At 72.0% G+C, this 57,320-nt stretch carries 48 protein-coding genes (1 of these 48 running past the window's edge); 31 read left to right on the top strand and 17 right to left on the bottom strand.

What is annotated here, in order from left to right; all coding sequences use genetic code 11:
- The 9 genes from panC to ACWGKT_RS38900 form a co-directional block, all read left to right on the top strand.
- A protein-coding gene (gene panC, locus ACWGKT_RS38940) for a pantoate--beta-alanine ligase (RefSeq protein WP_453277385.1) crosses the window boundary here: on the top strand, window positions 1–144 show its final stretch. Its footprint begins 858 nt before the window's first position; 144 of the gene's 1,002 nt are visible here — the last part of the coding sequence; its start codon lies beyond the left edge, outside the window; its stop codon occupies window positions 142–144.
- A complete protein-coding gene (locus tag ACWGKT_RS38935) occupies window positions 141–1,862 on the top strand; it encodes an L-aspartate oxidase (protein WP_453277384.1) in 1,722 nt (573 codons plus the stop codon). The genes panC and ACWGKT_RS38935 overlap by 4 nt, the downstream gene beginning before the upstream one ends.
- A 5-nt stretch (window positions 1,863–1,867) precedes the next feature.
- Window positions 1,868–2,845 (top strand): carboxylating nicotinate-nucleotide diphosphorylase, encoded by a 978-nt coding sequence (gene nadC / locus ACWGKT_RS38930; protein ID WP_453277383.1) that lies wholly within the window; start codon window positions 1,868–1,870, stop codon window positions 2,843–2,845.
- Between the two features lie 5 nt (window positions 2,846–2,850).
- The gene (locus ACWGKT_RS38925) at window positions 2,851–3,648 is read left to right on the top strand and encodes a type III pantothenate kinase (RefSeq protein WP_453277382.1); all 798 of its coding nucleotides are present in this window, start codon (window positions 2,851–2,853) and stop codon (window positions 3,646–3,648) included.
- Window positions 3,649–3,784: 136 nt separating this feature from the next.
- On the top strand, window positions 3,785–4,519 hold the full coding sequence (locus tag ACWGKT_RS38920; protein WP_453277391.1) for a hypothetical protein: 735 nt from the start codon (window positions 3,785–3,787) through the stop codon (window positions 4,517–4,519).
- A 64-nt stretch (window positions 4,520–4,583) separates the two neighbouring features.
- Window positions 4,584–4,763: a hypothetical protein gene (locus tag ACWGKT_RS38915; protein ID WP_453277381.1), complete on the top strand. Its 180-nt coding sequence runs from the start codon at window positions 4,584–4,586 to the stop codon at window positions 4,761–4,763.
- A 183-nt stretch (window positions 4,764–4,946) separates the two neighbouring features.
- Window positions 4,947–5,354 carry a BlaI/MecI/CopY family transcriptional regulator gene (locus ACWGKT_RS38910; RefSeq protein ID WP_453277380.1) on the top strand — a complete coding sequence of 136 codons (408 nt, stop codon included), beginning with the start codon at window positions 4,947–4,949 and terminating at the stop codon, window positions 5,352–5,354.
- 9 nt (window positions 5,355–5,363) lie between these two features.
- Complete coding sequence (locus ACWGKT_RS38905) at window positions 5,364–5,903, top strand: amino-acid N-acetyltransferase (protein ID WP_453277379.1); 540 nt, start codon at window positions 5,364–5,366, stop codon at window positions 5,901–5,903.
- 233 nt (window positions 5,904–6,136) lie between these two features.
- Entirely contained in the window at window positions 6,137–6,472 is a 336-nt protein-coding gene (locus ACWGKT_RS38900) for a histone-like nucleoid-structuring protein Lsr2 (protein WP_453277378.1), read from the top strand.
- On the opposite strand, the gene ACWGKT_RS38895 is transcribed toward ACWGKT_RS38900, so the two are convergent.
- The gene (locus ACWGKT_RS38895; protein ID WP_453277377.1) at window positions 6,451–7,119 is read right to left on the bottom strand and encodes an SCO3374 family protein; all 669 of its coding nucleotides are present in this window, start codon (window positions 7,117–7,119) and stop codon (window positions 6,451–6,453) included. The two genes, ACWGKT_RS38900 and ACWGKT_RS38895, sit on opposite strands and share 22 nt — an antisense overlap.
- A 430-nt stretch (window positions 7,120–7,549) precedes the next feature.
- Here ACWGKT_RS38895 and ACWGKT_RS38890 point away from each other — a divergent pair, with 430 nt between their 5' ends.
- Window positions 7,550–10,075: an ATP-dependent Clp protease ATP-binding subunit gene (locus ACWGKT_RS38890; protein ID WP_356147746.1), complete on the top strand. Its 2,526-nt coding sequence runs from the start codon at window positions 7,550–7,552 to the stop codon at window positions 10,073–10,075.
- Window positions 10,076–10,155: 80 nt separating this feature from the next.
- Here ACWGKT_RS38890 and ACWGKT_RS38885 read toward each other — a convergent pair whose 3' ends face one another.
- The 3 genes from ACWGKT_RS38885 to ACWGKT_RS38875 form a co-directional block, all read right to left on the bottom strand.
- Complete coding sequence (locus ACWGKT_RS38885) at window positions 10,156–10,779, bottom strand: HAD family acid phosphatase (RefSeq protein WP_453277376.1); 624 nt, start codon at window positions 10,777–10,779, stop codon at window positions 10,156–10,158.
- Between the two features lie 133 nt (window positions 10,780–10,912).
- Window positions 10,913–14,062 (bottom strand): NACHT domain-containing protein, encoded by a 3,150-nt coding sequence (locus ACWGKT_RS38880; RefSeq protein WP_453277375.1) that lies wholly within the window; start codon window positions 14,060–14,062, stop codon window positions 10,913–10,915.
- Window positions 14,063–14,066: 4 nt separating this feature from the next.
- Window positions 14,067–17,318, bottom strand: coding sequence for an NACHT domain-containing protein (locus ACWGKT_RS38875; RefSeq protein WP_453277374.1), 3,252 nt, complete (start codon window positions 17,316–17,318; stop codon window positions 14,067–14,069).
- Between the two features lie 342 nt (window positions 17,319–17,660).
- Here ACWGKT_RS38875 and ACWGKT_RS38870 point away from each other — a divergent pair, with 342 nt between their 5' ends.
- A complete protein-coding gene (locus ACWGKT_RS38870) occupies window positions 17,661–18,212 on the top strand; it encodes a M23 family metallopeptidase (RefSeq protein WP_356147755.1) in 552 nt (183 codons plus the stop codon).
- Window positions 18,213–18,241: 29 nt separating this feature from the next.
- On the opposite strand, the gene ACWGKT_RS38865 is transcribed toward ACWGKT_RS38870, so the two are convergent.
- A complete protein-coding gene (locus ACWGKT_RS38865) occupies window positions 18,242–18,838 on the bottom strand; it encodes a TetR/AcrR family transcriptional regulator (RefSeq protein ID WP_356147758.1) in 597 nt (198 codons plus the stop codon).
- Between the two features lie 152 nt (window positions 18,839–18,990).
- On the opposite strand from ACWGKT_RS38865, the gene ACWGKT_RS38860 reads away from it, so the two are divergent.
- Complete coding sequence (locus ACWGKT_RS38860) at window positions 18,991–20,547, top strand: MDR family MFS transporter (protein ID WP_453277373.1); 1,557 nt, start codon at window positions 18,991–18,993, stop codon at window positions 20,545–20,547.
- Window positions 20,548–20,691: 144 nt separating this feature from the next.
- Here ACWGKT_RS38860 and cseC read toward each other — a convergent pair whose 3' ends face one another.
- The 5 genes from cseC to ACWGKT_RS38835 form a co-directional block, all read right to left on the bottom strand.
- Complete coding sequence (gene cseC / locus ACWGKT_RS38855) at window positions 20,692–22,035, bottom strand: two-component system sensor histidine kinase CseC (protein WP_453277372.1); 1,344 nt, start codon at window positions 22,033–22,035, stop codon at window positions 20,692–20,694.
- An 11-nt stretch (window positions 22,036–22,046) separates the two neighbouring features.
- A complete protein-coding gene (gene cseB / locus ACWGKT_RS38850; RefSeq protein WP_453277371.1) occupies window positions 22,047–22,748 on the bottom strand; it encodes a two-component system response regulator CseB in 702 nt (233 codons plus the stop codon).
- An 88-nt stretch (window positions 22,749–22,836) separates the two neighbouring features.
- On the bottom strand, window positions 22,837–23,523 hold the full coding sequence (locus ACWGKT_RS38845) for a hypothetical protein (RefSeq protein ID WP_453277370.1): 687 nt from the start codon (window positions 23,521–23,523) through the stop codon (window positions 22,837–22,839).
- Entirely contained in the window at window positions 23,511–24,050 is a 540-nt protein-coding gene (locus tag ACWGKT_RS38840) for a SigE family RNA polymerase sigma factor (protein ID WP_235459376.1), read from the bottom strand. Before ACWGKT_RS38840 ends, ACWGKT_RS38845 begins: the two co-directional genes overlap by 13 nt.
- Window positions 24,051–24,316: 266 nt before the next feature.
- Entirely contained in the window at window positions 24,317–25,192 is an 876-nt protein-coding gene (locus ACWGKT_RS38835; RefSeq protein WP_356147773.1) for an HhH-GPD family protein, read from the bottom strand.
- Between the two features lie 217 nt (window positions 25,193–25,409).
- Here ACWGKT_RS38835 and ACWGKT_RS38830 point away from each other — a divergent pair, with 217 nt between their 5' ends.
- On the top strand, window positions 25,410–26,204 hold the full coding sequence (locus ACWGKT_RS38830) for a hypothetical protein (RefSeq protein ID WP_453277369.1): 795 nt from the start codon (window positions 25,410–25,412) through the stop codon (window positions 26,202–26,204).
- Between the two features lie 37 nt (window positions 26,205–26,241).
- Here ACWGKT_RS38830 and disA read toward each other — a convergent pair whose 3' ends face one another.
- Complete coding sequence (gene disA / locus ACWGKT_RS38825) at window positions 26,242–27,366, bottom strand: DNA integrity scanning diadenylate cyclase DisA (RefSeq protein WP_356147778.1); 1,125 nt, start codon at window positions 27,364–27,366, stop codon at window positions 26,242–26,244.
- An 80-nt stretch (window positions 27,367–27,446) separates the two neighbouring features.
- Window positions 27,447–28,856 carry a DNA repair protein RadA gene (radA, locus tag ACWGKT_RS38820; protein WP_356147780.1) on the bottom strand — a complete coding sequence of 470 codons (1,410 nt, stop codon included), beginning with the start codon at window positions 28,854–28,856 and terminating at the stop codon, window positions 27,447–27,449.
- A gap of 173 nt (window positions 28,857–29,029) precedes the next feature.
- Between radA and ACWGKT_RS38815 the strand changes: the two genes are divergently transcribed.
- The 7 genes from ACWGKT_RS38815 (at window position 29,030) to ACWGKT_RS38785 (ending at window position 40,329) form a co-directional block, all read left to right on the top strand.
- Complete coding sequence (locus ACWGKT_RS38815) at window positions 29,030–29,491, top strand: hypothetical protein (protein WP_356147783.1); 462 nt, start codon at window positions 29,030–29,032, stop codon at window positions 29,489–29,491.
- Window positions 29,488–30,513, top strand: coding sequence for a hypothetical protein (locus ACWGKT_RS38810; protein ID WP_453277368.1), 1,026 nt, complete (start codon window positions 29,488–29,490; stop codon window positions 30,511–30,513). Before ACWGKT_RS38815 ends, ACWGKT_RS38810 begins: the two co-directional genes overlap by 4 nt.
- The gene (locus ACWGKT_RS38805; RefSeq protein WP_356147788.1) at window positions 30,510–31,547 is read left to right on the top strand and encodes an AAA family ATPase; all 1,038 of its coding nucleotides are present in this window, start codon (window positions 30,510–30,512) and stop codon (window positions 31,545–31,547) included. The genes ACWGKT_RS38810 and ACWGKT_RS38805 overlap by 4 nt, the downstream gene beginning before the upstream one ends.
- A 2-nt stretch (window positions 31,548–31,549) precedes the next feature.
- Window positions 31,550–33,484 (top strand): hypothetical protein, encoded by a 1,935-nt coding sequence (locus ACWGKT_RS38800; protein WP_453277367.1) that lies wholly within the window; start codon window positions 31,550–31,552, stop codon window positions 33,482–33,484.
- A complete protein-coding gene (locus tag ACWGKT_RS38795) occupies window positions 33,481–34,857 on the top strand; it encodes a hypothetical protein (RefSeq protein ID WP_453277366.1) in 1,377 nt (458 codons plus the stop codon). Before ACWGKT_RS38800 ends, ACWGKT_RS38795 begins: the two co-directional genes overlap by 4 nt.
- Window positions 34,854–38,495 carry an AAA family ATPase gene (locus ACWGKT_RS38790; RefSeq protein WP_453277365.1) on the top strand — a complete coding sequence of 1,214 codons (3,642 nt, stop codon included), beginning with the start codon at window positions 34,854–34,856 and terminating at the stop codon, window positions 38,493–38,495. The genes ACWGKT_RS38795 and ACWGKT_RS38790 overlap by 4 nt, the downstream gene beginning before the upstream one ends.
- Before the next feature lie 136 nt (window positions 38,496–38,631).
- Window positions 38,632–40,329 carry a BACON domain-containing protein gene (locus ACWGKT_RS38785; RefSeq protein WP_453277364.1) on the top strand — a complete coding sequence of 566 codons (1,698 nt, stop codon included), beginning with the start codon at window positions 38,632–38,634 and terminating at the stop codon, window positions 40,327–40,329.
- A 76-nt stretch (window positions 40,330–40,405) separates the two neighbouring features.
- Here the strand turns inward: ACWGKT_RS38785 and ACWGKT_RS38780 are convergent, their stop codons facing one another.
- Entirely contained in the window at window positions 40,406–41,254 is an 849-nt protein-coding gene (locus tag ACWGKT_RS38780) for a hypothetical protein (protein ID WP_453277363.1), read from the bottom strand.
- Window positions 41,255–41,337: 83 nt separating this feature from the next.
- On the opposite strand from ACWGKT_RS38780, the gene ACWGKT_RS38775 reads away from it, so the two are divergent.
- The 4 genes from ACWGKT_RS38775 to ilvD all read left to right on the top strand — a co-directional run bounded on the left by ACWGKT_RS38775 (window position 41,338) and on the right by ilvD (window position 45,797).
- Complete coding sequence (locus tag ACWGKT_RS38775; RefSeq protein WP_453277362.1) at window positions 41,338–42,270, top strand: Ppx/GppA phosphatase family protein; 933 nt, start codon at window positions 41,338–41,340, stop codon at window positions 42,268–42,270.
- Window positions 42,271–42,398: 128 nt separating this feature from the next.
- On the top strand, window positions 42,399–43,229 hold the full coding sequence (locus ACWGKT_RS38770; protein ID WP_356147806.1) for a sugar phosphate isomerase/epimerase family protein: 831 nt from the start codon (window positions 42,399–42,401) through the stop codon (window positions 43,227–43,229).
- A complete protein-coding gene (locus ACWGKT_RS38765) occupies window positions 43,226–43,831 on the top strand; it encodes a TetR/AcrR family transcriptional regulator (RefSeq protein ID WP_235460773.1) in 606 nt (201 codons plus the stop codon). The genes ACWGKT_RS38770 and ACWGKT_RS38765 overlap by 4 nt, the downstream gene beginning before the upstream one ends.
- Before the next feature lie 112 nt (window positions 43,832–43,943).
- A complete protein-coding gene (gene ilvD, locus ACWGKT_RS38760) occupies window positions 43,944–45,797 on the top strand; it encodes a dihydroxy-acid dehydratase (protein WP_453277361.1) in 1,854 nt (617 codons plus the stop codon).
- A gap of 68 nt (window positions 45,798–45,865) precedes the next feature.
- Here ilvD and ACWGKT_RS38755 read toward each other — a convergent pair whose 3' ends face one another.
- On the bottom strand, window positions 45,866–48,052 hold the full coding sequence (locus tag ACWGKT_RS38755) for a serine/threonine-protein kinase (protein WP_453277360.1): 2,187 nt from the start codon (window positions 48,050–48,052) through the stop codon (window positions 45,866–45,868).
- 178 nt (window positions 48,053–48,230) lie between these two features.
- Between ACWGKT_RS38755 and ACWGKT_RS38750 the strand changes: the two genes are divergently transcribed.
- The 3 genes from ACWGKT_RS38750 to ACWGKT_RS38740 all read left to right on the top strand — a co-directional run bounded on the left by ACWGKT_RS38750 (window position 48,231) and on the right by ACWGKT_RS38740 (window position 49,927).
- On the top strand, window positions 48,231–48,545 hold the full coding sequence (locus ACWGKT_RS38750; protein WP_356158541.1) for an SH3 domain-containing protein: 315 nt from the start codon (window positions 48,231–48,233) through the stop codon (window positions 48,543–48,545).
- Window positions 48,546–48,587: 42 nt separating this feature from the next.
- Entirely contained in the window at window positions 48,588–49,085 is a 498-nt protein-coding gene (locus tag ACWGKT_RS38745) for an EamA/RhaT family transporter (RefSeq protein WP_453277359.1), read from the top strand.
- Between the two features lie 65 nt (window positions 49,086–49,150).
- Window positions 49,151–49,927, top strand: a complete 777-nt coding sequence (locus tag ACWGKT_RS38740) for a class I SAM-dependent methyltransferase (RefSeq protein WP_453277358.1) — start codon at window positions 49,151–49,153, stop codon at window positions 49,925–49,927.
- Here the strand turns inward: ACWGKT_RS38740 and ACWGKT_RS38735 are convergent.
- On the bottom strand, window positions 49,904–51,346 hold the full coding sequence (locus tag ACWGKT_RS38735) for a SulP family inorganic anion transporter (protein WP_453277357.1): 1,443 nt from the start codon (window positions 51,344–51,346) through the stop codon (window positions 49,904–49,906). The two genes, ACWGKT_RS38740 and ACWGKT_RS38735, sit on opposite strands and share 24 nt — an antisense overlap.
- 215 nt (window positions 51,347–51,561) lie before the next feature.
- Between ACWGKT_RS38735 and ACWGKT_RS38730 the strand changes: the two genes are divergently transcribed.
- From ACWGKT_RS38730 to proC, 3 genes are all read left to right on the top strand, one after another.
- Entirely contained in the window at window positions 51,562–52,386 is an 825-nt protein-coding gene (locus ACWGKT_RS38730; protein WP_453277356.1) for an ABC transporter ATP-binding protein, read from the top strand.
- Window positions 52,383–53,156, top strand: coding sequence for an ABC transporter permease (locus ACWGKT_RS38725; protein ID WP_356158553.1), 774 nt, complete (start codon window positions 52,383–52,385; stop codon window positions 53,154–53,156). The genes ACWGKT_RS38730 and ACWGKT_RS38725 overlap by 4 nt, the downstream gene beginning before the upstream one ends.
- A gap of 106 nt (window positions 53,157–53,262) precedes the next feature.
- Window positions 53,263–54,075, top strand: a complete 813-nt coding sequence (gene proC, locus ACWGKT_RS38720) for a pyrroline-5-carboxylate reductase (RefSeq protein ID WP_453277355.1) — start codon at window positions 53,263–53,265, stop codon at window positions 54,073–54,075.
- A gap of 59 nt (window positions 54,076–54,134) precedes the next feature.
- Here the strand turns inward: proC and ACWGKT_RS38715 are convergent, their stop codons facing one another.
- Window positions 54,135–54,719 (bottom strand): cysteine hydrolase family protein, encoded by a 585-nt coding sequence (locus ACWGKT_RS38715; RefSeq protein ID WP_453277354.1) that lies wholly within the window; start codon window positions 54,717–54,719, stop codon window positions 54,135–54,137.
- A gap of 75 nt (window positions 54,720–54,794) precedes the next feature.
- On the opposite strand from ACWGKT_RS38715, the gene ACWGKT_RS38710 reads away from it, so the two are divergent.
- Window positions 54,795–55,802 carry a GlxA family transcriptional regulator gene (locus tag ACWGKT_RS38710; RefSeq protein ID WP_453277353.1) on the top strand — a complete coding sequence of 336 codons (1,008 nt, stop codon included), beginning with the start codon at window positions 54,795–54,797 and terminating at the stop codon, window positions 55,800–55,802.
- Here the strand turns inward: ACWGKT_RS38710 and trpS are convergent.
- Window positions 55,733–56,767 carry a tryptophan--tRNA ligase gene (gene trpS, locus ACWGKT_RS38705; protein ID WP_453277352.1) on the bottom strand — a complete coding sequence of 345 codons (1,035 nt, stop codon included), beginning with the start codon at window positions 56,765–56,767 and terminating at the stop codon, window positions 55,733–55,735. The genes ACWGKT_RS38710 and trpS overlap by 70 nt on opposite strands.
- Window positions 56,768–57,320 lie beyond the last annotated feature (553 nt).

Here is a 57,320-nt window from a genome sequence, read left to right as displayed (position 1 = left end):
GCCCTGGTGGACCCGTCCGACTTCGCCGAGATCGGCGGCGACTTCACCGGTGAGGCCGTGCTCGCCGTCGCGGCCCGGGTCGGGACGACCCGGCTGATCGACAACATCCCCCTGACCTTCGGAACCTTCGGAGCCGCCTCGTGACCAGCACAGGCATACGACTGCACGCACCCGCCCCCGGGTGGTCCATCGCCGCGGACGTGGTGGTCGTCGGTTCCGGTGTCGCCGGACTCACGACGGCCCTGCGCTGCGAGGCGACCGGTCTGCGGACGGTCGTGGTCACCAAGGCCCGCCTCGACGACGGCTCCACCCGCTGGGCCCAGGGCGGCATCGCCGCGGCCCTGGGCGAGGGCGACACCCCCGAACAGCACCTGGACGACACCCTGGTCGCGGGCGCGGGCCTGTGCGACGAGGACGCCGTACGGATCCTCGTCACCGAGGGCCCCGGCGCGGTGCACCGGCTGATCTCCACCGGCGCCCACTTCGACACCGACGACGAGGGCGACATCGAGCTGACCCGCGAGGGCGGCCACCACCGCCGTCGCATCGCGCACGCCGGCGGCGACGCCACCGGGGCGGAGATCTCCCGGGCGCTCGTCGAGGCCGTACGCGCGCGTGGGCTCCGTACGATCGAGAACGCGCTGGTCCTGGACCTGCTGACGGACGCCGACGGGCGCACCGCGGGCGTGTCCCTGCACGTCATGGGCGAGGGCCAGCACGACGGCGTGGGTGCCGTGCACGCCCCGGCGGTCGTCCTCGCGACCGGCGGTATGGGGCAGGTGTTCTCCGCGACCACCAACCCCTCCGTCTCCACCGGCGACGGCGTCGCCCTCGCCCTGCGCGCGGGCGCGGAGGTCTCCGACCTGGAGTTCGTGCAGTTCCACCCGACCGTGCTGTTCCTCGGCGCCGACGCGGAGGGCCAGCAGCCGCTGGTCTCCGAGGCGGTGCGCGGCGAGGGCGCCCACCTGGTCGACGCCGACGGCGTCCGCTTCATGGTCGGGCAGCACGAACTGGCCGAGCTCGCGCCCCGGGACATCGTCGCCAAGGGCATCATGCGCCGCATGCAGGAGCAGGACGCCGAGCACATGTTCCTCGACGCCCGGCACTTCGGCGCCGACATGTGGGAGCACCGCTTCCCGACGATCCTGGCCGCCTGCCGCGCCAACGGCATCGATCCGGTCACCGAGCCCATCCCGATCGCCCCGGCCGCCCACTACGCCTCCGGCGGCGTGCGCACCGACGCCCGGGGCCGGACGACGGTCCCCGGCCTGTACGCGTGCGGCGAGGTCGCCTGCACCGGCGTGCACGGCGCGAACCGGCTCGCCTCCAACTCCCTGCTGGAGGGCCTGGTCTACGCCGAGCGCATCGCCGCCGACATCACGGCCCGCCAGGCGGACAACCGCCTCCACGCGCGCGTGCCCGAACCGGTCGAGCACCCGGACACGCCCGCCCACCCGCTGCTCGCCCCCGAGGCCCGCTTCACCATCCAGCGGATCATGACCGAGGGCGCCGGCGTGCTGCGCTCGGACGAGTCGCTGGCCAAGGCCGCCGACCAGCTCCAGCGGCTGCACACCGAGGCCCGCGACGCCCTCGACGAGAACGGCAAGACCGCCGAGCCCGGCGTCGACACCTGGGAGGCCACCAACCTCCTGTGCGTGGCCCGCGTTCTGGTCGCCGCCGCGCGGCAGCGCGAGGAGACTCGTGGGTGCCACTGGCGCGAGGACCGGGCCGACCGCGACGACGCCCGGTGGCGGCGCCACATCGTCGTACGGCTGAATCCGGACCGGTCCTTGGCCGTCGGCACCACGGACACCGCAGACTTCCCCCCTACCCGGCACCACCCGCGTCCCCAGGAGCAGTGACACAAGTGAGCACGGACGATCTTCCCCTCGCCTCGAACGGAGGCTGCGGCGACGGCTGTGGCTGCGGCGCGGAAGCCGACGAGGAGTACCTGGAGTGCGGGCTCGACCCCGCGCTCGCGCAGCTGCTGGCGGACGCCGGACTCGACCCCCTGGAGGTCGAGGACATCGCCAACGTCGCCATCCAGGAGGACCTAGACCACGGCGTCGACGTCACGACCGTCGCGACCATTCCCGAGGAGGCCGTCGCCACCGCCGATTTCACCGCGCGCGAGGCCGGTGTGGTGGCGGGCCTGCGGGTGGCCGAGGCCGTGCTGTCCGTGGTCTGCACGGACGAGTTCGAGGTCGAGCGGCACGTCGAGGACGGCGACCGGGTGGAGGCCGGGGACAAGCTCCTGTCGGTCACCACGCGCACCCGCGACCTGCTGACCGCCGAGCGCAGCGCGCTCAACCTGATGTGCCGCCTGTCCGGCATCGCGACGGCCACGCGCGCGTGGGCGGACGTGCTGGAGGGCACCAAGGCCCGCGTGCGTGACACCCGCAAGACGACGCCTGGCCTCAGGGCGCTGGAGAAGTTCGCGGTGCGCTGCGGCGGCGGCGTCAACCACCGCATGTCGCTGTCGGACGCGGCGCTGGTGAAGGACAACCACGTGGTCGCCGCCGGTGGCGTCGCGCAGGCCTTCGAAGCCGTACGGGAGGCCTTCCCGGACGTGCCGATCGAGGTCGAGGTGGACACCCTGCACCAGCTGCGCGAGGTGGTGGACGCGGGCGCCGACCTGATCCTGCTGGACAACTTCACGCCCATGGAGTGCGAGGAGGCGGTGGCGATCGTCGACGGCCGGGCGATGCTGGAGGCCTCCGGCCGGCTCACCCTGGAGAACGCCAAGGCCTACGCGGACACCGGCGTGGACTACCTGGCCGTCGGCGCGCTCACCCACTCCTCGCCGATCCTGGACATCGGCCTGGACCTGCGCGAGGCGGAGTAACAGCCATGCTCCTCACGATCGACGTGGGCAACACGCAGACCGTTCTCGGCCTGTTCGACGGCGAGGACATCGTCGAGCACTGGCGGATCTCCACGGACCCGCGCCGCACGGCGGACGAGCTGGCGGTGCTGCTGCAGGGCCTGATGGGCATGCACCCGCTCCTCGGGGAGGAGCTCGGGGACGGCATCGACGGCATCGCGATCTGCGCGACCGTGCCGTCGGTGCTGCACGAGCTGCGCGAGGTGACGCGGCGCTACTACGGCGACGTGCCCGCGGTGCTGGTGGAGCCCGGCGTGAAGACCGGCGTGCCGATCCTCACCGACAACCCCAAGGAGGTCGGCGCGGACCGCATCATCAACGCGGTGGCCGCCGTCGAGCTGTACGGGGGGCCCGCGATCGTCGTGGACTTCGGTACGGCGACCACCTTCGACGCGGTGTCCGCGCGCGGGGAGTACATCGGCGGGGTCATCGCGCCCGGCATCGAGATCTCCGTCGAGGCGCTCGGCGTCAAGGGCGCGCAGCTGCGGAAGATCGAGGTGGCCCGGCCGCGGAACGTGATCGGCAAGAACACGGTCGAGGCCATGCAGGCCGGCATCGTGTACGGGTTCGCCGGGCAGGTCGACGGCGTGGTGAGCCGCATGGCCCGCGAGCTGGCCGACGATCCCGAGGACGTGACCGTGATTGCCACGGGCGGGCTGGCGCCGATGGTGCTGGGCGAGTCGTCGGTGATCGACGAGCACGAGCCCTGGCTGACGCTGATCGGGCTGCGGCTGGTCTACGAGCGGAACGTCTCGCGCATGTGAGGCGCGGGCGCGGGAGTGCGCGCCGGCAGCCGCCAGGCGGGTGGCTTGACGGCGCCACACCCGGATTCGATGTCGGGTTTGTCTGATTAGCGCGTATCTTCGGTGCATGCCCACGCCACACGGATCCCGCGGCGGCATGGCGTTCGGCGTGGAGGAGCTGCGTGTGCTCCGTCGCGCTCTCGCCCTCGCCCTTCACCCCGGCCCCGCCTCGGCAGAGGACGTCCAGGACTGTCTCCGGCTCGCCGAGTCGCTAGACGAGGCGATGCGCGAGGGCGCCCGGCTGCGCGCCTTCCTGGTGGCCGACCTCGCCCGGTACCGCGCCGCCCTGCCCGGCACCGCCGCCGGCTATCTCACGCTCCTGGAGGAGGCGCTGCGGGCCGGGTACTGCCCGACGGGCGACGACCTCGCCGCGCTCGGCGCGCTGCGCGCGAACCCGGTCGCGGCCGCCCTGCTGGTGCGCTGCGAGGCGCTGGGCGGCGGGGTCGTACGGGCGCGCACCGAAGGACCGGCCCGGCGCAGGGCCGGCACCATGCCCGGCATCCCCGCCCCGGCCCCCGCGCCCGGCACCGCCGCTCCCGGCGGCTCCGCCCCCGAGGCAACCGCCCCCGCCGCCTCCGCCCACGTCCCCGCCTGCCGTCAGCGGCTGCTGGCCATCCCCGGCGGCCGCCCGCAGGGCAGCGAGCGTCCCGCGGAGAAGCCCGCGCCCAAGCCCACCCGGAAGCCCGCCGAGCGCCCGGCGGAGCCGCCGGCTACGGAACCCCCCGCCCCGAAACCGCACCGCCCGATCCCCACTCCGGGTGAGGTCTTCCCCCGCCGCAAGCCGAACCCGCCCTCCGAAGATCCCCCGCAGCAGCGGCTCGCGGCGGGGTGAGGACGACGGCGCGGCGGGGGCACCCCGGCCGGGACGGGCCGGATGCCGTGGCTACCCTGGAGGCATGGACTACGTCTCCGCGCTCGTGCCTCCGGTCGTCATGGCCGTGTTCTTCATCGGTGTGGTCAGGGTGATCGTGAAGACCCAGGGCGGGGCCGCCAAGGCCAAGGAGGACGCGGCCGTCGACGCCGCCCTCGCGGGCTCGGAGGGCGTCCGCAAGGTCTCCGCCGGCGGCGACGCCTGAAGAAGCCCCGGCCCCGCCCCGGCACCGGCCGGACCTCTTGGCGTACGGCTCGCACTTTCGAGCCGTACGCCCTTTTTGCCCCCGTTTGCAACTGAAAGTGCACGTCCGGCACGCCATTGCCGGGATCTCCCACTATTGTTCTGAGCTGTGCCTCGCCCATTGGGAGAACTCGAAGACGCGGTCATGACGCGGGTGTGGAAGTGGAACCGCCCGGTGACCGTTCGAGAAGTCCTGGAAGACCTTCAGCAGGAACGGTCCATCGCCTACACCACCGTGATGACCGTTTTGGACAATCTCCATCAGAAGGGCTGGGTGCGCCGTGAGGCGGAAGGCCGGGCCTATCGATATGAGGCCGTCTCCACGCGGGCCGCGTACGCCGCCGCCCTGATGAACGACGCCTGGTCGCAGAGCGACAACCCCGCCGCCGCTCTCGTCGCCTTCTTCGGGATGATGAGCGCCGAACAGCGCCAGGCCCTCAGCGACGCCGTACGCATCGTCCAGGGACCGGAAACCCCGGATACCGTCACCGATACCGGGGGCGATACCGGGGACCAGAACCCCGGCTCGGCACAGGACGGCGGCGACCGATAGCGTCCGCTCATGTCCGCAGAGCGCCCCGAAGTCACCCCGAAAGCCATCACCGTCCGGCGGGCCCGGACCAGCGATGTGCCGACCGTGCGCCAGCTCCTCGACGCCTACGTCCGCGACCGCATCCTGCTCGACAAAGCGACGGTGACGCTTTACGAGGACATCCAGGAGTTCTGGGTCGCGGAACGGGGCGCCGGCCCAAGTACCGAGGTGGTCGGCTGCGGCGCACTGCACGTGATGTGGGAAGACCTCGCGGAAGTCCGCACTCTCGCGGTGAAGCCCGGACTGAAGGGCGCCGGCGTCGGGCACCAGTTGCTGGAGAAGTTGCTGGAGACCGCGCGTTGGCTCGGCGTTCGCCGCGTATTCTGTCTGACCTTCGAAGTGGACTTCTTCGGGAAGCACGGCTTCGTGGAGATCGGCGAGACGCCGGTGGACACGGATGTCTACGCGGAGCTCTTGCGTTCCTATGACGAGGGCGTCGCGGAGTTCCTCGGTCTCGAACGAGTGAAACCGAACACCTTGGGCAACAGCCGGATGCTTCTGCATCTGTGATCGCCGGGCTTCGCCGGATATTCCGGCCCTCCGGGCTTGCCCAGGTTCCCTATGTCCGAAACGCGCATGTTTCCGGGGTCGGGGTACCCCCTGAGTCTCTCCCAGGGGTTTGTGTTTTTCCCGCAAAAGCGGTTTGCTTTCCGACGTACTGCAGTACTGCATATAACAGGGGGCGGCGAAACGGCGGACGCCGCACACCCCCGGCCCTCAAGTTATCGATGAAAGGAAATCCGGTGGCACAGAAGGTTCAGGTCCTTCTTGTCGACGACCTCGACGGCGGCGAGGCGGACGAGACCGTGACGTTCGCGCTGGACGGCAAGACGTACGAGATCGATCTCACGACCAGCAATGCGGACAAGCTGCGCAGCCTTCTCGACCCCTATGTGAAGGGTGGTCGTCGTACCGGAGGCCGTGCCTCGGGCGGGCGCGGAAAGGCCCGTGCCGCTTCCGGTGGCAGCCAGGACACCGCGCAGATCCGTGCCTGGGCGAAGGAGAACGGTTACGAGGTCAACGACCGCGGCCGCGTTCCCGCGTCCATCCGTGAGGCCTACGAGAAGGCCAACGGCTGAGAAGCCGACGGCCCGGCGCATGCGCGCCGCAGCCGGATCCGGTGGCACTGTGTCGCCACCGTGTCCACCAGTCGCACGAGATCGGGGGCGCCCCCCACGACGCCCCCCATGGCCGACAAGCTCGGCAGCGATGCCTCGACCCCGCATCCCGGCTCGGGGGGCCGCAGCCACACGGCGGCCCCCTGCATGCGGCCGGACCCGGACCCGGACGACCCGACAAGCGGTCGCGGTCCGGTGGAGACCGGCTCGGGGGGCAGTGGCGCGTCCATGCGCCCGTCCGCGCCCAGCGCGACCAGGTCCAGGGCCAGCGAGCCCCACTCCAGCCAGTCCAGCAGCCCCGGCAGCTCCTCCGCGCCGCCCGCGGCCACCAGTAGCCGCATCCGGTCGCCCTGCAGGGCCACGGGAGAGCCCGGCCCCAGGCGCCGCAGCGCCGCGGCGCCCGCCTCGGCCGGTACGTCCAGGACGTCGAAGCGCAGGCCGGTGCGGAGCCCGACCGGCTCACCGGGCACTGTCGCCCACCCCAGTTCGTTCTCGTACCAGTGCCGGATCCAGGTGCCGGAAGCGCCCGGATCGCGTCGGCACCGCCGCTGACCGTGCGGATCGAGTGGACGACGGGGGAGTGGTACCCGTGGGACTGCGCAAGCCATGCCAACTGCAACCGTCGCGAACGCCCGAGAGTTACGCTGGGTGTATCGACGGTTGCGCACAGTGCCGGAAATGGGGGCGCGTGGGGGGCTGGGGAGGCGCAAGGTTGTTCGCCCATAGCGGAGGGAACCGGTGCGCTCGGCATGGACTGTCCGTCGCTGCGGGTAAGACATCCCTAGTGGGAGGGGGCGACACGCAGGACGGGACGTCTCACGTTCGCCATCGGCGTACTGGCGAGTGGGGTAACTGCCTGGCCTGCGGGAACATCGTCTCGCACCATCGGGTTGGAGCAGATGTCGGCGTTCGGGGTCAGGAGGCCATCGACGGTGTCGGCAGTTGGAATGAGCGGTCCCCGCTTGCGGGACTAAGCTGCGGAAGGACAGGGAGGGGAAGTTCCCCCCACTGCCTGACCGCTCTGAGGAGCGATTAACGATGTTCGAGAGGTTCACCGACCGCGCGCGGCGGGTTGTCGTCCTGGCTCAGGAAGAAGCCCGGATGCTCAACCACAACTACATCGGCACCGAGCACATCCTCCTGGGCCTGATCCACGAGGGTGAGGGTGTCGCCGCAAAGGCCCTGGAGAGCCTCGGCATTTCGCTTGAGGCGGTCCGCCAGCAGGTGGAGGAGATCATCGGCCAGGGCCAGCAGGCCCCGTCCGGGCACATCCCCTTCACTCCCCGTGCCAAGAAGGTCCTGGAGCTGTCGCTCCGCGAGGCCCTCCAGCTGGGCCACAACTACATCGGCACGGAGCACATCCTGCTCGGCCTGATCCGTGAGGGCGAGGGTGTCGCCGCCCAGGTCCTGGTCAAGCTGGGCGCCGATCTCAACCGGGTGCGGCAGCAGGTCATCCAGCTGCTCTCCGGCTACCAGGGCAAGGAGACCGCCACCGCCGGCGGGCCTGCCGAGGGCACCCCCTCGACGTCCCTGGTCCTCGACCAGTTCGGCCGGAACCTCACCCAGGCCGCTCGTGAGTCCAAGCTCGACCCGGTCATCGGGCGCGAGAAGGAGATCGAGCGGGTCATGCAGGTGCTGTCCCGCCGTACGAAGAACAACCCGGTCCTGATCGGTGAGCCCGGCGTCGGCAAGACCGCCGTCGTCGAGGGCCTCGCCCAGGCCATCGTCAAGGGCGAGGTGCCCGAGACCCTCAAGGACAAGCACCTCTACACCCTGGACCTCGGCGCGCTGGTCGCCGGCTCCCGCTACCGCGGTGACTTCGAGGAGCGCCTGAAGAAGGTGCTCAAGGAGATCCGCACCCGCGGCGACATCATCCTGTTCATCGACGAGCTCCACACGCTGGTCGGTGCGGGTGCCGCCGAGGGCGCCATCGACGCGGCTTCCATCCTGAAGCCGATGCTGGCCCGCGGCGAGCTGCAGACCATCGGTGCGACCACCCTGGACGAGTACCGCAAGCACCTGGAGAAGGACGCGGCCCTGGAGCGCCGCTTCCAGCCCATCCAGGTCGCCGAGCCGTCCCTGCCGCACACGATCGAGATCCTCAAGGGTCTGCGTGACCGGTACGAGGCCCACCACCGCGTCTCCATCACCGACGAGGCGCTGGTCCAGGCCGCCACCCTGGCCGACCGGTACATCTCCGACCGCTTCCTGCCGGACAAGGCGATCGACCTGATCGACGAGGCCGGCTCCCGGATGCGCATCCGCCGGATGACCGCTCCGCCGGACCTGCGCGAGTTCGACGAGAAGATCGCCGCCGTCCGCCGGGACAAGGAGTCCGCGATCGACTCGCAGGACTTCGAGAAGGCCGCCTCCCTGCGCGACAAGGAGAAGCAGCTCCTGGCCGCCAAGGCCAAGCGGGAGAAGGAGTGGAAGGCCGGCGACATGGACGTCGTCGCCGAGGTCGACGGCGAGCTGATCGCCGAGGTCCTCGCCACGGCCACCGGCATCCCGGTCTTCAAGCTGACCGAGGAGGAGTCCAGCCGCCTGCTCCGCATGGAGGACGAGCTCCACAAGCGGGTCATCGGCCAGGTCGACGCCGTCAAGGCGCTGTCGAAGGCGATCCGCCGTACGCGCGCCGGCCTCAAGGACCCGAAGCGTCCGGGTGGTTCGTTCATCTTCGCCGGCCCGTCCGGTGTCGGTAAGACCGAGCTGTCCAAGGCGCTCGCCGAGTTCCTCTTCGGCGACGAGGACGCGCTGATCTCCCTCGACATGTCGGAGTTCAGCGAGAAGCACACGGTGTCGCGTCTCTTCGGTTCGCCCCCCGGCTACGTGGGCTACGAAGAGGGCGGTCAGCTGACCGAGAAGGTCCGCCGCAAGCCGTTCTCCGTCGTCCTCTTCGACGAGGTGGAGAAGGCCCACCCGGACATCTTCAACTCGCTGCTGCAGATCCTGGAGGACGGTCGTCTGACCGACTCCCAGGGCCGGGTCGTGGACTTCAAGAACACGGTCATCATCATGACGACCAACCTCGGCACCCGGGACATCTCCAAGGGCTTCAACCTGGGCTTCGCGGCCACGGGTGACACGAAGTCCAACTACGAGCGCATGAAGAACAAGGTCCAGGACGAGCTCAAGCAGCACTTCCGGCCCGAGTTCCTGAACCGCGTCGACGACGTGGTCGTCTTCCCGCAGCTGACGCAGGAGGACATCCTGCGGATCGTCGACCTGATGATCAGCAAGGTGGACGAGCGCCTCAAGGACCGGGACATGGGCATCGAGCTCTCCCAGTCCGCCAAGGAGCTGCTGGCCAAGAAGGGTTACGACCCCGTGCTGGGTGCCCGGCCGCTGCGCCGCACCATCCAGCGCGAGATCGAGGACACGCTCTCCGAGAAGATCCTCTTCGGCGAGCTGCGCCCGGGTCACATCGTGGTCGTGGACACCGAGGGCGAGGGTGAGACCAAGACCTTCACCTTCCGCGGTGAGGAGAAGTCGGCCCTGCCGGACGTCCCGCCGATCGAGCAGGCGGCCGGCGGAGCCGGGCCGAACCTGAGCAAGGACGCCTGACCCTCAGCGGGTTGAGCCGAAGAAAGGGGCCGGTGCTTTCGAGCACCGGCCCCTTTCGCATGCGCCGGGGAGAATCGCGACTACGACAACTGACCGTTGTAGTCCGGCAGCTTGTACGTCTTCTCGGCGTGGCCGCCCGACAGGTCGGTGGCGCTGTTGCCGATGTTCGCGATGATGTCGTAGCCCTTGTTCTCGATGTCGACGCGCTGGGCGGTCTTGTAGGCGGCGACGTCCTTGAAGAGATCGAACAGGCCGCGCACGTACAGGCCGGAGACGTCGTAGCCGTCGTGTTCGAGGTTGTACTCGGTGGGCCAGTAGATGATGCCCGGGCGAGCGGTGACGAAGAACAGGGAGACGCCGTGCTCCTGGGCGTACTTGGCCACGTTCAGGACCGGCTTGTTGGCCGGCTGCGGGTACGTGAAGCCGAAGTCGGTCTCCAGGGTGGTGTTGTCGATGTCGAAGACGATCGCCTGCTTCTCGCCCGGCTTGGCGGCGGCGATACGGGCCTTCAGGTACGGCAGGGCCTGGTCCATCACCGTCTGGCAGTCCTTCTGCCAGGTGGTGTAGTCGACCTTGGCGGCGGAGCTGCTCGTGGTCGCGGAGTCGCTCGCGGCCGCGGCGTCGGCCGGCGCGGCCATCGCGGCCAGGGCGGCCACGGAGACGGCGGTCACGGATATGCGGCGCGCCCAGGGGCGTCTGGTCATCGGTGGGGGTCCTCTCACGTCCGTACGCTGCATGCGCCTGGTGTCAGGTGCATGATTCGAGGTGCGGGTGGCGCGAGGGGAACCGTAGGGTTACTGAACGGTAGGCATATAGACAGGTACACGGAGACGTACGTCACACCGAGCTGTGTACGCGGGTGAGGACGGGCGTCACCGGGAACGCGTCGACAACCTCCGGCCGGATACGGGTGGTTGGGGTGGCGGGCACGATTTCGAGGGCGCGCAGGTGGGGGAACGTACGGCGGATGTGGTCGACGTCCTCCTCACCCGTGAACCTGTTGAGCCGCACCTTGGTGACCCCGGGCAGCGGCGGCCCCTCCCAGCCGACGGTGTTCCAGTTGATGCGCAGCTCGTCGAGTTCGGGCAGGAGGGCGATCTCCTCGTAGTCCTTGGGGAGCAGATCACCCGACAGCGTCGCCAGACTCAGCTGCTTCAGTGAGCGCAGCCGACGCAGTCCGCGCAGGGCGGTGAAGGCCAGCGCGTTCTTGGCGAGGCGCAGATAGCGCAGCGGAACGTCCTGGGGGAGTGCCTCGCCGAGGGAGTCGGCGTCCAGCAGCGTGCCTATGTCGAGCGCGCGCAGGGTCGGATGGCCGTCCAGCGGGGCCAGGGCTCCCGGCTGCTCCAGGGAGCGCATGGAGGTCACGGACAGCCAGCCCAGGGGCAGCCGGGCCACCGGGGCGAGGCTGTCCACGTGCGGGCACGAGCTGAGGTCCAGGGAGTTGAGCCCGTGCAGTGACGACAGACAGGACAGGCTGCGCAGCGTGGGGTTGTCGTGCAGATTGAGGGAGGTGACCGTGTCCGGCAGCCCGGTGCGCACCTCCTCGTCCGGGATCTCGCCCATCACCTGGAGCGCGGGGCGCCCGCCCAGTTCCCGCAGCAGGCGCAGATGTTCGCCGGAGTGGGCGCAGAAGAACAGTTCCTCGGGCCGCAGATGGGCGACGACCTCCCGCGCGTACGTCCGCGCCGGGAAGCGCATCCACGTCCAGGACAGCTGGGACCGCACCATGACCGCCGGATGCTCGCGGAACCGCGCCAGCACCGGCAGCGCCGCCTCCGTCCCGATCAGCGACGCGGTGACGACGACCGCTCTGGCCTCCTCGTCGCTCAACCCCTCGGGCCCCGGCAGCAGTTCCAGCGCGAGCGGACCGACGAAGGCCAGCGCACGCGCCTCCTCCGTGCTGCGGGGCGGGATGAGGGCGGCCGCGTCCTGCTCCACTGCGGTCCGGACGGCCGGGTCGAGCTGCGTCGCGTGTTCCAGCGAGGCCAGCGCGAGCAGCCGTACCCGCGTGCTCTCGGCCCCCTCCAGACGCCGCGCCGAGGCGGTCAACCCGCTCAGCAGCTCCGCCCGTTCCCGCGGCCGGGCATGGGCGACGGCCATCCGTACGACGTCGGCCCACTGCTCGTCAGCGGCGCCCCGCACCAGCAGCCCGAAGTCCCCGTCCTCCACCGCCGCCTTGGCCCCCAGGTAGTCCTGGAAGGTCCGGTGGACGAACTCCACGGTGCCGACGACGGGTTCGCGCAGCAGACCGCTGCGCAGCAGCAGATGGCCGAGGATGCGCCCGGCGTCGCCCTGGGAGGCGGCGGCCGGCAGGGACGGAAGGACGTCCGCCACGATCCGCTCCGCCCGCTCGCGGTCCATCTCGGACTGGTTGTTGCGGATCAGCCAGTAAGCGAGCCGCTGGAGCAGCTGGATCTGCGGAAGCTCGCCGAGGTGCACGCCGCCGTCCGCGCCGTTGCCGCCGCCCCGGTCCGGGAACATGTCCCGCTCCTCGTCGCGGCGCGCCAGCAGCATCGACAGGGCCGCGTCGTACAGCTCCTGGCGGCCGTGCGGGAGGTAGCCGCGGCGGTCGCGGTGCAGGGCGCAGATCAGCCCGCACATCAGGGGGTTGGTGGCGAGGCGACCGAGGTCCGGCTTGGTCCGGACGGCGTCCAGCAGGGTGTGCTCGTAGCCGTCGAGGCGGTCCAGCTCGGCCTCCGGGGCCTCGGCGCGGGCCGCCGTGTGCCAGCGGGTGACGAAGGCGGCCACGTCGTCCCGGCTCATCGGGGTCAGGGCCAGCTCCGTGAAGCCGTCGGCGGTGAGCCAGTCCTCGCGTACGGCGGAGGGGCGGGAGGTGACCAGCCACTGATTGCCGGGATACACCTCCAGCAGCTCGCGCAGCCAGCGGCGGGTGCGCTCGCGCTCCCGCTCCGGGATCTCGTCGACGCCGTCCACGAGCAGCAGCCCGCGGCGGCCGGCGAGCACCCGGTCCGCCCAGCCGTCGGGCTGGGTCGCGTGGAAGGGGACGCGTACGGCGGGCAGGAAGGCGTCCGGGGCCGGGAGCCCGTCGGGGCGGCGGACCAGCGTGCGCAGCGGCAGGACGAAGGGGATGCGGTCACCGCGCTCGCCGCGGGCGGCCGTCACGGCGAGCCACTGCACGAGGGTGGTCTTGCCGGAGCCGGCCACACCGCGCAGCAGGACCCGGTCGCGCTCGGCCAGGGCCTGGTCGGCGGGCCGCGCGGTGGCCGCGGCGGCGATCCGCATGCCGCCGGGTCCACTCGCCTCGTCGTCCTCGGCCGGGCCCAGCGCCCGCAGGCTGAGGTAGGCGGCGTCCAGGGGCCAGCGGTCGGGGGAGTTGACCAGGTCGATGCCGTAGATCATCAGCCGGCTGTGCTTGGTGGCGATGTGGCTGAGATAGCGCTGCTCGAAGGCGGCGTCCGTACCGCCGGGCGGGGGCGTGCGGGCGATCAGCTCGTCGACCTTCGCGATCAGTTCGCGCTGCCCCCGGGTCTGCTCGACCAGCGTGCGGGCCACGAAGGAGGAGCGCTGGGTGAAGAAGTTCAGGATGTGCAGGCAGGCCGTGATCAGCAGCCGGCGGTAGAGCAGGCTCGCGTCGAGCCCGAGGTCGCGGTCCGGGTTTCCGGCGGCGGACCGGAGCGCGTCGGCGAGGGCCTCGTGACCGAGCTCCACCGCCTGCACGTCCGTCATGGCGAGGTCGCCGAGGGCGTGCAGGGTGTCGGCCAGGGCCAGTGTGACGGGTTCCTGGTCGGCGGGAGCCACGGGAAGCTCACCGCCGCCGGCCAGGGCCCGCCGGACCAGCTCCTTGGCCAGCTTCCCGAGGTCCTTCCGGTCCAGCGTCCGCTTCTCGCCCCTGAAGGAGACGAGTCCGGATATGCGGACCGGCTTGTCCACGAGGGCGGCGCCGGGTGGTTCGGCGGCGAAGAGCTTCTTGATCAGGGGGGTGACGACGCTGGAGGCGAGCTTGGCGCCTATGGGGGTGGGGTCCATGGGGTTACCTGCCGATGGTGGTGACGGCGACGTTCTGCAGCTGGTCGAGCCCTGGTACGGGGGTGTCCCCCTCGGGGAGGGTGAGTGATCGCAGCTTCGGCAGGCCGGACAGCGGCGTGACATCCAGCCCTTGCAGCGCGGCCACGCCGACGATGTGCAGCTGGACGAGACCGGGAAACAGCGACGGAATCCGCTCCAGGCTCGGGGACCCGAACCCATCGCTCGTCAGGGTCAGGTCGACCACGGAAGGCAGGGACAGGGCGTGGGGGGCGCAGGTCAGACAGCTGCTGCTCAGGCGGAGGTCGGACAGCTGGGACAGGGAGGCGATCTCCGACCACTCGGACCCGGACGTCGGCGAGCTCTCGGTGTTCAGGCGCAGGTCGGTGAGGTGACGCAGGCGTCGGAGCCCGGCCAGCCCGCCCTCGGGCCTCGCGCGTCCGTTGAGCGCGAGGCTGTACAACGCCCGCGTCGGCAGCTGATCCAGCTCCCACCCGCCGGTAAGCGCAAGGTCGAGGTCGAGGTCGGCCAGGCGATCGAGGGCCGCCAGGGCGCGCAGATCCAGGTGGGGATACGCGCTGTCGCTGCGGAGGCTCAGCGAATCGAGGCCCAGTCCCGCGAGCGACGACAGATCCGACAGCTCGTGACACTTGTTGATCGCGAGGTGGGTCAGTCCTGCCACGTTCTCCAGAAGGGACACGTCGGTGAGACCGGGATTGCCGGTGATGGTCAGCGCCCGCGGCGGAAAGTCGGCCAGGTACTCCGTCAATTCGTCGATGGGCAAGTCCCCCCTGAACTGCACCGAGGGACGTCCGCCCAGTGCGCGGAGGGCTCGCAGCTGTGCCGAGTTGGTGACGATGAAGGCGAAATGGGTGGGATCGATGCGGCTCAGTACTTCGCGTGCGTAGCTCTCCGCATCGAACCGCCCCCAGTCCAGCATGAGCTGGGTCCTCACCAACAACATTCCCGGCCCCGTGAATCTGGCCAGGTACGGGATCGCCGCCGCCGAACCGATCCGCGTGGCCGTGACCACCGCACAGAACGCTTCCCAGCTGGTGAGCCTCTCCGGCCCGGGCAACAGGTCGAGCACGAGCGGACCCACCGCCGCCAGTTCCTCCGCCGCGGCCGAGTCCGAGGGCGGCACCAGTGACCCCGCCCGTTCCTGCACCGCGGCCCGGACCGCCGGGTCCAGCTCGGCCGCGTGCTCCAGGCAGGCGGCGGCCAGCAGGAAGACGCGATTGCGCTCCCGCCCCTCCTGCGACGCGTCCCCCTTCTCCACCAGCCCCGTGAGGATCTCCGCCCGCTCCCGCGGCCGTGCGTGCGCCACGGCCATGCGGATCACGTCCTCCCACTGGTCGTCGGCCGCGTGCTCGATGAGCAGGCCGATGTCCCAGACCTCCACGGCGGCGCGCGCTCCCAGATAGTCCTGGAAGGTGCGGTGGATGAAGTCGACGGCCCCGGGGGCGGGCTCGCGCAGCAGCCCGCTGCGGTTGAGCAGATGGCGGTGGACGGCCGCCGCGTCACCGATCGCGGCGGCCGCCGGAACCGCGGGCAGCGCCTCGGAGATGATCGCCTCGGCGCGCTCGCGGTCGAGTTCGGTGCGGCCGTTGCGGATGAGCCAGTACGCGAGCCGCTGGAGCAGCTGCGTCTGGGGCTCCTGCTGAAGCTCGACGCCCGTCGACACGTCCCGTTCCCGGTCCCGGCGCGTGAGCAGCATCGTGAGGGCCGCGTCGTACAGCTCCTTGCGCCCGTGCGGGAGGTAGCCGCGGCGGTCGCGGTGCAGGGCGCAGATCAGCCCGCACATGAGGGGGTTGGTGGCGAGGCGGCCGAGGTCCGCCTTGCCGCGGATGGCGGCGAGCAGCTGGCTCTCGTACGAGAGGAGGTCGGCGGCGCCGTCATCGTCCGCGTCGCCGGTACGGGCGGCCCGGTGCCAGCGACCGATGAAGGCCGCCACGTCGGTCGGGCTCATCGCCGAGAGGGTGACCTCGGTGAAGCCCTCGTCGGTGAGCCAGTCGTCCCGTACCGCGCTCGGGCGGGAGGTCACCAGCCAGCGGTTGTCGGGGTACGCGGTGATCAGCTCGCCCAGCCAGGCGCGGGCGCGTTCACGCTCGGTCTCGGGGACCTCGTCGATGCCGTCGACGAGGACGAGGCCCCGGCCGGCTTCGAGGACGCGGTCGGTCCAGCCCTCCGGCTGGGCGGCGGCCAGGGAGCAGCCGGAGGCCTTGAGGAAGTCGTCCGGGGCGGGCAGCCGCTCGCCGTGCCGGGTGAGGGTACGCAGGGGCAGGACCAGGGGGACGCGGCCGTACAGGTACGCCATCGGGCCCTGGGGCTCGGCGCGGGTCGCGGAGACGGCCAGCCACTGCACGAGGGTGGTCTTGCCGGAGCCGGCGACTCCGCGCAGCAGGACCCGGTCGTGCTCGGCCAGGACCTGGTCGGCGGGCAGGGTCTCCAGCGGCCCCACACCGGCGGCGATCAGGTTCGTGCCCTCGATCAGCTGCCCGGCGCCGGCCCGGTCCCACTGCCGCACGGCGGCGAGGTCCTCGCGACGCGCCCGTGTCCCGGTGACCTCCAGGCTCAGATACGCCACGTCCAGGGGCCACTTCGCGGGCGAGTTCACCAGGTCGATGCCGTAGATCGTCAGGTGTCCCTGCCGCTTGGCCACGTACTTCAGATACCGCCGCTCGAAGACCGCGTCCCGGGCGAACGGCCGCGGGCTGCGGCTGATCAGTTCGTCGAGCTTGGCGATGAGCTCCGCCTGGGCACGGCTCTGCTCGACCAGCGTGTGCGCGACGAAGGTCGATCGCCGGGTGAAGAAGTTGATGACGTGCAGGCACGCCCACTCGGTGAGCGAGTCGAGGAAGAAGGAGGCGTCGGCGGACAGGCCCGAGGCCGGGGCCGCGCGGTGGAGCCCCCGCGCCAGCTCGCGGTAGCCCAGCCGCACCGCCTGCACATCGTCCATGTCGAGCGTGCCCAGCGCGAGCAGCTTGTCGGCGAGGGCGTGGGCGACCGCCTCCTCCTCGTCCGCCGGGAACGGCCGCTCGCCGGGCGACCGCACCGCGTCCCCGACCAGGCGGGCGGCGAGCTTGCGCACGTCCTTCTCGGTCAGCGTCCGCTTCTCGCCCTTGAAGGAGACGAGCGCGGACAAGCGCACGGGCCGGTCGACGAGCCCCGCGCCCGGCCCCTCCTGCACGAACAGCTTCTTGACCAGCGGGCCGACCAGAGCCGACGCGAGTTTGCTGCCGAGCACCGTCGGGTCCATCCCCGCCCACCCCCGTAGTCGCGCGAATGCTGGTCAGCGTAGCGCCGGTCACATTCCGGTGTCCCTTGATCTTGAGAGCCGGTGACATGCCGCACAGGCGATTTGTCCGGTACTACCGGTCATAGTGCGACTTGCGAATCGGTGCAAAACGGACTTTCGACTCAGGTGGCATACCGGAGGATTCGGCGCTGTCAGGGCTATTGCCAGAAATGCGACACACCTGTCAAGAAATAGGCGATTATCGGTTCAATTACTACCTTGGGCAGTAGAAGAGGTGTTTGAGACCCGGCGGCGTGGCGGGTTACCAAGGGATCGCCCCGTTCCCCAACCCACGAGGTTCAGATGCTCCAGCGCGTTACGTCCCGCTCTTCCCGTACGACCAAGCTCCGTACCCGGGTGGCCGTCCTGGCCGCCGGCCTGGGCGCCACGGCCGTCGTGGGAACCGGGGTCGCAAGCGCCGCCACCGCGGCCGCCCCTTCCTGGGTCGACCCGGTGAAGCAGTACACCCTCTCCGCGACCTTCAACCAGGCCGGCGGCATGTGGCAGCACAAGCACAGCGGTCAGGACTTCGCCGTGCCGATCGGTACCGACGTCGTCGCCGCCCACGGTGGCACCGTCGTCAAGGCGGGCCCCAACGGCGCCGGTGACGGCCCCGCCTACGGCAACGCCGTCGTCATCAAGCACGGCAACGGGACCTACTCGCAGTACGCCCACCTGTCCCGGATCGACGTGCAGCCCGGCCAGGTCGTGAAGACCGGCCAGCACATCGCGCGCTCCGGCAACACCGGCAACTCCACCGGTCCCCACCTGCACTTCGAGATCCGTACGACCCCGAACTACGGGTCCGCGATCGACCCCGTGTCCTTCCTGCGCGCCAAGGGCGTGACCGTCTGACGGTCCGGCCCTGACGAGCTGGGCCGGGGCTACTCCTGACGGGAGCCCCGGTGTGCCTGGGTGACCAGGTCCATGGCGACTTCGAGAGCTGCCTCGCGCTTCTTCTCGGGGTCGCCTTCCACGTCCTGCATCACGAACATGCCGGCGTGCAGCGTGAACAGGGCGCTGACGCAGCGGACCTGGTCGACCAGGTCCGCGTCCGAATCGGCGATGATGTCGCGCAGGGCGCGCATCCGGTCCTTGAAGCTGTCGCCGATGCGCAGTTCGCGCACGGTCGCCTGGTTCTCCTGCATGAAACGGAACAGCGGTGCCGCGTCGACGAGCGCCTGGCTGTAGCGCCGTACGATCTCGTGCTTGGTCTCCAGGGTGCGAGGCTGCTTTCCGCCCCACTCGATCAGGTCTCCGATCGGCTTCGTCAGGTCCTCGAAGAGGCTGACGATGATCTCTTCCTTGGTCTTGAAGTGGTAGTAGAGCGCCGCTTTGGTGACGTCGAGGCGCTCGGCGATCTCCCGCAGGGAGGTCTTCTCGTAGCCCTGCTCGGCGAAGAGTTCGAGTGCGACGTCCTGGATGCGCTGGCGGGTGTTGCCGCGGCGCTGCTGTTTGGTGCCGTCCATGGTGACGCCCATCCTCGTACTCCTCGCGCTCAGGCGGAAACTGACTGACGCCCGACCAGCCCCCCGGAAACTTACTTGACGCCCGGCTAGTAGTCGGTCTACCTTCCCAGTGTAGACAACTAGCCGGGCGGCAAGTAAGTGCCAACGCCGGGGGAGTGGGACTGATGGCGGACGCCGAAACCAAAGAGCCCAGGAGCGTGCGGGTCGTCCTGCTCGCCCTGCTGATCGCGATGATGCTCGCGATGCTCGACAACATGATCGTGGGCACGGCGATGCCGACGATCGTGGGTGAACTGGGGGGACTGGAGCACCTTTCCTGGGTGGTGACCGGCTACACCCTGGCCACGGCGGCCTCCACCCCGATCTGGGGCAAGCTCGGTGACATGTACGGGCGCAAGGGCGCCTTCATGAGCTCCATAGTGATCTTCCTGATCGGCTCCGCGCTCAGCGGTATGGCCCAGAACATGGGCGAGCTGATCGGGTTCCGGGCCGTTCAGGGCCTCGGCGCCGGTGGTCTGATGGTCGGCGTCATGGCGATCATCGGTGACCTGGTGCCGCCGCGGGAGCGGGGCAAGTACCAGGGCATGATCGCCGGCGTCATGGCGCTCGCGATGATCGGCGGCCCGCTGGTCGGCGGCACGATCACCGACAACTGGGGCTGGCGCTGGTCCTTCTACATCAACCTGCCGCTCGGCGCCGTCGCGCTGGTGGTGATCAGCGCGGTGCTGCACCTGCCGAAGAAGCGGTCCAAGGCCGGCATCGACTACCTCGGTGTCGTGCTGCTGACCGTCGGCATCACGTCCATCGTCCTGGTGACCACCTGGGGCGGCTCGGAGTACGCCTGGACGTCCGCGCGGATCATGGAGCTGATCGGCATCGGCGTCGCCACGCTGATCGGGTTCGTGTTCTGGCAGACCAGGGCCGCCGATCCGGTGCTGCCGCTGCACATCTTCCGCAGCGGAAACTTCACGCTGATGTCCGTGATCGGCTTCATCACCGGCTTCGTGATGTTCGGCGCCACGCTGTTCCTGCCGCTGTACCAGCAGTCGGTGCAGGGCGCGTCCGCGACCAACTCGGGTCTGCTGCTCCTGCCGATGCTCGGCGCGATGCTCGTGACCTCGATGGTCGCCGGGCGGGTCACCACCAGCACCGGACGCTACAAGGCCTTCCCGATCGTCGGCGGCGTGCTGATGGTCACCGGGCTGTACCTGCTGTCGCTGATGGACACGGGGACCTCCCGGTTCACCTCGGGTGTGTACATGGCCGTGCTGGGTCTGGGCATGGGCTGCCTGATGCAGATCACCATGCTGGTCGCGCAGAACAGCGTCGAGATGAAGGACATCGGCGTCGCCTCCTCCTCGACCACGCTGTTCCGTACGCTCGGCTCCTCCTTCGGCGTCGCGATCATGGGCGCACTGTTCAACCACCGGGTCCAGGACGTCATGGCCGAGCGGGCCGGGACGGTGGGCTCGAAGATCACCGAGCAGTCGGCGCAGCTGGACGCCGCCCACCTGGCCAAGCTGCCCGCCGCGGCGCGGGACGCCTACCAGCACGCGGTGTCCGCCGGTACCCACTCGGCGTTCCTGCTGGGCGCGGGGATCGCGGTGATCGTGCTGATCGCGGCCCTGTTCGTGAAGGAGGTCCCGCTCCGGGGCGAGCCGCAGAAGCCGCAGGCGGAGGCCGCCGACGCGGCCCCGGCTCCGATGGCCGAGGCCGTCTGACCGGCCCGACCCGGTTCCCCGAGCCGGTGACGACCACGCGGTGACGAACACGCGGTGACACACACGAAGGCCCCGGCGGGTGTCCGCCCCGGGGCCTTCGTCGTGTGCGGGGCCGGAGCCCGCCGGACTTCGGCGGCCGGGGGCCTACGGCATCATCGGATAGCTGCCGGTGCTCGTCGGCGCGTGTTCGGGCAGCCACAGGACGGCCACCGCTCCCTCCGCCGGGATGTGGTCCGGGGCGCCCGCGGGGCGTACGTTGCGGAAGGTCAGCCGGGCGCCCAGCACGCGCGCCTGCCCCGCCGCGATGGTCAGTCCGAGGCCGTGGCCCTTTCCGGCGCGGTCCCTGCTGCCGGTGCGGAAGCGGCTCGGCCCCTCGGCGAGCAGTTCCTCGGGGAAGCCGGGGCCGTGGTCGCGGACCCGGATGACCCGGCCCTCGACGGTGACCTCGATCGGCGGCTTGCCGTGCCGGGCGGCGTTGGCGATCAGGTTGAACAGCACCCGCTCCAGGCGCCGCGGGTCGGTCGTGACCTCCGACTCGTGCACCACGTGCACGGCGACCCCCGGGTCCTTGGCGGTCACCCGCCGGGTGACGAACTCGCCCAGCATGATGTCCTGCAGCTCGGCCCGCTCGGAGGCGCTGTCCAGACGGGCCACCTCCAGGACGTCCTCGACGAGGGTGCGCATCGCCTTGGCCCGGTCCAGGACCAGCTCGGTGGGGCGGCCGGGCGGCAGGAGTTCGGCGGCGGTCAGCAGCCCGGTCACCGGGGTGCGCAGCTCGTGCGCGATGTCGGCGGTGACCCGGCGCTCGGCCTCCAGCCGCTGCTGGAGCGCGTCCGCCATGGCGTCCACCGCGCGCGCGAGGTCGTCGGTCTCGTCCCGTACGACACCGCCGATGGCGTCCCGCACCCGCACGTCCGGCTCGCCCTGGGCGACCTGGTTCGCCGCGGCCGCCGCCTTGCGCAACCGGCGCGAGAGCTGTCCGCCGATGGTCACGCCGAGCGCGCTGCCGCCGAGGACGACGGCGATGGAGCCGATCACCAGGGCCTGGTCGAGGTCCCTGATGACGTTCTCGCTGCGGTCGGTGAAGTGGGTGTGCAGGGACAGGACATGACCGTCCTTCAGCGGAACGGCGGCCCAGATGTCCGGCGCGTTGCCGTCGCGCTCGGTGACATACGTGGCCCGGCGGGCCTCCTCCATCTTCTCCCGCAGCGCCGGCGGCAGCTTCGGGTCGTCGATCTCGGCGCCGGGGAAGTTCGCGTGCCGGGTCAGGTCGAAGTTGCGCTCCGCGATCTGCAGGCGTTCGAGCGCGAGGTCGCGCGAGTTGTCCAGCATCGATACCCGGGCGGCGTTGTGCACGACCAGGCTGAGCGCGATCGCGACCAGCGCGCCGACCAGCGCGATGGCCGCGCTGAGCTTCCATCTGAGTCCGGTGCGGATCCCCGCGCGCGCCATCCGCCCGCGCATCGGCCGTCTTGTGAGCCCCCGCATGCCCGCCCCGCTCAGGCCTTCAGCTTGTAGCCGAAGCCGCGGACCGTCTCGATCCGGTCCTGGCCGATCTTCGTCCGCAGCCGCTGCACATGGACGTCGACGACGCGTGTGTCGCCGCCCCAGCCGTAGTCCCACACGCGTTCGAGCAGCTTGTCGCGGGAGAGCACGGTGCCCGGCGCGGAGGAGAATTCGAGCAGCAGCCGCATCTCGGTGGGCGTCAGGGCCACCGGCTGTCCGGCCCGCTGCACCTCCATGCCCTCGGTGTCGATCGCCAGGTCGCCGAAGGTCAGCATCCCGCCGTCCACCGCGGCGGATTCGGACTCCGTGCGGTCGCCGCCGGCGTGCCCGAAGCGGCGCAGCACGGCGCGGATCCGCGCGACCAGGACGGCGCCGTCGAAGGGCTTGGTCACATAGTCGTCGGCGCCGGCTTCCAGGCCCAGCACGACGTCGATGGAGTCGGCCCGTGCCGACAGCATGATCACCGGCACCGTCGACTCGTCGCGGATGCGCCGGCACAGGCTGACGCCGTCCAGGCCCGGGACCATGACGTCCAGGAGCGCGATGTCGGGGCGGTTCGAGCGGAACGCGTCCAGGCCCGACAGTCCGTCGGGCATCGCCGTGACCGCGAAGCCGTCCCGCTCCAGGGCGAGCTGGGTGGCCTCGCGGATGACGTCGTCGTCCTCGACGAACAGGACATGGGTCTGGTCTGCCATCCCGGTGCTCTCAGTCCTCGTGTTCTTCTGCTGCCGTCACTGAGGTGACGTACGAATCGGGTGCGGGGTTCACATCGCGGGGTTCGGATCAGCCGGAGGAGACCGACGGCACCGGTGTCGGCTCGCCGCCGACCGAGCTGCCGTAGTCGGTGTGGTGGTAGGCCGTCTGCACGAAGCGGCCCGCGGACCAGCTGTACGTGATCACGTTCTCGCCGGACGGGTTCGAGACCGGGTCGCTCTTGTCGTACACCTGCTTGGTCACCATCAGGTCGCCCCGGTCTATCTCCGCGTAGACCGGAGACTCCTCGGCCTTGAACACATTCTCGTACCTGCCGTCCTCGGCCCGGTACACGTACGACCCCACGCCCACCGCGTCGGCGCAGGTCAGCACGTTCACCACGATGTCCTTGGCCACGCCGCCGGTCAGGTCGCCGTACGACACGTCGAGCGGGTACTCGTCGCCGACGCACGGCTTCAGGTCCCGTTTGACCGTCGCGGACACCTTCGGGTCGCTCTTGACGAGCGAGACGGCGTCCACGCGCTTGTACGTGTCGGAGGCGTTGGGCGCGGGTGAGGGGGCCGCGCCGGCGGCGGTGTCGGCTCCCGCTCCCGCGACGGCGTCGGCGTGTGCCGGACCCTCGTCACGGGCGCCGGTGCCACCGGTGGCGCAGGCCGCCATGAAAAGCCCGAGGGCGGCGAGCACGGCCACCGCCGTGATCGCCGCCTGCAAGGCCCCGTGAGCCGCTGTGGGCTCCTCGTCGGTCAGGCCGCGCACCGCTCCCGCTCCTCACGCTCCAGCGCGCGTGCGTCCAGATCGCGGGCCTCCAGCTCCTCGCGGAGCCGGGCGAGCGCCCGGTGCAGCGTGCTCTTGACCGTTCCGGCCGACATGCCGAGGGCGGCGGCCGTCTCCTCCGTGGACATCTGCTCCCAGTGTCGCAGCACGACGACGCTGCGCTGCTTCGGAGCCAGAACCTTCATGATGTCCATCAGGAGCGCGCGGTCGGCGTGCTGCTCGGTGGAGTCCTCCACGCAGGCGTCGGGCAGCTGCTCGGTCGGGACCTCCTCCAGCTTGCGGGCCCGCCACCACTCGGTGCGCGTGTTGATCATCACCCGGCGCAGATAGGCGTCCGCCAGCCGCTTGTCCGAGATGCCGTCCCAGCGGCCGTACGTCCGTACCAGCGCCGTCTGGAGCAGGTCCTGGGCGTCGACGGGGTCCGGCACCAGACGGCGGGCGCTGCGCAGCAGCGCGTCCTGCCGTGTGCGGACGTACTCCTCGAACTCCAGCACCTCGCCCTGCGACATGATCAACCGCCTCCGTTCCCCGTTTTTCTTCGGCCCGTGCCTGTCGTTCCGTTGTCCCCGTGGTCGTGTCGGGCACAGAAATGAAGTTACGGAGCGGTTGTCACGGGGCTGTCCGAAGCAGCCTGCGGCTAGCACTCGGCTGTCCGTCGGTTGTGTAACGGAAAGGGGAACGGGGTAAAGGAGCAGGGCGAATTGCTCCGCTATGAGGCGATATGTGAGGCCGCGGGGCTGTGAAACAGCTGTCGTTGCTGTGATCTGGCCGTGTGTCAGCTCAGCGGCAGCCGGTACAGACCGCCCGGCAGCGGCTCCACCAGACCGTCCGCGACGAGCCCGTCCAGCGCCCGGCCGCGCTGCACCGGTTCGTGCCACACCCGGTCCAGGGCGGCCTGCGGCACGGGCGTGTGCGCCTCCCGCAGGACGGCGAGGAGCTTGCCGCGCACCTGCCGGTCCGTACCGGCGTACGTCTGACCGCGCCGCGGCGGGCCCTCGTGCTCCGGCTTGCCCGCAAGCCGCCAGGCGCACTGGGAGGCGATCGGGCAGCTCTGGCAGGTCTCGTTCTTCGCCGTGCACACCAGTGCGCCCAGCTCCATCGAGGCGGCGGCCCAGCGGGCGGCCGTCCCCTCGTCCTCCGGCAGCAGCTCACGGGCGAGCCGGCGCTCGGCGGCGGTGGTGGCGTTCGGCGGGTACTGCACACCGCTGACCGCACGCGCGAGGACCCGGCGGACATTGGTGTCCAGCACCGCGTGCCGCTGCCCGTACGCGAAGGAGGCCACCGCGGCCGCCGTGTACTCGCCGATACCGGGCAGGGCCAGCAGCTGGTTGTGGTCCGTCGGCACGTCCCCGCCGTGCCGCTCCGTTATGGCGGCCGCGGCGCCGTGCAGGCGCAGGGCGCGGCGCGGGTAGCCGAGCCGGCCCCAGGCGCGGACGGCCTCGCCGGGGGCCTCGGCGGCCAGGTCGGCGGGGCGGGGCCAGCGGGCCAGCCACTGCTCGTAGACCGGCAGGACCCGGTTGACCGGCGTCTGCTGGAGCATGAACTCGCTCACCATCACCCCCCAGGGGCCCGCTTCCGGGCGGCGCCAGGGGAGGTCGCGGGCGTGTGCGTCGAACCAGGCGATCACGGGGGTGTGGAGCATCTCAGTCATGGCCCTTCCGATCCTGCCACGGGAAGGACAGGTGCGCTCCGAGGCATGCCCGAGGCATAGACCCCTGTTGTGCGGGGAGTGGTGCGCCGAGCGTGGTGCGCCGGGCATGAAAAGTAGGGCCGTTGTGGGAAGTTGCCGGGATGATGATCCGGAAAAGTTGTGTTCCGGGCGGCGGGTGGCGCAAGCTAGCGCGCCGATCTCTCGTACAGTTTGCGCCGTGGGATCTCTGCGTAATCCGGTCGGGCCGCTTCCCTCCTCCATCTACTGGCGACGGAGGGTGATCATGCTGTCGGCGGTCGCCGTGTCGGCGCTGCTGATCGCGTGGATCGCCACCGCGGGCGGCGGGGGCGGCAAGAAGAACGCCGACGGGTCCAACGGCAAGAATCCGCTGCCCTCGATCACGCCGGGTTCGTCTGGATCCGGGCCCGCCTACAGCCAACACCCCGGCGGGCGCGACGAGTCGAGCGGCGGCGGCTCCGGCGGCGACACCGGGACGGGTGACGGCGGCTCCGGCGCGACGGACGGGAGCGGCTCGGACGACGGTTCCGGTTCCGGCTCGGGCAGCGGCGGTGTCGCCGCGGGCGACGTGCTGCCGGCCTCCTCCGCGCTGCCCAACTGCACGGCCGGATCGGTCACGTTGAGCCTGCGCAGCCGGCACAACTCGTACTCGCCCGACCAGTCGCCCGCCTTCGAACTCATCGCCAAGAACACGTCCGGGAGCGACTGCAAGGTCGATCTCGGGCCGAAGCGGACGGTGTTGACGATCACGCAGGCGGACGGCGACGACGACTTCTTCTCGTCCGCCGACTGCCCGAAGACATCGGGCAGCCTGCTGTTCCGGGTGCCGGCCGACGGCAGCATCACGTACACCGTGACGTGGGACCGCAAGCCGAGCGCCCCCGAGTGCGCGACGCCGCCGGCGGGGTCCGCCAAGGCGGGGACCTACCTGGTGGAGGCCAAGGCGCCCGGGTTCGCCAAGGCGCAGACGTCCTTCGTGCTGTCGGCCGACTGATCGCTCCGCGCCCGCGAGGGCGGCGCGGGGGCGCGACTCAGACGTAACGTTCCAGGATCGACGACTCCGCCAGGCGGGACAGGCCCTCCCGGACGCTGCGCGCGCGGGCCTCGCCCACACCGTCCACCGTCTGGAGGTCGTCGACGCTCGCGGCCAGCAGCTTCTGCAGACCGCCGAAGTGCTCCACCAGCCGGTCGATGATCGCGCCCGGCAGCCTCGGCACCTTGGCCAGCAGACGGAAACCGCGCGGCGAGACCGCCGAGTCGAGGGTCTCGGGGGAGCCGGTGTAGCCCAGCGCCCGGGCGACCGTGGGGAGTTCGAGGAGCTCGGCGTGGGTGAGCGCGTCGAGTTCGGCCAGCGCCTCATCGACCGTGCGGGAACGCTTGGCCGTCGGCTCGGGGACGTAGTCCCGGACCACCAGCTCGCGCTCCGGCTCCACGCCCGCGATCAACTCGTCCAGCTGGAGGGCGAGCAGACGCCCGTCGGTGCCCAGTTCGACCACGTACTCGGCGATTTCGGTGGCGATGCGGCGCACCATCTCCAGACGCTGCGCGACCGCGGACACGTCGCGGACCGTCACCAGGTCCTCGATCTCCAGCGCCGACAGCGTTCCCGCGACCTCGTCCAGGCGGAGCTTGTACCGCTCCAGCGTGGCCAGCGCCTGGTTGGCGCGGGAGAGGATCGCCGCGGAGTCTTCGAGCACGCGCCGCTGGCCGTCGACGTACAGCGCGATCAGGCGCATCGACTGGGAGACGGAGACCACCGGGAAGCCGACCTGCTTCGAGACGCGGTCCGCCGTGCGGTGCCGGGTGCCCGTCTCCTCCGTCGGGATGGTCGGGTCCGGGACCAGCTGGACGCCCGCCCGCAGGATCTTCGACAGGTCGGAGGAGATCACGATGCCGCCGTCCAGCTTGCACAGCTCGCGCAGCCGCGTGGCCGAGAACTCCACGTCCAGCACGAAGCCGCCCGTGCACATCGCCTCGACGGTCTTGTCCGAGCCGAGCACGATCAGTCCGCCGGTGTTGCCGCGCAGAACCCGCTCAAGGCCGTCACGCAGCCCCGTACCAGGTGCCACGGCGCTCAGCGAGGCGCGCATCAGGCCATCGGAACCGGCACTCCCACCGGATTTTCCGGGAGCTGCTGCCCGGTCGTTGGCTGCCACTGCACTCCTCCGGTCGCAGGTTCTGGGGCACTCCCGTGCGCGCACTCGGATCGTACGGACAGGCGAGACCAGGGCAAAGTCTACCGGCGCTGCTCCGCGTCCTGTGGGGCCTCTCGGCGACGGGAGCGCGGAAGGACCCTGAGCGCGTCCCCTATGTCCGCGACTTCCAGGACCTTCATCCCCGGAGGAATCTTGCCCGGATCACCCGGCACGAGTGCGTGCGTGAAGCCCAGGCGGTGGGCCTCGGCGAGCCTGCGCTGCACGCCCGTGACCCGTCTGACCTCGCCCGCGAGCCCCACCTCACCGATGGCGACCAGGTTCTTCGGCAGCGGGGTGTCGCTGGCCGCGGAGGCCAGCGCCAGGGCGATGGCGAGGTCCGCGGCAGGCTCCGAGAGCTTCACGCCGCCCACCGTCGCCGAGTAGATGTCCCGCTTGCCGAGCGCGCTGATCCGGCCCCGCTGCTCCAGCACGGCCAGCATCATCGAGACGCGCGAGGTCTCCAGACCGGAGGTCGTCCGGCGTGGCGAGGGGATCTGCGAGTCGACCGTGAGCGCCTGCACCTCGGCGACCAGCGGGCGGCGGCCCTCCAGGGTCACCGTCAGGCAGGTCCCCGGCACCGGCTCGGAGCGCCGGGTCAGGAACAGGCCGCTCGGGTCGGCCAGGCCCGTGATGCCCTCGTCGTGCAGCTCGAAGCAGCCGACCTCGTCCGTGGCGCCGTACCGGTTCTTGACGCCGCGCACCAGGCGCAGCCGGGCGTGCCGGTCGCCCTCGAAGTGGAGCACCACGTCCACGAGGTGTTCGAGGAGGCGGGGGCCGGCGATGGCGCCGTCCTTGGTGACGTGGCCCACAAGGAGGGTGGACATGCCGCGTTCCTTCGACGCCCGGATCAGCGCGCCCGCCACCTCCCGCACCTGCGCCATGCCGCCGGGCGCGCCGTCGATCTCCGGGGAGGCGACCGTCTGCACGGAGTCGAGGATCAGCAGGGACGGCTTCACCGCGTCCAAGTGGCCGAGGACGGCGGCAAGATCGGTCTCGGCGGCCAGATACAGGTGGTCGTCCAGGGCGTTGATCCGGTCGGCGCGCAGCCGCACCTGGCTCGCCGACTCCTCGCCGGTGACATAGAGGGTGCGGTGCTCGTCGCTGGCCGACTTGGCCGCCACGTCGAGCAGCAGCGTCGACTTGCCGACGCCGGGCTCGCCCGCCAGGAGCACCACCGCGCCGGGCACGAGGCCGCCCCCGAGCACCCGGTCCAGCTCGGGCACACCCGTCGTGCGGGCGGTGGCCTGCCGCCCGTCGACCTGCCCGATGGGCAGCGCGGAGGTGGTGACGCGTCCCGGCGTCGTCGTGCGCACCGCGGGCGTGCCGTACTCCTCGATCGTCCCCCACGCCTGGCACTCGGGGCACCGGCCGAGCCACTTGGCCGTCTGCCAGCCGCACTCGGTGCAGCGGTAGGACGGGCGGTCCTTGGTGGTCTTCGTACGGGCAGCCATGCGGAAACCGTAACCGAGGCCACTGACAACGCCGTCCGGCTCCGATCGTGCCGGTGGAGTTGGTGCAAGGCATCCCCGCACAGTGGTGGATCTCCGTACAATCAGCGGCTACGGATGCCACGACGAGGGCATGCCGTTCAGTGGCCGCACCGCGGGGGCAGGAGGGTGGGCCGGTGCCGGGCGACGAGGACCGGACGGAGTGGGCGCGCGAGGTCTACGGCGGGCTGCTCGACGCCGGGTTGACCACGTACGACACGGTGATCGACGTAGACCCGGACGACGACCGCGCCCCCGATGTCGCCCGCCTGCTCGACGGCCTCTTCGTGACGCATCCCGAGTACCGAGGGGTGGCCCTGCGGCTCAGGGGGGCGCCCGAGGAGTCCGGGCGGATCGGGATCAGCGGGCACGCGCGCGTGCGCGAGTCCTTGGGCGTCGCCGGTGACCCCGGCGGCCCGGCCGCCGGCGCGGACTGGGGCGCCGGGGACCGTGCGGGCCTGCTCGGCATGTCCACGCAGTACCGGACCCTGCTCTTCGTGTGCCCGTTGTGCGCGCGGGAGGAGACTCGCGTCTTCTACGACGAACGCGCCCTGCCCCGGTGCGCGACCGGCCACGGGGTCATGGAGCTGGTGCGATGAAGCTGAGCGGCGCGCTGCAGCCGCCGGCCGGGCTCGCGGCGGGGCGGCGCTTCTTCCTGGTGGGCTACCTGCCGACGTACGCGGCCGTGTTCTTCGTCCTGCTCCTGTGCTGGGCCGGCGCGCGGGGATGGCACGCCCCGGCCTCGGGCGGCCTGAGCTTCACGCGCGCGTGGACGACCGCCGCCGCGCTCGGCGTGGGGGAGGTCGTCCTGCTCGTGCTCGGGGTCACCCTCGTCGCCGTCCTGCTCGCCCCGCTGCAGACCCCGATGGTCCGGCTCCTGGAAGGACAGTGGCCCCGGCGGCCGGCCACGGAGTGGGCGCGCGGCCGGCAGCGGCGGCGGAAGACGGCCTGGGAGCAGCGCGCCGCGCTGCCCGCCGCGGGCCCCGTCCCACCGGGTCCCCCGGGTGCACCGCCCGCCCCCGCCCTCACGCCGGACCTGGTCCAGCGGGCCGGGGTCGCCGGTACGGAACTGCGCCGCCGCTACCCCCTCCCCGATCACCTCGTACGCCCCACCGCCCTGGGCAACGCCCTCGCCGCCGCCGAGGACACCGCGGGCCGCGCCTTCGGCTACGACGCCGTGGTCGCCTGGCCCCGCCTGTACCCGCTGCTCGGGGAGCAGACCCGGGCGGTGGTGGACGACCGCCGGGACACCGTGGACGGCGCCGCCCGGATGGCGGTCACCATGGCCGTCACCGCCGTGGTCGCGGCGGTCCTCCTCGCCCGTACGGGCTGGTGGCTGCTGCTGGCACTGGTGCCGCTCGCCGTGGCGTGGGTCGCCTACCGGGGCGCGGTGCAGGCGGCCCTGGCCTACGGGGAGTCCCTCCACGTGGCCTTCGACCTGCACCGGTTCGCCCTGCTGCGGGCGCTGGCCGTGCGGGTCCCCGAGGACCCCGCGGCGGAGCGGCGGATCGCGGCCGCCTGGTGCGACCTGTGGCGTCAGGGCGTACCGCTGCCGCCGGGCTTCAGGTACTCGGCGGACGCGGACCAAGGCAGCACCACCGGCGGACAGGGACAGCCATGACGGACGACACGCACGACGACACGCACAGCGGCCCGCACGACGTGCACGACGAACACGATCCGGAGGCCGCCGCCCGGGAGGCCGCCGCGCTGGAGACCGTGCTGCCGTACGCGCTGATCGTCGGCCAGGACGAGCTGCGGACCGCGCTGGAGATCGCGTACGTCTGCCCGGCCGTGGGCGGAGTGCTCGCCACCGGGCAGCGCGGGACCGCCAAGACCACCACCGTGCGCGCCTTCACCAAGATGGCGGTCGGCGGGCTGCCCGTGACGATGCCGATCGGCGCCACCGACGACCGGGTGCTCGGCGGCTGGCGGATCAAGGAGCTCATGCGGGGCCGGCCGCACAAGTCCGACGGCCTGCTCGTCCAGGCGTCCCGCTCCAAGGCCCGCATGCTGTACGTCGACGAGATCAACCTGCTCGACGACTACCTGGTCAACATCATTCTGGACGCGGCCTCCACCGGCATCCTCGCCCTGGAACGCGACCACCGTTCCGAGCAGACCCAGCATGTGGAGTTCACGCTGGTCGGCACCATGAACCCGGACGAGGGCGGGCTGCGCCCCCAACTCCTCGACCGATTCGGCCTGGTGGCCGTCGTGGAGTCCGAGTCCAAGGCCCGGCAGCGGCGGCGGATCGTGGAGACCGTGCTGCGCTTCGAGCTGGAACGCGGCGATCCCGGTTCGCGGTTCCTGGCCGAGGCGCTGGAGGCGGACGCCGAGAAGAAGGCCGGTCTGGACGCCGCGCGCGCCCGGCTCGCCGGCATCGGATGCGGACCCGAGGTCTACGCCGGCTGCGCCGCGCTCGCCGAGGGCTTCCGGCTCGCCGGGCACCGCGGGGAGATCGTCCTGCTGCGGGCCGCCCGTGCGCTGGCCGCGATCGAGGACGCCGGGCAGGTGACCACCGAGCATCTGCGCAAGGTCGCCAAGCCGGCCCTCGTCCACCGCCGGGGCCGGGGCGACACGGGCACGCTCCCGGCCTGGACCGAGGAGGACGACACCCGCGTACGGGACCTGCTCGCGGGCCCCCTGGACTGACCATGCCGGACCACCCCACGGCCGCCGCCCCGACCCCCGCCGCCTCCGTCGGCGTCCCGTCCCCCGTCACCCGCGCCCTCACCGTTCTCGCCTGCCTGGCCACGGAACCCGGCGCGGGAGGTGTCCTCTTCCTCGGACTCGATCCGGAGCTGCTGCCCGCGCTGGGGGCCTGGCTCGCCGCGCACAGCGGTGCGGGGCGTGCGGGCGGGGCTCGTGGTGCGGACGGTGCGACTGCTGCCGGTGCCGGTGCCGGTGCCGGTGCCGGTGGCGGTGGCGGTGGCGCGGTCGTGCGCAGCCTCGGGTCCTGGCTCGGTGAGGAGGAGCTGTGGCTGCGTCCCCGGCTGGGCGACGACGGCTTCCGGCTCGTACCCGGACTGCTGGTGGAGGAGCCGGACGGCGCACCGCCGGTCGTCCTCGTCCCGGACCTCTGCCAGGCGGGCCCCGCCGTCGTCCGGGCCGCCGTGACCCTGATCGGCGCCGACGCCGCCCATGTGGAGATGCACGGCCACAGCCTGCGCTGGCACCCCCGCGCCCACTGGCTCGCGGCCGTCGACCGTGCCGAGGCGGCACGCCTGTCCCCGCACCTGCTGGACCGCTTCCCGCTGCGCGTCGAGGCCGAGCACCTGAACGACGCGCTGTGGAGCCTGGGCACCGACGGCTTCTGGGACCTGCCCGCCGAGCGCGACGCGCTGGTCAGGGCGCTGCCGACCCTCCCGTGCGTCGATCGGGACGTCTCCCGCGGGGCCCTGAGCGCGGCGGCCGTCAGGGAGGCGGTCGCGCTGGTGCCCCCCGACACGGGCATGCGCCGCGCCCTGGCCCTGGCCCGCGTGGCCCGAGCCCTCGCCGCCCGCTCCGGCGCCCCGGGCGTCGACCCGGACCACATCACCCAGGCGGCCACCCTGCTCGGCATCAAGCCACCCCCGCTCCGCCCCCCGGCGCCCCAGGACCGGCCGCCCCTGCGCCCGCCGGCCCCGACCGAAGCCGTGGACCACCCCGAGCCCCCGTCGCCCGCGCCCACCGAACCCACCCCCACCCCGGTCGCGCGGCCCGCCCCGCCCCGCCCGTTGACCACCACTCCGGTGACCCCGCGCACCCCGGCGCCCGAGCGGTCGCCCTATCCCGAGGACTCCCCGGACGCCCTCCCCCAGCTCGGCTCGCTCCGCCCCCCGGGCCGCCGTCGCGGCGCCGCCCGGCGACTGCACGGCCGGCCGACCGGAACCATGCGCGCCCGCGACGTGCACGACCTCGCGCTCGTCCCGAGCCTCGTCGAGGCGGCGAAGTCCCGTCTGCTCCACCCGGAGCTGCGCGCGGAGCCGCTCGCGCTGCGCCCCGTCGACCTGCGCCAGTACCGCCGCCGCCCGGAGGCCGCGCACGCCCTGGTCCTGCTCCTCGACCACTCCTGCCGCGACTGGGACCCGACCGCCGCGCTCGCCCCGCATCTGCGCTGGGCCTACGAGTCCAACGCCGCCGTCACCGTCGTGGAGTTCGGCCACGCGAACGCGGACCTCGACCTGTGCGCCGAACGCGTCCGCGTGCCCTCGCTGCTCGACCCCGCCCTGCTCGACACCTTCGCCCGCGCACCCGGCACCGCCAGCCCGCTCGCCCACGCCCTCGACCTGGCCGTCCACGAACTGCGCCGCTTCCTGCGCAAGGGCCGCGCGGTGGTCGACGAGGCCCTGTTCGTGGTGGTCACCGACGGCCGGGGCAATGTGCCGCTGGACGCCAGCCTGCGCGGGACCCCGCCGAGCGGCGTGCGCCGGGAGGGCGTCGACGACGCGCTGCGGGTCGCGGCCACGGCCGCCACGCTGCACCGCGTCCGCTCGGTCGTCATCGCACCGGACCTCGACCAGTACCCCGAGCTCCCCGTCGAACTGGCGGAGGCGCTCGGCGCGACCCTCGTGGTGGCGGCGGGGCGGGTCCCGGGGGCGCCGGCATGACCACCGAGCCGATGAACCTGCGGAGCCTGCTGCACGCGGACGCGCACGCCCGAGCGGGCGCGGGTACGGACGCCCACCTGCCCGGCGCGGCGGCGGTCGGCGCGCCGCGCACGCCCGCGTACGACCTCGACGGCATCGAGGAGGCCAGTCCCGCACAGGGCTTCGACCCGGAGGACGCCGGCCTCTCCGCCGAACTCCCGCCCGACACCGCACTGTTGTGCGTCAAGGGCACCACGTACGCGGGCGAGCCCAGCTTCGAACTGCACTTCCACCACCGGGGCCGGGTCTTCGCCGCGAACCGCTCCACCGACCTCGCGCACCGCCGTCAGCCCGGCCTCGGCCTGCCCCGGCTCGTCGAGCGGGCCGAGCGGAAGGGCTGGCGCTCCACCTACCGCCACGTCAAGGGCTGGTGGCAGACGGAGACGGTACTGGCCGCCTGGGTGGACCGGCTGAAGCAGGGGGACGCACCCCGGTTGATCGTCTGGGACCAGACACCGCACGAGATCCCGTGGGAACTCCTCCACCGCCGGTCGGCCGGCCTCCACCGGCCCCCGCGCCGGAACGGGAACGGGGATGGGAACGGGGGCGGCGACGGAGGTGCGGGCGCGGGCGCCGGTGCCGGCGGCTGGCTCGGCGCCACCCTGCCCGTCATCCGCTGGACCACCGTGTGGGACGGCGCCCGCGCATGGCGGTACGACGCGCGTCCGCAGCACTGCAGGGGCGGCGTACTGGTCTACGAGGACCCGGAGTTCGCCGTGGCCGTGGACAGCGTCGTCAAGCACGAGGTCGGGGAGCGGTCCACCACGATGGCGGACCTGCGCACCCGCCTCGGCGACCCGGCGACCGCGTTCGGTCTGCTCCTCATCCGCTGCCACGGCAAGTACTCCGAGGACATCGAGGAGTTCAGGCTCGGCGGCGTCCCGCTCCCCGAACTCTCCGAGGACTGGGAGATGGACGCCCTCCAGGAAACCGGGGCAGCCGTCCTCATCAACTCCTGTGTCTCCGCCCGCCCGGTGGTCGACCGGCGCTACAACGCCGCCGTCCCGCGCAACTTCGCCGAGGTCTTCCTCAGATGGGGCGCGAGCGCCGTCATCGCCACCGTGGCGGAGGTCAGCAAGGCGCACGCCCACGACTTCGCCGCCCGGCTGGTCAGAAGCGCGCGGCACGGCCCGGTCAATCTGGCCGACGAACTGATGAAGCACCGCGCGTACTACGCCCGCAGGGCCGAGCGCGCCCTCGCCGCCGGCGACGAGGACGGTGCCGAGGAGGCGCTGGAGGCCTTCTTCACCAGCTTCATGTACGCCTACTTCGGTCACCCCGGGACCACGCTCACACTGGAGGCACCCGGCCGGGAAGGGGGTGACGGCACGTGAGTCCCTCGTCCGTGTCCCTCAGGCCCCTGGTCAGCTGGCCCGAGGAGGTCGAGACCGGCCGCAAGTACCTCGTCACCGTCGACATCGAGATCGCCGACCCGGAGTCCGGGGCCTGGCCGTACGACACGGAGGAGTACGCGGTCGGCTGCATGCTGGAGGGCGAGCCGGGGCTCGCGGTGGAGTCGGTGGGGGACTCGACCTTGGTACTGCACCGGTTCGGGGGGACGTACGGTCCGGCGCGCTTCGTCACGTACGCGGTGGACGCCGCGGCCGTCAGCGACACCGCGCTCCGACTGACGCTCATCACGGCGGGCGGAGTGCCCTTCCGCAGCGAGCGGTTGCGGGTGCGCGTGGGGGCGGGGGAGGAGGTGCCCGCCCCGCTGCCGGAGGTGGAGGTGCCGCTGCCGACGGTGGCGGCGGAGCCGGCGGCACCGGTGGCGGTGACCGAGGACGAGGGGGACGAGGGGGAAGCGGTCGGGACCGTGCCGATCGTGGCGGGGACCGCGGCACAGTTCTGGGCGTTCCGCCGTCGGCTGACGGGGGAGGTACGGCGGGTGGGGCGAGGGGCCTACCAGGCGGAGATCGGCAGGCTCTCCGGTACCCGGTGGCAGGTGGCCCTTCTGCGGAAGACCACCATCGGCTGGCGGCACAGCGCGGGGTACATGGCGGAAATCTGCCGCGAACACCGCGTTCCCGTCATGGTGTCGGTCGTGCAAGGACGAGGAGCGCCGCACAGGACGGACCACGGTGACCTGGTCGTGGCGAACCGAGTGGTCCTGCACGCGGGGCGGTCGGAGCCGTCCCGCCGTCTGGAGTCGGTCGCCCGGGAGATTCTGGGGAACAGCGCGCACTACGACACGGTGAGCAGTTACCAGAGCGGCGGCGCGGCGGTCGTGAGCGGAGAGGACGTCGACCTGCTCCAAGCCGTGTACACCGTGCCGGGCATCGAGCACCTCACCGTCTGTGCCGTGGGGGAGGCGGCGGTGGACCGCGCGGTGGAGGCGGTGGTGGCGGTGCTCGGCGCCCTCGAACCCGCCGTCGATCCGCTGGCGCTGCCGTCGGCACCGGAGCGGCTGGTCGGGCGGGACGAGGAACTCGAACGGCTGGTGGGGCTGCTGGATCCGGCCGCCGGGGAGCGGGCACAGCCCCACGTCACGGTGGTGAGCGGCATGCCCGGGATCGGCAAGACGGCGCTCGCGCTGGCGGCGGCGCACGCCGCGACGGAGCGCGGGTGGTACCCGGGAGGCGCGTACTTCATCCCCGCCGGGACGGACGCCCACGCGGCGGTGGAGCGGGTCAGGTCGAGGCTGCCGGATCGCCACGGGCATGTGCTCGTCGTGCACGACGGGATGGAGCCCGACGACGCGTCCCCCTGGATCGCGCCCATGAGCGACCGCTTCCATGTGCTGATCACCGCACGGCGCAGGTCGGTCGCCCGCCCGGCCACGGGGAGGCTGGCGCTGGGGCCGCTCCACCCGGCGGACGCGCTGGAACTGCTGGACCCCGACGGTTCCGACCGCGAGGCGGCGGGCCGGCTGGCCGAGCTGTGCGGAAGGGTGCCGCTGGCCCTGCGGCTGGCCGCGCGGTCCGACCTGCCGCTGTCCTACCTCCTCGGCACGGTTGAGAGGGAGGGCGGGATCTTCTGTGTCCTCGACGCGCTCAGGGACACCTACGACGCCGAATACCGTCGCCTGACAGCAGAGGAGCAGCAGGCGCTCCAACTCCTGGCGCTGGTACCCGGCCCGGACGCCGGCCCCGAACTGCTGAAGGCCTTCGGTCTGGTCCGGCTGACGGAGACCCTCGACGCTCTCGGGGACACGTACCTCGTCGAGCCGGTCGGGACAACCCCACGTCGGCAGCTGCCGCCCCTGGTACGGGCGTACCTCCACCAGATCCCGGGGCGGGACGGGGCCTTCAGGGAGTGGAGGGAACAGGCACGGCAGCTCCTGCTGGACTTCTGTGCCAACCGCACGCGGGAAGCCGTTCAGGGTCTCGGGCTGGGCGGCTGGGAGGAGTACAGCGAACCGAGCGGACTGCCGACCACGGCGGTGCGCTGGCTGGACGGGGAGCGCGAGACCCTGAGCGCGCTGGCCCTGGGGGTGGCCGGGGACCCGAACGGCCGGACGGCCACCGACCTGCTCCTGTACTTCGGCGCCTACCTCAACTGGCGTCGCGACTTCGACGTGTGCCTGCACCTGTGCGGGACGGCGCTGGCCCGGGAGACCCGGCAAAGGCAGACGGCACACCTGTGGCGCCTCAGCGGCATCGCTGAGCGGGGCCTGGTCCGGCTCGACCGGGCGGCCGACTCCTGCCTGCGTGCGCAGGCTCTCTACCTCGAACTCAACGACGTCTGGGGCCAGGCCAAGGCGCACGACGACCTGGGGCTGGTGTACGCGGCGATGGACGACTGGGAGAGGGCCCGGGAGCAGCACACCATCGCCTGCGACGAGATGTTGCGGCACTCCGACCGGCGGGCGCAGGCCGAGGCGGTCATGCATCTGGGCGATGCGCACCTGCGGCTCGGCGACCGGGAGGAGGGGCTGCGCTGCCTGGTCCGTGCGGCGGACCTGTTCCAGTCCCGCGGAGACATGCTGGGGGTGGCCCGGGCCGCGCTGAGCCGGGCCGAGGCACTGAGCCGGACGGGCAACGCGGAGTCGGCCGCCGGGATGGCGGAGGAGATCGTCCGGGACTTCGCGGAGCTGGGCGACCTGTACGGGGTGGCGCGGGCCTGGCAGGTCCGGGCGCGGGCCGCGGAGCACCTCGGGTGGCTCACTGACGCGGAAACGTCCTGGAGAAAGGCGGAGAGCGCGTTCGCCGGCACCGGAGAGTCGGAGGCCGCCGAGTTGGCCCAGGAGCGGGCGAGGCTCGCCGGACGACGCGCGACCGAGCCCGAAGGCCGGATCCGACTGGTCGTGGAGGCCCTGCGTTTCCGCTCGGCCTCCTTCCGCTGGACGCTTCTGGCCGTGGTGGCCACGGGCGAGCGGACCGTGCGGGTGCAGGGCACGGGGAGCGGCACGGGAAGCGGGCCGGAGTCGCTGGGTCGCAGTGTCACGGAGCAGTTGTGGACCGTGTCCGAGTCCACCGGCTTCCCGTTCGCCTCCGCACCGCTCGAAGTCTGTCTGCCCCTGCGGCAGTTCGACGTGGCGCCGCACCTCTGGGCGGCCGGCCCCGCGGGGGAGGTGTCCATCGGCGAACAGCGCCCGGTGACGATCCGGCAGACAGGGCGGGATCGTTCGGACCCCCGATGGATCAGGCGCTGGAACGAGCTGCGCGTGAGCGGCCGTTTCACCGCCTCGCACGTCCTGCTCACCCGCAAGGGGACCCCGCCCCACATCCCACCGGACGTGATCCCCTTCGTCTGCGGACCGGTGAGCACCGGCCCCGGCCGGGCCATCATGTCCCGGTTGCTGGACCGGGGCCACGGCGTCGTCCTGTGGTCGACGGAGAGCCACCCGGCACGGTGCGGCCCCCGGTGCGAGGAGCTGTACCGCCAGGTGCGGGCGCTGGTCTCCGGGGTCGGCATGCTGGACGAGCTGCCCGACGAACTCTGGCACCTGCGCACGCGGGACCCCGGCAGCCCCTTCTCGCTCCTCTTCGACGCCCCCGAAGCCCCAGAAGTCCCCTTCGATCACCGCTGATCCAGCCACCACCCGTCAGCAACCAGCCGCGGAATCAGCCCTTCCTGTCCCCTTATGAGGGATCGTTTCACCCGTACGGATTAAAAGGGCTCAAGGTGGAGGAAGGACCCATGCCGTGCCGCCTACGGTCGCACGGGTGACGAGCAGCAGTCCGCAAACCTCGACCCGCACCACCGGCGCACACCGGGCGCACCGGGAGGCGCGCGACCGCGCTGCGGCGCGCACGCTGGCGCAGCGGCCGTCGGCGCGCTACGAGCCGTATCTGGACGGCCTGTTCACCTACTGCCTCTCGGTGCTGTGCGACCACGACGCGGCCACCGCCGCGCTCGGGGACGTCCTCGCGCTCGCCGAGCGGCGCGGGCAGCGCCTCCCCGAGGCCGCCGACCGGCGGGCCTGGCTGTACGCGCTGGCCCGCTGGGCGTGCCTGCGCAAGTTGGCCGAGGCCAAGCAGAAACGTCAGGCCACCCACGCCGCGGGCCGCCACAGTGCCCATGGGCAGCGGGCCCCGCAGGCCGCCGACCCGTCCGCCCCGGAGGAGATCCAGGAGCAGCGGCGACGCGAACTCGCCCGGCTCGCCTGGCCGGAGGCCGCCGGAACCACCCCGGAGCAGCGCGAGGCGCTCGAACTCGCGGTCCGGCACGATCTGTCCGCCCACGAGGTCTCCGCCGTCCTCGGCATGGACCCCGTCGTCACCCGCGAACTCCTCGCCTCCGCCGCCTGCGAGGTGGAGCGCACGCGGGCCGCCCTCGCCGTCGTCGAGACCGGCGGCTGTCCCGGCGTGGCCCTGCTCACCGGGGACAACCAGCTCGTGCTGAGCAGTGCCGTACGGCGTGAGCTGGTGCGGCACGTCGACGACTGCCCGCGCTGCCGCCGTACCGCCGAGCGCGCCGTCCCGGGGCGGTGGCCCGGTGCCACGGTCACGCCCGCGAAACTGCCCGTTCTTCAGGCGCCCCGCCCCGCCCTGCACATCGCCCTGGCCCACCAGCCGCGCGCGCGGGGAACGGCGGCCCCGCGCTTCGACCGGCGTGGCTTCCCCATGGACCCCAAGGACCACGCCGCCCGCCGGGACCGGCTGCGCTCGCGTGCCGTCACCACGACCGTCGTCGCCACCGTCGTCGCCGCGCCGGTGCTGGCGCTGTGGGCCGCCTACCGCGGTTCGCCCGCCGGGGAGGGCCCGGACGGCCCCGCCGCCACCGCCCGCGAGGCGCACGGCCCCGGCAGCCTCGTCGGCGATCCGGCGGGTGGCTACGAGAACGCCGGGAACGCCAGCTCCAGATCCGGAGCCCGCCCCGGAAAGGACGGGAGGGGCGGCGCGTCCGACGTGTCCGTCGAGGTCATCAGCGTCTCCGGCACCGGGAAGAAGGGCGCGGGACAGCTGGCGGTGACGGCCGGCAACAGCGGCGACACCACGCTCATCACCCTCACCGCCTCCGGCCCCTCGCCCGTGCGCTGGTCCGCGTCCACCGCGGCCGGCTGGCTCTACCTCAGCCGGTCCTCGGGCATCCTCCGCCCCGGCGAAACGTTGACGATCAAGGTGTACGTCGACCACCTGCGCGAGCCGGCCGGGCACTGGAGCGCCCGGGTCGCGGTGTCCCCGGCGGGCGCCGTCGTCTCGATCGAGGGGTACGGCACCGCACCCACCGGCCCCTCGGACCCGCCCCCGACCACCCCCGCGCCGGACCCGACGCCCACGACCACGGCCCCCGGCGACCCCACGCCTAGCGACCCGCCGTCGACCGACCCGAGCCCGACACCCACCCCGACCAGCCCGTCCCCGACCGGCTCGACCTCACCACCGACCGGCAGCGGCGACCCGAGCCCGTCGGACAGCTAGGAAGGACGGCGGCTCGGTGGCCGGGACAGGCGCCGCGTACGGGACAGGCCCCGCGGACGGGACCGTCACCTGCCGATCAGCGGGCCGGATCGGCCGGGTGCGGGGCCAGCAGCGGCAGCCGGGACGCCAGTCGCGCCTCGCACAGCTCGACCAGCCGGTCGTAGCCCGCCTTGCCCATCAGCTCGGTCAGCTCGGCCCGGTAGGAGACGTACACCGGATCCCCCGCGCCGTGCGCCGAGGTCGCCGACGTGCACCACCAGTGCAGGTCGTGGCCGCCCGGACCCCAGCCGCGGCGGTCGTACTCACCGATCGAGACCTGGAGCACACGCGTGTCGTCGGGGCGGTCGATCCAGTCGAAGGTCCGCCGGATCGGCAGCTGCCAGCACACGTCCGGCTTGGTCTCCAGCGGCTCGCGGCCCTCCTTCAGGGCCAGGATGTGCAGCGAGCAGCCCGCGCCGCCGGCGAAACCGGGGCGGTTCTGGAAGATGCAGGACCCCTGGTACGGGCGGGTCTGGCGGGAGCCGTCCTCGTCCTCAGAGGTCCAGCCACCCGCCCTGCCCTCGTCGTGGTGCTGCCAGATGTCGGGCGTGAGCCTCGCCACGTGCCCGGCAACCCGCTTCTCGTCGTCCTCGTCCGAGAAGTGGGCGCCCAGCGTGCAGCACCCGTCGTCCGCGCGGCCCGCCTGGATGCCCTGGCAGCCGCTGCCGAAGATGCAGTTCCAACGAGAGGTCAGCCATGTCAGATCGCACCGGAAGACCTGCTCGTCGTCCGCCGGATCAGGGAATTCCACCCATGCGCGGGCGAAATCCAGCCCCTGCTCGTCGGCTCCCGGGCCCCGCTTCGCCTGCTTGGGTCGCTTCACCTGCGAAGAACCGTCGGCCGATTTGGCAGCCTTGTTGGCTTTCGTCTTTTTCGTCTTTGGCACCCGTCCAGGGTAAGACGCCCGAAGCCGCTTCCGGCACTGCTCCGAGGACGGCCTCCGGCCCGGGTGGCAGTAGCGTTCCGTACATGAGACTCGGTGTCCTCGACGTGGGATCTAACACGGTGCATCTGCTGGTGGTGGATGCGCACCCTGGCGCGCGCCCCCTGCCCGCGCACTCGCACAAGGCGGAGCTGCGGCTCGCTCAACTCCTTGACGAGGACGAGGCCATCGGCCCCGACGGGGTGGACAAACTGATCGCCGTCATCCACGACGCGCTCCAGGCCGCCGAGGACAAGGGCGTCGAGGACCTGCTCCCGTTCGCCACATCCGCCGTGCGCGAGGCCAGCAACGCCGACGACGTCCTCGCCCGTGTGAAGGCCGAGACGGGCGTCGAGCTGCAGGTCCTCACCGGCGCGGAGGAGGCCCGGCTCACCTTCCTCGCCGTCCGCCGCTGGTTCGGCTGGTCGGCCGGAAAGCTGCTGGTCCTGGACATCGGCGGCGGCTCCCTGGAGATCGCCTACGGCATCGACGAGGAACCCGACGCGGCCGTCTCGCTGCCGCTCGGCGCGGGCCGCCTCACCGCCGGCTGGCTGCCCGGCGACCCGCCCTCCCCGGAGTCGATAAGAGCCCTGCGCCGCCATGTGCGCGCGGAGATCGCCCGCACGGTCGGCGAGTTCAGTCGCTCCGGCACCCCCGACCACGTGGTCGCCACCTCCAAGACCTTCAAGCAGCTGGCCCGCATCGCCGGCGCCGCCCGCAGCGCCGACGGCCTCTACGTCCAGCGCGAGCTCAAGCGGGAATCCCTGGAGTCCTGGGTGCCCCGCCTGGCCGGCATGACCACCGCCGAGCGCGGCCAGCTGCCGGGCGTCTCGGAGGGCCGCTCCGCCCAGCTCATCGCCGGGGCCCTGGTCGCCGAGGCGGCGATGGACCTGTTCGGCGTGGAGAACCTGGAAGTCTGCCCGTGGGCGCTGCGGGAGGGCGTGATCCTGCGGCGACTGGACCACATGGGGTCGGCGTAGGCACCGGGGCGTAGGGGCGCGGCGGTGGCGTGACCGGCCACCGGCGGGCCGCGCCCGCCCATGGGGAAAGTCACAACGGCGAATAGGCACCCGGCATCGTGCCGACCTCACCCCGTAATCTGTCCCCCGTGGCCAAACCAAGGGACGTCGTCCGCATCCCGGATGCGAAGGTCGCGCTGTCGACGGCCTCGGTGTACCCGGAATCGACGGCGACGGCCTTCGAGATCGCCGCGCGCCTCGGGTACGACGGCGTCGAGGTCATGGTGTGGACGGACCCGGTCAGCCAGGACATCGAGGCCCTGCGCCGGCTGTCCGACTACCACCGGATGCCGATCCTGGCCGTGCACGCCCCCTGCCTGCTCATCACCCAGCGGGTGTGGTCCACGGACCCCTGGGTCAAGCTCCAGCGCGCCCGGGCCGCCGCCGAGAAGCTCGGAGCGAGCACGGTCGTCGTCCACCCGCCGTTCCGCTGGCAGCGCCAGTACGCCCGGGACTTCGTCACCGGGATCTGGCGGATGGCCAACGAGACGGACGTACGGTTCGCCGTCGAGAACATGTACCCCTGGCGCTACCGCGACCGCGAAATGCTCGCGTACGCCCCCGACTGGGACGTGACGAAGGACGACTACCGCCACTTCACGATCGACCTCAGCCACGCGGCGACGGCACGCGCGGACGCCCTGGAGATGGTCGACCGCATGGGCGACCGCCTCGGCCACGTCCACCTGGCCGACGGCAAGGGATCCGCGAAGGACGAGCACCTGGTCCCCGGCCGGGGCGCCCAGCCCTGCGCGGAGCTGCTGGAGCGGCTCGCCTTCACCGGCTTCGACGGCCATGTCGTCATCGAGGTCAACACCCGGCGCGCCATGTCCAGCGCCGAACGCGAGGCCGATCTGGCCGAGGCGCTGGCCTTCACCCGCCTGCACCTGGCCTCGGCCGTGAAGGTGCCCCGGCCATGACCGACACCGGCGCGCGCCGCCGTGGCCGCCCCCCGCGCACCGAGTCCGGCGAGACCCGCGACCGCATCCTGGCCGTGGCCCGCGAGGAGTTCTCCGAGCGCGGCTACGACAAGACGTCCGTCCGCGGCATCGCCAAGGCCGCCGGGGTCGACTCGGCCCTCGTGCACCACTACTTCGGCACCAAGGAGCAGGTGTTCGCGGCCGCCATCGAGGTCGCCTTCGCGCCCGCCCTGAACGCGCCGACCACGGTGGCCGACGGCCCCGTGGACGCGGTGGGCGAGCGGCTCACCCGGTTCGTCTTCGGCATCTGGGAGAACCCCACCACCCGTACGCCCCTGCTGGCGATCCTGCGCTCCGCCGTCAACAACGACACCGCGGCCGCCGTCTTCCGCCGCCTGGTCGCCGCCCAGCTGCTGCGCCGCATCGCCGTGCAGCTGGACCTGCCGGACGCCGAGCTGCGTGCCGAGCTGGCGGCGGCGCAGCTGGTGGGGTGCGCGATGCTGCGGTACGTGATCAAGCTGGAGCCGCTGGCCTCGGCGGACCTGGAGCAGATCGTCGCGCGGGTGGCACCGGTCGTGCAGGGGCACCTGACCGGACCCTGAGCGCGGGGCCTCCCCGAGACAGGCGTCCCGCATTTCGGACACCGCGTCCCGCCCCGTGGATGACCGGCGTACGCTCGACCTGAGTCAGAACTCTCCGAAGGAGCGAGCGACGATGCCCGAGCTGAGGTCCCGCACAGTCACCCACGGCCGCAACATGGCGGGCGCCCGCGCCCTTATGCGCGCCTCCGGTGTACCCGGTGCGGACATCGGTCGGAAGCCGATCATCGCGGTCGCCAACAGCTTCACGGAATTCGTGCCGGGCCACACCCACCTCCAGCCGGTCGGCCGGATCGTCAGCGAGGCGATCAAGGAGGCGGGCGGCATCGCCCGCGAGTTCAACACGATCGCGGTCGACGACGGCATCGCGATGGGCCACGGCGGCATGCTGTACTCCCTGCCCTCCCGCGACCTGATCGCGGACTCGGTCGAGTACATGGTCGAGGCCCACTGCGCCGACGCCCTGGTCTGCATCTCCAACTGCGACAAGATCACCCCGGGCATGCTGCTGGCGGCGCTCCGCCTGAACATCCCGGCCGTCTTCGTCTCCGGCGGTCCCATGGAGGCCGGCCGCGCCACCCTGGTCGACGGCACGGTCCGCACCCTCGACCTGGTCGACGCGATCTCCGACGCCGTGAACGACAAGATCTCGGACGAGGACATCCTCCGTATCGAGGAGAACGCCTGTCCGACCTGCGGCAGCTGTTCCGGCATGTTCACCGCGAACTCGATGAACTGCCTGACCGAGGCGATCGGCCTGTCCCTGCCCGGCAACGGCTCGGTCCTCGCCACCCACACGGCCCGCAAGCAGCTGTACGTCGACGCGGCCCACACGGTCATGGACATCACCCGCCGCTACTACGAGCAGGACGACGAGACGGTCCTGCCGCGCAACGTCGCCACCTTCGCGGCCTTCGAGAACGCGATGGCCCTCGACATCGCGATGGGCGGCTCCACGAACACGATCCTGCACCTGCTCGCCGCCGCCCAGGAGGGTGGCGTGCCCTTCGGCCTGGAGCAGATCGACGCGGTCTCCCGGCGCGTCCCCTGCCTCGCCAAGGTCGCCCCGAACGTCGCCAAGGACCGTACGTACTACATGGAGGACGTGCACCGGGCCGGCGGCATCCCCGCCCTGCTCGGCGAGCTGCACCGGGCCGGCCTCCTCAACGAGGACGTGCACGCGGTCCACAGCCCTTCGCTGGCGGACTGGCTGAAGCGGTGGGACGTGCGTGGCGGCTCGCCCTCCCCGGAGGCGATGGAGCTGTGGCACGCGGCCCCGGGCTGCGTCCGCTCCGCCGAGGCCTTCTCCCAGTCCGAGCGCTGGGAGGCGCTGGACGAGGACGCGGAGAGCGGCTGCATCCGCAGTGTGGAACACGCGTACTCGAAGGACGGCGGCCTGGCCGTCCTCAGGGGCAACCTGGCGGTCGACGGCTGTGTGGTGAAGACCGCCGGCGTCGACGAGTCCATCTGGACCTTCGAGGGTCCGGCGGTGGTCTGCGAGTCGCAGGAGGAGGCCGTCGAGAAGATCCTCAACAAGCAGGTGACGGACGGCGACGTGGTGGTCATCCGCTACGAGGGCCCCAAGGGCGGCCCGGGTATGCAGGAGATGCTCTACCCGACCTCGTTCCTCAAGGGCCGCGGTCTGGGCAAGACCTGCGCGCTGATCACCGACGGCCGCTTCTCCGGCGGCACCTCGGGCCTGTCCATCGGCCACGCTTCGCCCGAGGCGGCCTCCGGCGGCACCATCGCCCTCGTCGAGGACGGCGACCGCATCCGCATCGACATCCCCGGCCGCACGATCGAGCTCCTCGTCGACGAGGCCGAGCTGGCCCGCCGGGAGCAGGCGCTCGGCGGTGTCCACGCCCCGAAGAACCGGGAGCGCAAGGTCTCCGCGGCGCTGCGGGCGTACGCGGCGATGGCGACCAGCGCGGACAAGGGCGCCGTGCGGGACGTGACCAAGCTGGGCTGAAGCCCGCGACCGGTTGCCTGACTGGCCTCAGGGGCCGCCTCCCTCGGTGGGGGCGGCCCCTTCGCGTGTCACCAGGCCGACGGGTCGGCCGCGTCCACGGCGAACACGGTGCCGTCGGGGGCGGTGGCGCAGACCCGCCCGTTCTTGATCACGGGGGCCGGCGGCGCTCCCATGACCTGCGCCGAGTTCGCGCCCAGTCGCGCCGGGGTCTGCCCGACGAGCTTCCCCTTGCGGGCGTCGACGGCGAGCAGCCGCCCGTCGCCCGCGGTGAAGAAGACGTGCTCGCCGTCCGTGACCGGCGCCGAACCGCGGCTCACCGAGGTCTCCAGGCGCCACGGCGACCGGCCCGTCGCCAGGTCCACGGCCGCCAGGGTGCCGCCGGTGCCCAGCACGTACACCGTGTTTCCGCGCACGGTGGCGTGGGCGCCGGCGAGCGCGACGGGCAGCGCCACCCGGCGCGTCGCCTCGGGCCCGGGGGTGTAGCGGACAACGGCCCTGGTGTCCCCGTAGACGCGGTCGACGGAGAGGAAGAACACCGAGCCGCCCGCGGTGCCGAAGGGTCGCAGCGTCCCCTTCAGCCGGGCCTCCCACCGCATGTCACCGGTGACCGGATCCACTGCGGTCACGCGGGTGCCCGAGCCGTCGCCGGACGTGCTCGTCGCGTACGCCGGCAGGTCGCCGGGGAACGAGTCGAAGACCGGGTGGCTCTGGCCCGTGATCCGGTGGGTCCACCTGGTGTGGCCCGAGGCGGCGTCCAGGGCCGTGACCGTGCCGTCGGCGGCCGTGAGCAGGACCGTTCCGCCCACGTACCGCACCGTCGTGTCGGCCGGCAGACCCTGCTTCCAGACCTCCCTGCCCGTGGCGGGGTCCAGCCCCGCCAGCCGCGTGCCGCCGCCGGTGTAGGGCTGGATCAGACCGCCCGCGAGGACCGGCGGGCCGCTGGTGGTCTTGGTGGCCACCGGCTGCCGCCACAGCAGCCTGCCGTCGGTGGGGGACAGGGCGAAGACCACGCCGGGCTGCGCACAGAGCAACTTCTTGGCTCCGTACGCGCATTGCGGCATCCCCGCCGCCTCGGGCGCCGGCTTCGTGTGCCAGGCGCTGAAGGCGGCCGCCCCGGTGCGGGGACTCGTGTTCCGCGGGGCGGGTTCGCCGCCGTCGAACGCCTGGACCGAGGCGAGCACGGCGGCCACGGCGACGCCGAGCGCCCCGACGCCCAGCGCGGCCCGCCTGACCGCGCGACGCCCGGACGGCCGTTCGGCCTCCGCGGCCTTCCCGGTGCCCTCGGCCGCCTCGGCTTCCTTCGCCTCGTCGGCCTCGCCGACCTCGCCGACCTCGTCGGTCTGCTCGGTTTGTTCGGCGGGCGGTTCGGGAGCGGTGGCACCGTCCCCCGTCCGCTGTGTTGGTATGAACGCCTGGGTGTCGTACGAGGCCGCCAGCGAGCGCAGCTCCCGCATCAGCTCGTCCGGAGTCGGCCGGTCCTCCGGCTCCTTGGCGAGGCAGCTCAGCACCAGCGGCGCGAGAATCTCCGGTACGCCGGTCAGATCGGGCTCGTCGTGCACGACCTGGTAGGCGACGACGTAGGGACTGTCGGAGTCGAACGGCCCGCGCCCGGTCGACGCGTGCACCAGCACGGACCCGAGCGCGAAGATGTCGGCCGCCGGACCCACCTCGCGCGGCCGGCGGAACTGCTCGGGCGCCATGAACGGCGGCGTGCCGATCAGCTTGCCGGTCTCGGTGCGCAGTTCGCTGTCCTTCGGGCGGGAGATGCCGAAGTCGATGACCTTCGGCCCGTCCTCGGCGAGCAGCACGTTGCTGGGCTTGAGATCGCGGTGCACGACCCCGACGCGATGGATGTCGCGCAGGGCCTCCGCGAGCCCGGCCATCAGCCGGCGCAGCTGACCGGGCTCCATCGGCCCGCTCCGCTTCACGTGCTCGGACAGGGTCGGGCCCGGGATGAACAGCGTGGCCATCCAGGGCCGGTCGGCCTCCGGGTCGGCGTCGACGACGGGCGCGGTGAAGGCACCGCTCACCTTCCGGGCGGCGGCCACCTCCTGCCGGAAACGGCCCCTGAACTCACGGTCCTTGGCGAATTCGGCGTGGACGACCTTCACCGCGAGCTTCAGGCCCGAGGTGCTCCGGGCCAGGTGCACCACGCCCATACCGCCCGATCCCAGACATGACTCCAGGCGGTAGTGACCGGCGTACTCGGGAAGTTCCGCTTCCGCGCCCGCTCCGGTGTTGCGCTGTGGCGTCATGGACCACCCCCGTGCCGTTCCTGCGCGCGCGACGAGGGGAGCCTAGTCGATGACTCGTACGAGTCAGAGGCGGCTTGCTAGCCTCCGTGTGCGAGTCGCGCACAGGTGTTTCGCGATGCGCATCCGGGGAATGAACGGGGCCCCATGACTGTCATGGGGCCAACGGGGGAGGTAACACATGTCTGTTGAGCGTGCGGAAGAGGCCGAGAGCGCCGAAGCGGCCGAGGCCGTGGCGACGGCGGCCCTGCACTACTACTCGGTCGCCCCGGGCTGCCGGCTGAACGTCCGCAGCGGCCCCGGCACCGGCTACAACCTGGTCCGCGTCCTGCCCGAGGGCGCCAAGGTCCCGATCTACTGTCAGTCGCCGGGAACGCGGGTGTCCGGCTACTACGGCACCACGAACATCTGGGACAACATCGACAACGGCGAGTACGTCTCGGACGCCTACGTGAACACCGGCGCCGACGGGTACATCGCCCCGCGCTGCGGCTGACCCCGCCCGGGGGCCCCGCCCGCCCGGAGCCATAATCGTCGCGTGAGCGACGAACCAGGCACCCCGGACACCCCCACGGGCGGCCCCCGCCCCGAGCCCCTCCGCTTCTTCGGCACGTCGTGGCTGAACCACGACGACGGCTACGCGGGCCGACGTGCCGCGGTGGCCGTCGGCTCGCTCGCGGCGGCCCTCGTCTCCTGCCTGGTGCTGCGCTTCGCCTACCAGGGGCTGCAGATCGCCAACACCGGCTCCTTCGTGACCGTGCTGGTCGTGGCGATGTTCGCGATCTGCAGCGCGCTGGCCTTCCGCAACACCTGGGACGGCTTCGGGGGGCGCCTCGACCCCGACCGTCAGGCCTCCCTGCGCGGCCTGCTGGCCATCGGCTTCGTCGGCTCGCTCCTCGCCTACTTCTTCCGCTCCCTCACCGAGGCACCGGGCGAGAAGCTCCACCGCGAGGAGTACGAGAAGGCACGCGAGGAGTACGAACGCCGTTCCTCGCGCCGTACCGGGAACCCCTCCAAGAAGCGCCGGAGCAAGTAGCCCGCCGACGCCGGAGGCGGGAAATCCGCTGTCGTCGCGCGCCCCTTCCTCACCACCATGGCCGTATGACCTTGACGCCTCCGCCCTCCTCCACCGACCGGGCCCATTCCTTCAACGCCGCCGCGGCCCAGTACGCCGCCAGTCGGCCCTCCTATCCGCCGGCCCTCTTCGACGCCATCGAGGAACTCGCCGCCCGTCCCCTCGCCGGTGCCCGGGTCGTGGACGTGGGCGCCGGTACCGGTATCGCGACGGCGCTGCTGCGGGCCCGGGGTGCCGATGTGGTCGCGGTGGAGCCCGGTGAGGGCATGGCGGCCCAGTTCCGCCACGCCCTGCCCGGTGTCCCGATCGTCCGGGGCAGCGGCGACGCCCTTCCCCTGGCCGACGCGAGCGCCGACTTCCTCACCTACGCCCAGGCCTGGCACTGGACAGACCCGGCCCGGTCGGTGCCGGAGGCGCTGCGCGTGCTGCGCCCGGGCGGTGCGCTGGCGCTGTGGTGGAACACCCATGCCCTCGACGTCGAGTGGATCGCCGAGGCCGCGGAGCGCGCCGGCCGCTTCTTCGGTATCGACGTCGCCGCCGAGCGGGAGCAGGCCGCCCGGACCGACCTCGCCGACCCCAGCGGCCGCCTGCGCTTCACGCGCCGTGAGGTGCGCTGGAGCCGCCGTGTCCCCCTGGCCACGCATCTCGCCAACGTCGGCAGCCACTCGGTCTTCCTCCTCACACCGCGGGAGCGCCGGACCGCCTTCTTCGACGAGGAGCGTGCCCATCTGCTGAAGGTCTTCCCCGACGGCGTCGTCGAGGAGACCTACGACGTCCTGCTACTGGTGGCCACCCACACCTGACCCGAGGGCTGTCCGCTCGGCGGCCCACCCCTCCAGGGCCGCCGAGCACGCCCGGTCCGCGTACCGCAGGCCGCCGAGCTCCAGCCGCACCTTCCGGTCGCGCGGCACCGCCTCCAGTGCGTCCAGCAGCTTCGGCAGCCTCAGGAACGTCGCGTGCCCCAGCACCCGCACGACGATCCCCGCCTCGCCCCGGTCCTCGCTCTCCACGTGCACATGGCTGACGTCCCACGCGGTCTTCGCCACCGCCAGCACGAGGCCGACCAGCACCCCCTCGAACAGGTTCCCGACGACGATCACGATCGCCGTCACCGAGAGCACCACCACCTCTCCCCGGTGTCCGCGCCACAGCCCGCGCAGCTCCCGCACCGGCACGAGCCGGCACCCCGCGTGCACCAGCAGCCCGGCCAGCGCCGCCACCGGAACCACCCCGAGCGCAGCGGGCAGCAGCACCGTGAACAGCAGCAGCCACACCCCGTGCAGCACGCGCGACGCCTTCGTCCGGGCCCCCGCCTGCACGTTCGCCGCGCTCCGTACGATCACCGCGGTCATCGGGAGCGCGCCCAGCACCCCGCACACCGCGTTCCCCGCTCCCTGCGCGATCAGCTCCTTGTCGTACTCCGTCCGCGGTCCCCGGTGCAGCCGGTCCACCGCCGCCGCGCTGAACAGGGACTCGGCGGACGCGATCAGTGCGAAGGCGGCGACGGTTCCGAGCACGCCCACTTCCGTGAGCCGGCCGAGGTCCGCCACCTCCGGGAGCCGTACGGCATCCAGCACACCGCGCACCTCGACGCGCCGCACATCCAGATCGCACAGCCAGGTCACCGCCGTCGCCCCGGCGACGGCCACCAGCGGCGCGGGTACCAGCCGGGCCCCCGGCCGCCAGCGCGGCCACAGCAGCAGTACGGCGATGGTGGCGGCGCCCACCGACAGCGCCACCGGACCCACCCGGCCCGGCAGTGACACCAGTCCGGCGATCTTGCCCAGGCCGCCCGCGGGGGCGACCGCGTCACCGAGGGCGTACACCTGCCCGGCGATCAGCACGAGCCCGATCCCCGCGAGCATCCCGTGCACGACCGCCACCGACACCGCCCGGAACCACCGGCCGAGCCGCAGCAGGCCGAGGCCTATCTGCACCAGCCCGGCGGCGAGCACCAGCACCCCGAGCGTCTTCACCCCGTACTCCCGTACGGCCTCGTAGACGAGCACGGTCAGGCCCGCGGCGGGCCCGCTCACCTGCAGGCTGCTGCCCGGCAGCAGGCCGGCCACCAGACCGCCGACCATCCCGGTGACCAGCCCCAACTCGGCCGGTACACCGGAGGCCAGGGCCACGCCCACACACAGTGGCAACGCGACGAGGAACACGACTAGGGAAGCGAACAGATCGGCCCGGAAATCGGCCTGGAACACGGGACGGCGCATGACGGGGCACCTCCGAAGAGCGGATCCGGCAGTGAAATCCATTGTCGGTAAAGGGGGTTGGTCCGGTGTCCGACTCATGTGGGCACTCGGTGAAGACGGAGGCGCGCGGACCGGACCGCACCGCTCCGATCGCCCCGCCGCGCGCCTGCGCCGCCGAACGCCCCGGTGCCGTTCGGCCCTTGACGGCACCCCTTGCTCCGCGCATTATTCAGCACATGATGAATTACTCTCCCGGCCCGCCGGAGAACCCGGCCGTCAGGGCCGCCGACCTCACCGTCACCCGTGGTCCGCGCACCGTTCTGCGCGGACTCGACTTCACCGTCCCGCGCGGCCAGATCACCGGCCTGCTCGGCCCCTCCGGCTGCGGCAAGTCGACGCTCATGCGCTCGATCGTCGGCACCCAGGCCAAGGTCACCGGCACCCTGGAGGTCCTCGGCCGCCCCGCCGGCCACCCCGCCCTGCGCACCCGCATCGGCTACGTCACCCAGGCCCCGTCCGTCTACGACGACCTGACGGTCCGCCAGAACCTCGACTACTTCGCCGCGATCCTCGACCCCGGCCTCCCCCACGCTCGAACTCGCTCGCGCGGGGGGACCCCCATCGGTGCCGAACGCCGGCAGCACGTCGAGGGCGTCCTCGCCGACGTCGACCTCACCAGCCACGCCGACGCCCTCGCCGGCAACCTCTCCGGCGGCCAGCGCAGCCGCGTCTCCCTCGCCGTGGCCCTCCTCGGCACCCCCGAACTCCTGGTCCTCGACGAACCCACCGTCGGCCTCGACCCGGTCCTGCGCCGCGACCTGTGGAACCTCTTCCACGACATCGCCGCCACCCGCGGCGCCACCCTCCTCATCTCCTCCCACGTCATGGACGAGGCCGAGCGCTGCCACCGGCTCCTGCTCATGCGCGAGGGCGAGATCCTCGCCGACGACACCCCCGACGCCCTGCGCACCCGAACCGGGGCGGACACCGTCGAGGCGGCATTCCTGCACCTGGTGGACGAGGCGGTCGCCGCAGGCCGCACCAAGGAGACAGCCCGATGAGCACGACCACCGCGCCCGCCCCCACCAGCGCTCTGAACCTCTCCCGGACCGCCGCCACCGCGACCCGGGTGCTGCGCCAGCTCCGCCACGACCCGCGCACGATCGCGCTGATGATCCTCGTCCCCTGCCTGATGCTGTTCCTGCTCCGCTACGTCTTCGACGGCAGCGCCCGCACCTTCGACAACATCGGCGCATCACTGCTCGGGATCTTCCCGCTGATCACGATGTTCCTGGTCACGTCCATCGCCACCCTGCGCGAACGCACCTCGGGCACCCTCGAACGCCTCCTCGCCATGCCCCTCGGCAAGGGCGACCTCATCGCCGGCTACGCCCTCGCCTTCGGTGGCCTCGCCATCGTCCAGTCGGCACTGGCCACCGGCCTGGCCGTGTGGTTCCTGGGCCTGGACGTCACGGGCTCGGCATGGCTGCTGCTCCTGGTCGCCCTGCTGGACGCGCTGCTCGGCACGGCCCTCGGTCTCTTCGTCTCGGCCTTCGCGGCCTCCGAATTCCAGGCGGTCCAGTTCATGCCCGCGGTGATCTTCCCCCAGCTCCTGCTCTGCGGCCTGTTCACCCCCCGCTCCAACATGCACCCCGTCCTGGAGGGCATCTCCAACGTCCTCCCCATGTCCTACGCCGTCGACGGCATGAACGAGGTCCTGCGCCACACGGACATGACGACGACCTTCGTGCGGGACGTCCTGATCGTGGCCGGGTGCGCGGTACTGGTGCTGGGACTGGGAGCGGTAACCTTGCGACGCCGGACGGCGTGACGGTTCGTAGCGGGGGTCCGGGGGCGCGGCCCCCGGGCCGACGACGAACGTCCGCCAGCCGGACAACCGGCCCGCACTCCTGCGCACCGGTGCGAGGATGAATCGCATGAGCCAGAAAGTCGCAGTCCTCGGCACCGGCAAGATCGGCGAAGCCCTGCTCAGCGGAATGATCCGAGCCGGCTGGGCTCCCTCCGACCTCCTGGTCACCGCCCGCCGCCCGGAACGGGCCGAAGAACTCCGCGCCCGCTACGGAGTCAACCCGGTCACCAACGCCGAGGCCGCCAAGACGGCCGACACCCTGATCCTCACCGTCAAGCCGCAGGACATGGGCGCGCTCCTCGACGAACTCGCCGCGCACATCCCCGCCGACCGCCTGGTCATCAGCGGAGCCGCCGGCATCCCCACCTCCTTCTTCGAGGAGCGCCTGGCCGCGGGCACCCCCGTGGTCCGCGTCATGACGAACACCCCCGCCCTCGTCGACGAGGCCATGTCCGTCATCTCCGCCGGCAGCCACGCCACCCCCGAGCACGTCGCCCACGCGGAGGAGATCTTCGGCGCCGTCGGCAAGACCTTGCGCGTCCCCGAGTCCCAGCAGGACGCCTGCACCGCCCTCTCCGGCTCCGGCCCGGCCTACTTCTTCTACCTGGTCGAAGCCATGACCGACGCCGGCATCCTCCTCGGCCTGCCCCGCGACAAGGCCCACGAGCTCATCGTGCAGTCCGCGATCGGCGCCGCGGTGATGCTCCGCGACAGCGGAGAACACCCCGTCAAACTGCGCGAGAACGTCACCTCGCCCGCCGGCACCACCATCAACGCCATCCGCGAACTGGAGAACCACGGCGTACGGGCCGCCCTCATCGCCGCCCTCGAAGCCGCCCGCGACCGCAGCCGCGAACTCGCCTCCGGCAAGAAGGACTGAGCCCTTCCGCAGGGCCCTTCCGGACAGCCTTTCCGGGCGCCCTTTTCGGGGGCGGCGCCTCAGCTCGCCGCGGCCACGATCTCCTCCGTGGTCACCACACGAGCGAAGCCGCCCCCGTGCAGCGACACCGCCGACGCCCGCGCCAGCTCGTCCGCGCCGCGCCGCCAGTCGAACGGGCCGGTCAGATCGAAGGTGTACGTGGCGTCGAACGCCACCAGCACGTCGTACCCGAGGTTCCCGCCCATCCGGGCCGCCGTCTCCACGCACATGTTGGTCTGGATCCCGGCCAGCACCAGCTGCGAGATCCCCTCCGCCCGCAGCCACGCCGCAAGATCCGGCGTCCCGTAGAAGGCCGAGTTCACGGTCTTCGTGATGAGCAGCTCCTTCCCGGCCCCCGTCCCGCGCCGCTCCTCCACGTACTCCTTGAAGTCGTTGCCCACGTACCCCGGCCGCAACGGCGACTGCGGCCGCTCCGAGTCGTGCCGTACGAACACGACCGGCCGCCCCGTCGCCTGCCACACGTCGATCAGCGAGGCGATGGCCTCGTCCGCGCCCGGGTTGTTGCGCGGCCCCCAGAAGTCGGCCTCGTCGAAGCCCTTCTGTACGTCGACGACTATCAGTGCTGCGTTCTCCGCGATCTCCATGCTCTCGATCCTGCCGCCCCGGCGGCCACCGCCCCAGAGCCGCAAAAGTCAGCGATCGATGGTTTACTGCCACATGTGACCGCCCCGTACCGCGTCGCCCTCGTCGCCTTCCCCGGCATCCGCGCCTTCGACGTCTCCGTCATCACCGAGGTCTGGGGCACCGACCGCACCGACCGCGGCGCCCCCGCCTTCGACCTGCGCAGAGTCGCCGCCGACGCGAGCACCCCCGTCCCGATGCGCGGCGGCCTCGCCCTGCACCCCGACCGCACCCTCGCCTGGCTCTCCCGCGCCGACCTCGTCGTCGTCCCCGGCCTCGACGACCACCTCACTCCCGCGCCCGACCCCGTCCTCGACGCCCTGCGCCGCGCCCACGCCCGCGGCACCACCCTCGCCGCCCTCTGCGGCGGCGCCTTCACCCTGGCCCAGGCGGGCCTCCTCGACGGCCGCCGCGCCATCACCCACTGGAACCTGATCGACCTCCTGCGCGCCCGCCACCCCGGCGTCACCGTCGTCCCCGACGCCCTCTTCATCGAGGACGACAACATCTGGACCGCCGCCGGCACCGCGGCGGGCATCGACCTGTGCCTGCACCTCGTCCGCCGCGCCCACGGCGCCGAGGCGGCCGCCACCATCGCCCGCTCGATGGTCACAGCCCCCTTCCGCACCGGCACCCAGGCCCAGTTCATCGAGCACCCCACCCCGCGCGCCGACCGCGACGCGGACGCCCTCGCCGCCGTACGCGAACACGCCCTGCGCCACCTCCACGAGCCCCTCACGGTCGCGGGCCTGGCCGCGCACGCGGGCATGTCCGCGCGCTCCTTCGCCCGCCACTTCACCGCGGCCACCGGCACCACACCGCTGCGCTGGCTGCTGGACCAGCGCATCGCCGCGGCGCAGAAACTCCTCGAACGCACCGACCTGCCCATGCCCGAGGTCGCCCGCCGGGCCGGCTTCGGCAGCGAGGTCACGATGCGCCAGCACTTCGCATCGCGCCTCGCCACCAGCCCGCGCGCCTACCGAGCCGCGTTCAGCGCGACGGCGGGAGCGCCGGAGACGGCCGGCAGCAGCCCGATCGCCCGGTAGGCGGCGTCCACCGTCGGCCGGGCCATCGCCCGCGCCTTCTCCGCACCCTCCCGCAGCACCCCCTCCACATGACCGGGATCCGCGCACAACGCCTTGTGCCGCTCCTGGACGGGCCTGAGCACCTCGACCACGGCCTCCGCGGTGTCCTTCTTCAACGCGCCGTACGATTCGTACGCGTCGGCCAGCGCCCCCGGCTTCCCGCCCGTGCACGCCGCGAGGATCTCCAGCAGGTTCGCCACCCCAGGCCGTCCCTCGCGGTCGTACACGACCTCCCGCCCGCTGTCGGTCACGGCCCGCATCACCTTCTTGCGCACCACGTCGGGCTCGTCGAGCAGATAGACGATGCCCGGACCGAAGTCGTCCGACTTCCCCATCTTCGAAGCCGGCTCCTGCAGATTCATCACCCGCGCGGCCACCTCGGGAACCGTCGCCTTCGGCACCACGAACGTGTGCCCGTAGCGCTGGTTGAACCGCACCGCCAGATCCCGCGTCAGCTCGACGTGCTGGGCCTGGTCGTCCCCGACCGGCACCTCGTCCGCCCCGTACGCCAGGATGTCCGCCGCCATCAGCACGGGATACGTCAGCAACGACAGCCGTACGCTTCCGCCCCGCGCCCGCTCACGCGCCGCCTTCTCCTTGTACTGGATCATCCGCCGCATCTCGCCGTCGGTGGCCACGCACTCCAGCACGTACGACAGCCGAGCGTGCTCGTCCACATGGCTCTGTACGAACACGGTGCACAGCTCGGGATCGAGCCCCGTCGCCAGCAGGAGCGTCGCGGCCTGCCGACTGAGCCTGCGCACCCGCGCCGGATCGTGGTCCACGGTCAGCGCGTGCAGATCGACCACGCAGAACAGGGCGTCGGACCGGTGCTGGTCCACCTCGGCCCACTGCCGCATGGCCCCCAAGTAGTTGCCCAGCGTCAGGTGCCCGGTCGGCTTGACCCCGCTGAAGACCCGTGTCATTCCCTCTCCACCTCCTGGTCGAGGCCGCCGTCCCGGGCGGCCGACCCTCAGGAGCTGCGGAGGGAGATACGCGAACGGCCGCCGAGGCGGCGGCCGTTGAGTACATACGTGAGCACGGCCGCCGTCAGGCGGCCCACCACTGCTGGGTGCACGTACGCGTCATCATGTCTCCCAGGGTAAGCCCGGGGAGGGTCGTCCGACAGCGAGTTGACACACCCCATCCGTATACGTAGTGTTCTCCGAGTTGTCCGACGTGAGCGTCGACTCCGGTCGGTCCCCGGACAGCCATTCCGTAAGTATCAACCGACAATCGGCGATCGGTCGTCGTGTGCCTCGGCGTGCGTATTTGCGAAATGAGGAATCCGCGTTCGAAAGGACGCAGCCCCTGATTAGCTCGGGGGCCAGGAATCCGCTAAAGTCTCACTCGTCGGAACGGCCCAGCGGCCGGGAAGACAAAGCCCGCTGACTGGGAATCAGGCCCGAAGGGATCTGATAGAGTCGGAGTCGCCGGAAAGGGAAACGCGGAAGCGGAAACCTGGAAAGCACCGAGGAA

This window comes from Streptomyces sp. NPDC054794 (assembly GCF_053611585.1).
This window is presented reverse-complemented; position numbering and strand designations above follow the sequence as displayed.

What these genes read in the sequence shown, in the direction of transcription:
- ACWGKT_RS38905 (WP_453277379.1), top strand. Translation starts at nt 5,364, where the DNA reads ATGTCCGCAGAGCGCCCCGAAGTCACCCCGAAAGCCATCACCGTCCGG.
- ACWGKT_RS38890 (WP_356147746.1), top strand. Translation starts at nt 7,550, where the DNA reads ATGTTCGAGAGGTTCACCGACCGCGCGCGGCGGGTTGTCGTCCTGGCT.
- cseB (WP_453277371.1), bottom strand. Translation starts at nt 22,748, where the DNA reads ATGGCAGACCAGACCCATGTCCTGTTCGTCGAGGACGACGACGTCATC.
- ACWGKT_RS38805 (WP_356147788.1), top strand. Translation starts at nt 30,510, where the DNA reads ATGACGGACGACACGCACGACGACACGCACAGCGGCCCGCACGACGTG.
- ACWGKT_RS38925 (WP_453277382.1), top strand. Translation starts at nt 2,851, where the DNA reads ATGCTCCTCACGATCGACGTGGGCAACACGCAGACCGTTCTCGGCCTG.
- ACWGKT_RS38735 (WP_453277357.1), bottom strand. Translation starts at nt 51,346, where the DNA reads ATGCGCCGTCCCGTGTTCCAGGCCGATTTCCGGGCCGATCTGTTCGCT.
- ACWGKT_RS38920 (WP_453277391.1), top strand. Translation starts at nt 3,785, where the DNA reads ATGGCGTTCGGCGTGGAGGAGCTGCGTGTGCTCCGTCGCGCTCTCGCC.
- proC (WP_453277355.1), top strand. Translation starts at nt 53,263, where the DNA reads ATGAGCCAGAAAGTCGCAGTCCTCGGCACCGGCAAGATCGGCGAAGCC.
- ACWGKT_RS38880 (WP_453277375.1), bottom strand. Translation starts at nt 14,062, where the DNA reads ATGGACCCCACCCCCATAGGCGCCAAGCTCGCCTCCAGCGTCGTCACC.
- ACWGKT_RS38835 (WP_356147773.1), bottom strand. Translation starts at nt 25,192, where the DNA reads ATGACTGAGATGCTCCACACCCCCGTGATCGCCTGGTTCGACGCACAC.
- ACWGKT_RS38865 (WP_356147758.1), bottom strand. Translation starts at nt 18,838, where the DNA reads ATGGGCGTCACCATGGACGGCACCAAACAGCAGCGCCGCGGCAACACC.
- ACWGKT_RS38885 (WP_453277376.1), bottom strand. Translation starts at nt 10,779, where the DNA reads ATGACCAGACGCCCCTGGGCGCGCCGCATATCCGTGACCGCCGTCTCC.
- cseC (WP_453277372.1), bottom strand. Translation starts at nt 22,035, where the DNA reads ATGCGGGGGCTCACAAGACGGCCGATGCGCGGGCGGATGGCGCGCGCG.
- ACWGKT_RS38730 (WP_453277356.1), top strand. Translation starts at nt 51,562, where the DNA reads ATGATGAATTACTCTCCCGGCCCGCCGGAGAACCCGGCCGTCAGGGCC.
- ACWGKT_RS38860 (WP_453277373.1), top strand. Translation starts at nt 18,991, where the DNA reads ATGGCGGACGCCGAAACCAAAGAGCCCAGGAGCGTGCGGGTCGTCCTG.
- radA (WP_356147780.1), bottom strand. Translation starts at nt 28,856, where the DNA reads ATGGCTGCCCGTACGAAGACCACCAAGGACCGCCCGTCCTACCGCTGC.
- ACWGKT_RS38775 (WP_453277362.1), top strand. Translation starts at nt 41,338, where the DNA reads ATGAGACTCGGTGTCCTCGACGTGGGATCTAACACGGTGCATCTGCTG.
- ACWGKT_RS38810 (WP_453277368.1), top strand. Translation starts at nt 29,488, where the DNA reads ATGAAGCTGAGCGGCGCGCTGCAGCCGCCGGCCGGGCTCGCGGCGGGG.
- ACWGKT_RS38870 (WP_356147755.1), top strand. Translation starts at nt 17,661, where the DNA reads ATGCTCCAGCGCGTTACGTCCCGCTCTTCCCGTACGACCAAGCTCCGT.
- trpS (WP_453277352.1), bottom strand. Translation starts at nt 56,767, where the DNA reads ATGACACGGGTCTTCAGCGGGGTCAAGCCGACCGGGCACCTGACGCTG.
- ACWGKT_RS38915 (WP_453277381.1), top strand. Translation starts at nt 4,584, where the DNA reads ATGGACTACGTCTCCGCGCTCGTGCCTCCGGTCGTCATGGCCGTGTTC.
- ACWGKT_RS38750 (WP_356158541.1), top strand. Translation starts at nt 48,231, where the DNA reads ATGTCTGTTGAGCGTGCGGAAGAGGCCGAGAGCGCCGAAGCGGCCGAG.
- ACWGKT_RS38840 (WP_235459376.1), bottom strand. Translation starts at nt 24,050, where the DNA reads ATGTCGCAGGGCGAGGTGCTGGAGTTCGAGGAGTACGTCCGCACACGG.
- ACWGKT_RS38895 (WP_453277377.1), bottom strand. Translation starts at nt 7,119, where the DNA reads ATGGCTTGCGCAGTCCCACGGGTACCACTCCCCCGTCGTCCACTCGAT.
- ACWGKT_RS38755 (WP_453277360.1), bottom strand. Translation starts at nt 48,052, where the DNA reads ATGACGCCACAGCGCAACACCGGAGCGGGCGCGGAAGCGGAACTTCCC.
- ilvD (WP_453277361.1), top strand. Translation starts at nt 43,944, where the DNA reads ATGCCCGAGCTGAGGTCCCGCACAGTCACCCACGGCCGCAACATGGCG.
- ACWGKT_RS38765 (WP_235460773.1), top strand. Translation starts at nt 43,226, where the DNA reads ATGACCGACACCGGCGCGCGCCGCCGTGGCCGCCCCCCGCGCACCGAG.
- ACWGKT_RS38715 (WP_453277354.1), bottom strand. Translation starts at nt 54,719, where the DNA reads ATGGAGATCGCGGAGAACGCAGCACTGATAGTCGTCGACGTACAGAAG.
- ACWGKT_RS38875 (WP_453277374.1), bottom strand. Translation starts at nt 17,318, where the DNA reads ATGGACCCGACGGTGCTCGGCAGCAAACTCGCGTCGGCTCTGGTCGGC.
- ACWGKT_RS38725 (WP_356158553.1), top strand. Translation starts at nt 52,383, where the DNA reads ATGAGCACGACCACCGCGCCCGCCCCCACCAGCGCTCTGAACCTCTCC.
- ACWGKT_RS38740 (WP_453277358.1), top strand. Translation starts at nt 49,151, where the DNA reads ATGACCTTGACGCCTCCGCCCTCCTCCACCGACCGGGCCCATTCCTTC.
- ACWGKT_RS38800 (WP_453277367.1), top strand. Translation starts at nt 31,550, where the DNA reads ATGCCGGACCACCCCACGGCCGCCGCCCCGACCCCCGCCGCCTCCGTC.
- ACWGKT_RS38795 (WP_453277366.1), top strand. Translation starts at nt 33,481, where the DNA reads ATGACCACCGAGCCGATGAACCTGCGGAGCCTGCTGCACGCGGACGCG.
- ACWGKT_RS38910 (WP_453277380.1), top strand. Translation starts at nt 4,947, where the DNA reads ATGACGCGGGTGTGGAAGTGGAACCGCCCGGTGACCGTTCGAGAAGTC.